A 57,671-nucleotide genomic window follows, 5' to 3' on the forward strand; every position below is an offset into this window, starting at 1 on the left:
GGCACCTAGAAGTGCAAGGAGATGAAGCAGATTCTTCTGGTTACATCTTGACTTAATTATAACACTAGGACTTCAAACTTATAAATAATTAATATGTAGATAGGTAAAACCTAAAACTACACTACATATTATACGAGGAGAATATGATATGAAAATTGCTATTGCAAGTGGAAATGGAATGGTTTCAATTCATTTCGGGCATTGTGAAGAATTTGAAATTTATGAAGTAGAAGACAACAAGATAATAAATAAAGAAATGGTTAAAAATCCAGAACATCGACCAGGATTTTTACCAGGGTTTTTACAGTCGTTTGGAGTCAATGTAGTTATTTCCGGTGGTCTTGGCGGTGGAGCAGTAGCTCTTTTTAAACAAAATAATATTAAAGTAATTACAGGAGCAAAAGGAAACACTCAAGACGTTATGAATGATTATCTTCAAGGAAATCTTCAATCTACTGAATCAGTTTGTCATGAACATCAACATCATGGCAATTGTTAAACCATTTTAAAATGAATCAAAAGATTAAACTGCAATTTCGTTCTAAATATTGCAGTTTTTTTTATGGTTAGATGATATTTATATCACAATCAAATTTATAAAACCATATTAAAATTTTTTATGATTTATATTGCGAAATAATAATAAACTAACATTTACTATTTTATTTTATAATATATCGTTAATTTTAAACGAATGTAATAAAATTTGTAAGCGTTTTCAAGATATTTTCATCGAAAAATCTTGAAAAGAAGGTTGACAAAAATGTCATTTGTGATAAACTATATTAGATATTTTGAAGTTCAAAATATTTGAATAACAAAGCATTTGGAGGTGGTCAATCAATTAATAATAATGATTTAAATATGCTCGATTTTTTATGTGTATAAACAAAAAGAGAATTAGATACGGAGGAAACATAATGTTAGAGAAATTAATAGATTTAATTGCCAATGAATTAAGTGTATCAAAAGCAAACATAACACCTGAAACGAATATTTTAGATGATTTAGGTGCAGACTCTCTTGATGCAGTAGAATTGATAATGAGTATTGAAGATAGTTTTGAAGTTTCTATTCCTGAAGAGATTGCTTCGAACATTAAAACAGTTCGTGACATTATGAACTTTTTAGAAAAAAATATCTAAATGCACCTAAAATATAGACGATGCACTCGTCTATTTTTTTTAATAATAAATACACATAAATCCAAAATTTAAAGGAGGATATTGTGAACTATAAAGACGTACTAATAATTATAAAAGATTTTGAACAATCCACACTTTCTTCATTAGAATTAGAGATGAATGAAATAAAAATAAAAATGACCAAACCTGTTCGAGGAAGTTCTTCAGAGGAACCTATTTCATTGCAATCACAGCCAGTTTCACTTCAATCTAAAGAACCATTTAAATCAAATGGACATGCAGTAAAATCTCCACTTGTAGGAACTTATTATTCTTCCTCTAATCCAAACTTTGATCCATTTGTGCAAGTAGGGGATCAAGTAAAAAGAGGAGATACTTTGTGTATAATAGAAGCAATGAAAATAATGAATGAAATTACAGCACCTGTTAGTGGTAAAATTCTTGCAATTCATGCAAAAAACGGTGATACCATTGGATTTGAACAAGTACTGATAACAATTGAAGATGCAAAATAAAGTATTAATTGCTAACAGAGGTGAAATTGCACTACGAATTATTAGAGCTTGTAAAGAACTTGGCATTCACACGGTAGCTGTTTATTCAACAGCTGATAAAGATAGTTTACAAGTTAAATTTGCAGATGAAGCTATCTGTATTGGAAGTGAACAAAGTTCCGATTCTTATCTTCAAATGAATCGGATTATCAGTGCTGCCATATCTTCTGGATGTAACGCAATTCATCCTGGATACGGTTTTTTGTCTGAGAATGATAAGTTTGCTTCGATTGTAGAAGAATGCAATTTAATTTTCATTGGGCCATCAAGTCAAGTGATAGCAAATTTAGGAAATAAAGCAATGGCAAGAAAAATCGCAAAACAAAATCACATTCCAATTATTGAAGGATCTGATGGAGCAATTGATTCTGCCGAAGAAGGAATGAAATTAGCAGGATCGATAGGCTATCCAGTTATCTTAAAAGCGTTAAATGGTGGTGGTGGAAGAGGAATGAGTATCATTTGGAATGATACAGAATTTCCTAAACTATTTCAACAAACCGTGATGGAAGCAAAAGCTAATTTTGGTGATTCTTTAGTATACCTTGAAAAATACATTGAAAACGCAAGACACATAGAAATTCAAATTATTGCCGATAAATTTGGCAATGTAGTTCACCTTGGCGAAAGAGATTGTTCCATGCAAAGAAGAAATCAAAAAGTTATTGAAGAATCTCCTTCTCCTATAATGACCCCTCTTTTAAGAAGAAATATGGGACTATGTGCTGTTCATTTAGCAAAAGCTGTTAAATACGAAAATGCTGGAACGGTTGAATTTATCGTCGATAAAGAAGGAAAGTATTTTTTCATGGAAATGAATACAAGAATTCAAGTTGAACACCCAGTTACAGAAATGGAGACTGGAGTTGACCTTGTAAAAGAACAACTTAGAATTGCTTTTGATAACCCATTATCGATAAAACAAAGAGATGTTCATCTTAAAGGACATACGATTGAATGTCGAATTAATGCTGAAGATACGTTTAACAATTTTCGACCATCTCCTGGACTCATCAAAAATATTGTTTTTCCAGGTGGAAATGGAGTTCGTTTAGATACTCATATTTATAACGGATATGTCGTACCTTCATACTATGATTCGATGCTTGCAAAACTTATTGTTCATGCAGATACAAGAAAAGAAGCAATAAGGAAAATGCGAGTTGCACTCGAGCAATTTATCATTGATGGAATTATCACCAATATTGATTTTTTATATGTATTAATGCATAATCCGGAATTTGTAAAAGGAAACTACAATACTAGTTTTATTCAAAAATTGATTAAGGAGGTCACAAATGGATGATTTTTTTGATATTCATAAACAAAAAGTTGAAATGTTTAATCAAAATTTTCGTAAACGAACAAAAAAACCAACGAAAATTAACATTCCGGAACATTTATTTGTGAAGTGTCCTCATTGTCAAGAACTGGTTTACAGTGATGATTTAGATAAAAACCAATATATCTGTCCAAAGTGTCAACAATACTTTGTAATTGGAGCAAGAAAAAGAATTGAATTGATTTGTGATGAAAATTCATTTCAAGAAATGGATGAATTACTTAAAACAATGAATCCACTTGATTTTCCAGGATATCTTGAAAAAATAGCTTCATACCAAGAAGTATCTCTAGAAACAGATGCTTTTGTTTCAGGAATTGCTTTGATAGATAATATGATTGTAGCAATTGGAGCACTAGACAGTCGATTTATGATGGGAAGTATGGGAAGCGTTGTTGGTGAAAAAGTTACACGTTTAATTGAACACGCTACTAAATTTAAACTGCCTGTACTCATTTTTTCTGCTTCAGGTGGAGCAAGAATGCAAGAAGGAATTTTTTCTTTAATGCAAATGGTTAAAACAAGTGCTGCTTTAAGATATCATCATCTAGCTGGATTGCTTTATATTAGCGTATTAACACATCCTACAACAGGTGGAGTAGCAGCTAGTTTTGCATCTTTAGGGGATATTAATATTGCTGAAGAAAATGCATTAATTGGATTTGCAGGGCAAAGAGTAATCAAACAGACTATACGTCAAGAATTACCTTTAGGATTTCAAACGGCCAATTTTCAGTTAGAACATGGTATGGTTGATTTGGTATTGTCTCGTTTTGAAATGAAGCCAATTATTACAAAAATTCTTCATTTGCACAATTATGGTGAATACAATGGAGAATAATAGTCGAAATGCCTGGGATAGAGTTCAATTAGCTCGTCACCCAAAAAGGCCTACAGCTCTTAAATTAATTAAATGCTTGTTTCCTGATTTCATTGAACTCAAAGGAGATAGATTATACAAAGACGATTTTGCAATCGTTGCAGGAATTTCAACGTTTTATGGAAATCCGATAACGATTATTGCAGAAGAAAAAGGAATTTCAACGGAAGATAAAATCAAACGTAATTTTGGAATGCCTCATCCTGAGGGATATCACAAATCCATGCGGCTTGTAAGACAAGCTGAAAAATTTAATCGTCCTATTTTATTTATTATCGATACTCCGGGAGCTTATCCTGGAATTGGTGCGGAAGAAAGGGGTCAAGCAGTAGCTATTGCTAATTCTTTATCAGAATTAATGACCATAAAAGTTCCAATTATTTCCCTTGTGTTAAGTGAAGGAGGAAGTGGAGGAGCTTTAGCCATTGGTGTTGCGGATAAAGTCTTTATGTTTGAAAATGCGACTTATTCTATCTTGTCACCTGAAGGATTTGCTTCTATTCTTTTTAAAGATGTCTCAAAAGCACAAGAAGCAGCCGAAGATATGCGCTTAACAGCTCCGGATTTGTTAAAATTTGGTGTGATTGATCTCATTATTCCTGAATCAAGTAAAGGACTTCATGAGGAATCGGAATCTTCTTTTACTTTTTTGAAAGAATTATTAAAAAAAGAGTTTGAGGATTTGCAATCCAAAACAGTTAAATCAAGGTTAAATGAACGATATAAAAAATATAGAAAATTCGGTCTATATTCGGAAGAATAAACAAATAATTTGAATTTATAGTTGTCCTAATAGAGGTTTAGATCAACGATACATTCTTCAAATCTAATTTAAGGGGAATCAACTATGTCTAATTATCCAAATATCAAAGTCATATCCACGGGACATTATGTCCCAGAAAAAATACTATCAAATCATGATTTAGAGCAAATTGTAAGTACAACAAATGAATGGATTGTTTCCAGAACTGGAATAAAAAATCGTCGAATTGCTGAAGGTGAAAATACATCTGATTTAGCAGTTAAAGCTGCAAAAGACGCTATTTTATCATCTAATTATGACACTTCAAAAATAGATTTAATCATTGTAGCTACCTTTACACCAGATTATAAATCACCAAGTGTTGCCAGTTTAGTTCAAGCAAAACTTGGATTAAACAACCAAGAAATAACGGCTTTTGATTTAAATGCAGCTTGTACTGGTTTTATTTATGCTTTAAATGTTGCATCAAGAATGCTTGAAAGCAAAGCTTTTAAATCCGCTCTTGTAATTGGAGCTGAAGTGATAAGTAAAGTAACGGATTATACTGACAGAAATACATGTGTGTTGTTTGGAGATGGAGCTGGTGCAGTTTTATTAGAATTAACAAATGAATACAAACCAGCAATGTTTTATACCGCTTCAAAAGGAGATTTAGATAAAATATTGTATGTAGATGAATTTGTACATATGGATGGTCAAAAAGTGTATCAATTCGCATCAAAAGCCATCGAAAAAAGCATTTTAAAACTGCTTGAATTTGATAAATCATCTTTTGATAAAATTGATACAATTATCCCACATCAGGCAAATCTCAGAATCATTCAAAGTGCTTCAAAATCGCTTAAAATTCCTATGGAAAATTTCTTTTTAAACATTGAATTATACGGAAACACCTCAGCAGCTAGTTGTGCAATCGCACTGGATGAATACGTTAAATCTTCTGTGGATACAGAAAATCAAGCTGTTCTCTTGGTCGCATTTGGGGCAGGACTTACTTGGGGTGGAGCTAGACTTACACTTTAGGAGGAATTATGAAAAACATTTCTGAATTGCTACAAATTAAATATCCAATTATACAAGGTGGAATGGCAAATATTGCCAATCACGTTTTAGCTTCAGCGGTTTCAAATGCTGGAGGATTAGGATTAATTGCTTCAGGTGGAGATGATGCTGAAACCATTAGAGAAAAAATACGCTTGTGTAAACAATTAACAAACAAACCCTTTGGAGTGAATGTAATGTTAATGAATCCACACGTTAAGGAAATTGCTAAAATGGTTATTGAAGAAAATATAAAAATCGTTACAACTGGCGCTGGAAACCCAGGTGTATATATGCAAGCTTGGAAAGAAGCTGGGATGATTGTGATACCTGTTGTTCCAAGCGTAGCATTAGCAGTTCGAATGGAAAGAGCAGGAGCAGATGCAGTGATTGCTGAAGGAACAGAATCTGGAGGTCACATTGGAGAACTGACGACTATGGCACTTGTTCCTCAAATAGTTGACGCTGTTTCCATTCCGGTTATTGCAGCAGGAGGAGTCGCAGATTACAGACAAGTATTAGCCGTTTTTGCACTTGGAGCGAAAGGCATTCAAGCTGGAACCATATTTTTAGCTTCAACGGAATGCCCCATTCATGACAATTACAAACAGATGATCTTAAAGGCAAGAGATATAGATACCATTGTTACAGGAAGACAAACTGGAGCACCTGTAAGAGTTTTAAAGAACCCGATGGCTCGTGAGTATATTCAACTTGCACAAAAAGGTGTTTCTTTAGAAGAATTAGAAAAATTAACATTAGGTTCTTTACGAAGAGCTGTGATTCAAGGAGACATTGATACCGGTTCTTTTATGGCAGGACAGATTGCCGGAATGATTAAATCAATTAAGCCTGTAAAAGAGATCATAGAATCTTTATTTGAGCCAGTTGAAGCTTATAAAAATCAACTTCAAATTTTATGAAAAAAGTAGCAGTCTTATTTCCAGGTCAAGGGGCGCAATTTTTAGGCATGGGAAAAGAGTTCTATGAAACTGAAGAAGTAGCAAAAAACATTTTTGATTTATCAAGTAAGGAACTAAACTATTCCGTTTCTAACTTGTGTTTTCAAGAAGAAAACAAGCTAAATCAAACTCTTTTTACTCAACCTTCAATTGTTGCGACATCTATTGCAATCTATGAATCTTTTCGAGCAATCACTAAAATAATGCCTGACTATGTACTTGGATTTAGTTTAGGAGAGTATAGTGCACTTTATGCAAGTGGTGTATTTGATGTACAATCAACAATCTCCTTGGTTAACAAAAGAGCTATATGGATGGATGAACAAAGCAAAGTAATTCCAGGTGGAATGATTGCAATCATTGGAGCAAATAAAGATGAAGTAAATCAGCTTTGCCAAAAGGTTTCTACAAGTCAGAATCATGTAAGCATTGCAAACTATAATTCTCCTTCTCAAATAGTGGTTTCAGGAGATGAACAAAGTCTTAAAAAGTTACAAATTGAACTACAATCCATTCAAACAAAACGGATTTTAAGGCTTAATGTAAGTGGAGCTTTTCATACATCATTTATGAAAGAACCAGCAAAACGAATACAAAATGAAGTGATTAATAGCACATGGAAAGCGCCAAATATACCGATTATAATGAATTGCGATGCAAAAGAATTAGAGTCCTCTACCTTGCCTTTGAAATTAAAACAACAAATTGAAGGCCCTATCTATTTTGAAGATTCAATTAGATATTTAATGAAGCAAGGTGTAGACCTTTTTATAGAAATTGGACCAGGGCAAGTCTTGTCAGGACTTATAAAAAAAATAGACTTATCTTTAAAAACAATTTCAATTTCAGTGCCAAATGATATTAAAAAATGGGAGGAATTTCAATGAATCTATCTGGGAAAACAGCTTTAATAACTGGTGGAGCAAATGGAATTGGAGAAGCAATCACTTATAAATTATCTTCTCTGGGTGCAACGGTAATTATAAACTATAATACTTCTGCCATTAAAGCCACAAATATTGTTAAAGAGTTAATTCTTCTTGGGAGAAATGCAAAAGCAATTCAGTGCAATATTTCTAAACATGATGATGCTTTACATTTAATAGAAGAAATTATCGATGAATTTGGAAAAATCGATATTGTTGTTAATAATGCAGGAATTACAAAAGATAATTTAATTATTCGAATGAATGAAATTGATTTTGATGATGTGATTGAAACCAATCTGAAAGGGACTTGGAATGTTTCAAAACATGCAGCTCGTTTTATGAGCAAAGCTAGAAGTGGAAAAATAATTAATATTTCTTCAGTTGTTGGAATTACTGGCAATGCAGGACAAACGAATTACGCTGCTTCAAAAGCTGGAATTATTGGACTAACAAAATCTCTGGCACGAGAACTTGGAAAAAGAGGAGTAACTTGTAATGCAGTAGCTCCTGGTTTCATTGAAACAAAAATGACTGAAAATTTTCCATTAGAATTTAAAGAGAAGTTTATTGAAAATATTCCACTTGGACGTTTGGGAACAAGCGAAGACGTAGCAAACGTTGTAGCATTTCTTGCATCAGATGAAGCAAATTATATTACAGGTCAAGTCATCCATGTTGATGGCGGACTTGTTATGTATTAAAAAGGAGCTAATATGAAAAGAAGAGTAGTTATAACTGGACTTGGTGCTATTACGCCCATAGGAAATGATGTAAATTCCATGTGGGAATCGGCAAAAAATGGAATAAATGGAATTGATCATATTACACTTTTTGACGTATCAAACCAAAAAGTAAAAGTAGCTGGTGAAGTTAAAAACTTTAATCCCGAAGATCATCTTGAGCCAAAAGAAGCAAGAAGAATGGACCGAACAATGGTTTTTGGATTAGTTGCTGCAACAGAAGCATTTGAGCATTCAAATCTAAAAAAAGAGGACATCGATTCCGATCGATTTGGAGTATTTGTTTCTTCGGGAATTGGCGGATTATGGACAATTAACGAAGAAGCACGAAAAGCTCATGAAAAAGGTGTTGATCGCATTTCTCCCTTTTTTATTCCTAACGCAATTATAAACTTAGTTGGTGGTCGTATTGCGATTAAATATCAAGCAAAAGGTCCTGTATTACCAATAGTAACTGCATGTTCTTCTGCAACAAATTCAATAGGTGAGGCTTTTCGTTATATAAGAGATGGATACATCGAACTTGCTTTTGCAGGTGGTGCAGAAGCTCCCATCAATGAATTAGGAGTTGGCGGTTTTGCTAGTATGAAGGCTTTGAATTTTACTTCAAATAAAGATGAGGCATCTATTCCTTTTGATAAACGTCGTTCAGGATTTGTTATTGCTGAAGGGGCAGGAGTTATTATCTTAGAAGAACTAGAACACGCGCTTAAAAGAAAAGCCACCATTTTCGCTGAAATGGTCGGATATGGAACTACTTGTGATGCATTTCACATAACAGCTCCAGATGAAACGGCATATGGAATAACAAAATGTATGGAAAATGCATTGTTAGATGGTAATGTTGATCCAACATGGATTGACTATATCAATCCTCATGGAACGTCTACTTTTTATAATGATAAAATCGAAACATTGGGAATCAAAAATGTGTTTAAAAAACACGCTTATGAAATTAACATAGGTGCCACAAAATCCATGCATGGTCATTCTCTTGGAGCTGTTGGCGGGATTGAAGCTATCATTTCGATAAAAGCTCTCATGGAAAATATTATTCCACCAACCATTAATTACGTTGAAAAAGACCCGGAGTGTGATTTAAACTATACACCAAATGTTGCAGTGAAACGCATCGTTAAATATGCTTTAAGCAATAGTTTAGGGTTTGGTGGACAAAATGCAACCATCATATTTAAAAAATGGGAGGATTCAAATCATGTTGACAAGTAATCAAATTCAAGAAATTATTCCTCATCGTTTTCCTTTTCTTATGGTCGATCGAATCATAGAATTGTTTCCAGGAGTATCAGCAATTGGAGAAAAAAACGTAAGCGCAAATGAACTTCACTTTTTAGGACATTTTCCAAGTGAACATATTATGCCTGGGGTTTTAATCATTGAAGCATTAGCCCAAGTAGGAGCAGTAACTCTATTATCAGTTCCAGAATATAAGGATCAAATTGTTTATCTTGCGGGATTAAAACAAGTTAAATTTAGAAGAAAAGTCATTCCTGGAGATATTTTAAAGTTATCTGTTGCAATTTCACGTTTTAAAAACAAGTTTGGAATTGGTAAAGGAATCGCAACGGTAAACGATGAAATCGCCTGCGAAGCAGAGTTTTCTTTTGCTCTTGCCAAATGAAACTTAAAGAATTTCATCCAACGATTCTTCGCTTTGAATCGATTTCTTCAACAAACACTTATTTAAAAGAAAATTATAAAGATTTAAATAATCATACAATCGTTTTGGCAGATTTTCAAACTGACGGAAAAGGTCAATTTGAACACACTTGGATTTCGGAACCTTTTCAGAATTTATTGTGTTCTATTTTACTTAAAGATGATATTTCATCAGAAGTTTGTAATCAAGTAATTGTTGATACGATTTTGAATACACTTTCTCATTTTGGAATTAAAGCTTGGTATAAAGCGCCAAACGATATTTTTGTAAATTCAAATAAAATTGCTGGTGTTTTAATTGAAACAAAATACGTTGATACTTATAGAGAATATATTATTATAGGGGTTGGATTCAATATCAATCAAACTACATTTCCTGCTTTTAATGCAACGTCTTTAGCGTTAGAATTAAATAGTAAGGTAGATGTTCAAAAAGTATTTACCATTTTCATAGATTCTTTTAAAATTGAACTGATTAAACACATTTAAACGATTTGATTTATTTTGAATCTTATTGACAAGATGATTTATTAGTAATATAATGCTTCAAAACGATGAAAGAGATTAAAGTATTTATATTTTGTATTAGAGAGCTGATGCACGGGTGAAAATCAGTCAAAATAATTTACTTATCTACCTCTGAAGTGATGCCAATCCCATCCGTAATTCTGCGTTAAAGAATCTGAGTGCTAGTTATCTAGAACAAAGGTGGTACCACGATTAATTTCGCCCTTTACTGTAAAGTGAAGGGTTATTTTTTTTAGAATAAGGAGAAATATAATGTTAGATAAAATTGCAATGAGAGAAAATCCTGAAAAATTTAGACAATTACTTTTAAAAAAGGGAATTGAAGTAGATTTTACTGAATTTTTACACTGGATAAAAGAAAGAAATAGTTTGATTTTTAAAATGGAAGAACAAAAAGCAAAAAAAAATCAAATATCTGATCAAATATTTGAAATAAAGAAAAAAAAGATAATCCAAAATCTCTTTTTATCGTTGTAAATGAATTATCATCTTTGATTGATTTAGATGAAAGAAAATTGCGTCAAATTGAAAATGACATTGATTTCTTTGTCTCGAATTTGCCGAATATTCCTGATGAAGATCTTGTTGGCGGAGGACAAGAATTAAATGAAGTGCTTTATTCTTATCTTGAGAAACCAGTTTTTCACTTTCCTATCAAAGATCATGTTTTTCTTTGCGAGTCTCTTCATTTGATTGACTACGAAAGAGCCGCTAAAATTTCTGGTAAAGGAACTTGGATTTATAGAGGAAATGGTGCTATTCTTGAATGGGCATTGCTGAACTTTTTTATTTCTGAACATTTAAAGGATTGTTACGAATTTATATTGCCACCTCATATACTAAATCAAGAAAGTGGATTTGCCGCAGGACAGTTTCCTAAATTTAATCAAGATGTATTTTGGATGGAAGGACAGCAACCTAAAAAGTTTTTGCTTCCAACGGCTGAAACAGCTTTAATTAATTTGCATCGAAACGAAATTTTAAAAGAGATAGAATTGCCTAAAAAATATTTTGCATATAGTCCTTGCTATCGCCAAGAGGCAGGAAGTTATAGAACGGAAGAAAGAGGCACCATTAGAGGATATCAATTTAACAAAGTTGAAATGGTACAAATTACAAAACCAGATCAAAGCGATAGTGCATTTGTAGAACTTCTTGCAAAAGCCGAAAATTTAATGAAACAATTAGGACTTCACTATAGAGTAAGTAAACTTGCAGCAGGAGACCTTGCTTTTGCAATGGCAAGGACATATGATATCGAAGTATGGCTTCCTTCTTTAGAAATCTATAAAGAAGTATCCTCTGTTAGCAATGCAAGAGATTTTCAAGCTAGAAGAGGTATGATTCGTTATAAAGATGCTTTTACCAAAAAGAATGCATACTGCCATACATTAAATGCATCAGGTCTTGCGACAAGTAGATTAATCCCTGCGATTGTTGAACAATTTCAATTACCGGATGGCTCTGTAAAAATACCTGATGTATTAGTGCCATTTATGAATGGAATATCCATTTTTAAATAAAACTTATATTGTTAATTCGTTAAAAAAATGGTACAATGTTATAATAAATGAAGTAAAGGGAGGCAAGAAATCGAGATGACAATTTGGTGGGAAGGGTTAACAGTTTTTCAACAAGTGATGTTTGTGATTGCTGTTCCAGCAACAGTTATTATGATTATTTTCATGATTTTAATGTTACTTGGTATAAGTGATACAGAATTTGATGGCTCTGTTGACATAGATGGAGGAGATATAGATGGAAGTATGGATTCTTTTAATGATGAACCTTTATCTGGATTTAGCGGATTAAAAGTATTAACATTAAGAGGAGTATTAGCGTTTTTAAGTATTGGTGCTTGGGTTTCATTTATAGCTTCAAATTATTTAATTCCAATTCTTTCTTTATTAATAGGAATGGCTTGTGGAGCATTAGCCGCCTACCTTTTAGCTTTGGCTTTTAAAGCAGCGATGAATTTGGAATCTGAGGGCAATTTAAATTATGAAAATGCTATTGGAAAAAACGGAACTGTTTATATTAGAGTTCCAAACAATAAAACAGGAAAAGGGAAAGTCACTTTAACTTTTCAAGAACGATTTGTTGAAGTTGAAGCAGTGACGTTAGAACAAATAGATTTAATGCCTGGAACCAGTGTTGAAATAACAGGATTGGAAAACGAAACGACAGTAGTCGTAAAAAAAATATAGAAGGAGATTATTATGTTTAATACTTTTTTAAAAATTGAAGTCGTAGGATTAATTATTACCATTATTGTCCTGGTATTTACAGTATTAATTTTTATTGTATCAAGAATTAAAAAATGCCCATCTGATAAAATTATGGTTGTTTATGGAAAAGTAGGAAATAATTTAGATGGGACGAATAAATCCGCAACTTGTATTCATGGTGGAGCAAGATTTATCTATCCATTTATTCAAGCATATCAATTTTTAGATTTAACACCAATTTCAATTAGTGTGGATTTAAAAAGTGCACTTTCAAGACAAAATATTAGAATTGATGTACCATCTAGATTTACAGTAGGTATTTCAACAGAACCTGGAATTATGCAAAATGCTGCTGAAAGATTATTAGGTCTTCAATTACCTGAAGTTCAAGAATTAGCAAAAGACATTATTTTCGGACAACTTCGTTTAATTATTGCAACGATGGATATTGAAGAAATCAATACAAATCGAGACAAATTCTTAGAAGCTGTTTCTGATAACGTAGAAACAGAACTTAAAAAAATTGGATTAAGACTTATTAACGTTAACGTAACCGATATTAATGATGAATCTGGATACATCGAAGCTTTAGGAAAAGAAGCAGCTGCTAAAGCAATTAATGATGCAAAAAAATCAGTTGCAGAAAAAAACAGAGATGGTTCAATTGGTGAGGCCAACGCTGTAAGAGACCAAAGAATTCAAGTTGCTAGTGCTAACTCAACTGCTATTGCAGGTGAAAATGATTCTCTTGGAAAAATTTCTCAATCCAATGCTACCCGAAGAGAAATAGAAGCAGAATCATTAAGAAGAGCTCAAACCGCAGAAAAAATCGCCGCAGCGAAAGCTTTAGAAGATGCTTATGTTGCAGAACAAAGTGCTGAATTAGCTCGTGCTACCCGTGAAAAAGCTACTCTTGAAGCAGATGTTTTGGTTCGAACTGAAATTGAGAAGGAAAAATTAGTTATTGAAGCCGAAGCCACTGCAGAGCAATCAAGAAGAAGAGCAAAAGGTGAAGCAGATGGTAACTTTTCGAAAATGGAAGCTGAAGCAAGAGGTACTTTTGAAGTTCTGTCAAAACAATCCGAAGGATTTATGCTTTTAGTGAAGGCTGCAGGCGGAAAACCTGATGAAGCTATTAAAATGTTAATTGCTGATAAACTAGAAACTTTAGTTGCTATTCAAGTTGAAGCTATTAAAAATCTTAAGATTGATAAAGTTACCGTTTGGGACAGTGGATCTTCTAAAGATGGAACTACCTCAACCGCAAACTTTCTTTCATCCTTAATGAAATCTATTCCACCTATGAAAGAATTGTTTAATATGGCAGGAATGGAATTACCTAAATATCTAGGAGAAGAACTTAAAACCGAAACAAAAGTCGAAGTGAAAGTTGAAGAACCTAAAATAGAAGTAGTAAAGAAAGAAGCTAAATAAACGAATTAAGCCACTATTTATTAAATATAGTGGCTTTTTCTTTTTAAGTTTTTATATAGAATAACATGATATAATAGAGTAAATGTTTAATATAAAAAAGGATGATATAAAATGAATGAAGTTTGTAAAATTTGTCAATGTGCAACAATAGAGATATATCATCCGATTTTAAAAGGTAATTATTATTATTGCAAAAATTGTGAATTTATTTCTAAAGACGAAGATAATTTAATATCTGAAGCACAGGAATTAAAAATCTATAATTTTCACAACAACAGTTTGGAAAATTTAGGATATGTAACTTTCTTAAAAGAATTTGTTAACCATTCCGTATTACCGTTTGCAAATGGTAAAAAGGTGTTAGATTTTGGAAGTGGTCCTACACCAGTATTAGCTCATATATTAAAAGAAGACTATGATTTTGAAGTTGAAATATATGATCTGTTTTTTTCACCATTAAAAGTGTATGAAACCCAAAAATACGATGTAATTACCTCAACTGAAGTCATTGAACATTTACAAAATCCGTTAATTTATTTTGCTTTATTTAAATCACTCTTAGCTAAAGATGGCATTCTTTCAATTATGACCTTATTTCATCCAAATGATGAAGATAAATTTATTGATTGGTATTATATAAGAGATCATAGTCATATATCATTTTATACAACGAAAACAATCGAATTTATAGCAAAAAAAAATGGGCTTAAAATGATATATACAAATAATCATCGTTACATTACTCTTCAAAACAAATAGTATTTAGCGCTTTTGAAAGCATTTAATGAATCATGACATACTGAAAATGTATGTCATTTTTTATTGTAAAATTTAAAATTACAATATATTTATTAACAAAATCAATAAAATTCGATATGGATTTTAATATTTTTTAATATTTTATTAAAAAAATAAAATAACACTTGCAATTATCAACATAAATTAATATAATTAATATTGTAATTGACATTGTTAATAAAAAACGGATGAAAGATGGTGTAAATAATGTTAAAGTACAATTATATTAAAGACAAAAACTTTTTGCTATTATTTTTCGGAAATTTAGTTAGTGGAATCGGTAGTCGAATATATGGGTTTGGAATTGCATTGTTTTTGCTTGACCTGACAGGGAAAGCAACCGTGACTGCAACCTACATTGGAATTTGGTCCTTCATTGTTTTCCTATGTGGACCCATTGCAGCAACTTTCACGGATAAATGGAAAAAGAAAGTCAAAGTACTTTATCTTACCGATTTTGGTCGAGGAATCATCTATATATCTGTTGGATTACTTGTTTCCTATTTTATGAAAACAAATAACACATCAATGATTTTAGTTGTTATTTATTCAGCGTTATTCTTTATTGCAATTCAAAGCGCCTTTTTTGCACCAGCTACTACCGCTTTGATTCCTCAATTAGTTGAAAAAAATGAATTAGTGTCTGCAAGTTCTATTATGCAAATAACAAGAAGCGTTCAAACTATTGCAGGGTTACTATTTGGTGCAGTACTTTATTTGAATTTTGGAATTGTTCTTTTAATGGTCATTAATGGAATTAGTTTTATCTTGTCTGCAATTTCAGAAATGTTCATTAAATACGATACTCCTAAAAATTTAGATCGAATAATTTTAGCAGAAAATAATAATGTAAATAAAGATAGAGTTCAAAATTCTAATTCGAAAATCGGAAAAATTATTGAACACATCTATGTTGAAATCAAAGAAGCAGTTCGTTACATTTTTCATGAAGGAAAACCAATACTTATGATAACTTTAATAGTTTTAGTAAGTACTACCCTTACTGCGCCATGGTTTAGTGTGGGAGTCCCATATATGATTAAAGAGTATTTTACGTTTGATGGAGTAATAGCTCCTGAATATCTGCTTGCATTATCAGAATTTGCTGAAAGCATTGGAATTATCATCTTAAGCATTGTAATTAGTATAATTGCAAGCAAATTCAAGATATATCAATTGTTTCGAATCGGAGGCAGTTTATTCATTTTATTAGCTTTTTTATATTATATGATAATTCGTTCTTTTGATGTGGAAATTATTACCATTAATATGTTTATTATAGGTTTTATATTGATTAATTTTATGGCAGGATCTATTAATGCTATTGTCAATGCCCCGCTTCAAGCATCGATGCAAAAGTATATTGAACCAGATAAAATAGGAAAAGTTAGTATGCTAATTGATTGTATAGGTGGAATATTATTTCCAATTACGGCATTGCTTGCAGGATTCTTTATAGATAATTACAGCATTTATTATCCTTTAGCAATGATGATTGCTGGAATGGTAATTATTACATTGATTGCTTTTAGGAGTAAAGAACTAAAAAAATTAACTTAAAAATTATATATCCTATAGAAATAAAAACACCACTAGAAGCAATTCATTGCTTTCAAAATGGTGTTTTTATTATTTGCTAATTTAAAGAAGCGTTTTTACACATTGTTATAAAATATTCGTGAATTGTTGTATCATCAGTTAATTCAGGATGAAAAGCTGTTGCTAATTGATTGTTTTGTCTTGCAGCAACAATTAATCCATTAACGGTAGATAATATCGTTACATCTGGTGAAACTGACTCAATGTATGGCGCTCTAATGAAAATCATTGGAATGGTTTTGCCTTCAAATAGATCAAACGCTTTAAAACTGCCAAGTTGTCTTCCAAATGCATTTCGTTTTACCGTGACATGCATTGTTTTAAATACAGTTCTTTCATCATTTGAGATTTCATTTGCTAGTAATAATAAGCCTGCACAAGTGCCAAATACAGGCAATCCAGCTTGAATCAAATCAAAAAGTTTATCAAAAAGTTGTAAATCAGTTATCAATTTTTTCATAACGGTGCTTTCGCCACCCGGTAAAATTAAACCATCCATTTTTGTGTCTAAATCTTTTCGTTGTCTAATTTCAAAATGAGATATGTTAAGTTTGTCAAGTGTGTCAGCGTGTTCTTTAAATGCTCCTTGAACAGCAAGTATTCCGATTTTCATGCATTATTCTCCTCTGTTTGCCATTAATAATGCAATTTCGCTTTCGTTGATACCAACCATTGCTTCTCCAATGTCTTCAGATAAAGAAGCAAGAAGTTTAGCGTCGTTAAAGTTGGTTACCGCTTGAACGATAGCACGTGCTCTTTTGGCAGGATTTCCAGATTTAAAGATTCCTGATCCCACAAAGACACCTTCAGCACCTAGTTTCATCATTAAAGCAGCATCAGCAGGAGTTGCAATTCCGCCTGCAGCAAAGTTTACAACAGGAAGTTTTCCGAATTCATGAACATATTTTAATAAGTGAATAGGAACTTGTAATTCTTTTGCGGCATTAAATAATTCGTCTTCTCTTAAAGAAGAAATTCTTCTCATTTCACTTTGAATTAAACGCATATGTCTTACTGCTTGAATGATATCACCGGTTCCAGGTTCGCCTTTTGTACGAATCATAGAAGCCCCTTCATCAATTCGTCTTAAAGCCTCTCCTAAATTCTTCGCTCCACAAACAAATGGAACATTGAAATTCGTTTTATCAATATGATAAATATCATCTGCAGGAGATAACACTTCGGATTCATCGATGTAATCAATTTCAAGGGCTTCCAGAATTTCCGCTTCAACAAAATGTCCAATTCGAACTTTTGCCATGACAGGAATGGACACAGCAGCTTGAATTTCTTTAATGAGTTTTGGATCACTCATTCTAGATACTCCTCCAACTTTTCGGATATCTGCTGGGATTCTTTCTAAAGCCATAACTGCACAAGCTCCAGCTTCTTCAGCAATTTTAGCTTGTTGTGCTGAAGTAACGTCCATAATTACTCCGCCTTTTAACATTTGAGCAAGTTCTTTGTTTAGTTCATAACGTTTATTATCCATAATTCTTTCTCCTTTGATATTGACAATTTGTCATTAATTGATTATATTATAGATGAAACTGATATTAAGTAAATACTCAGTTTGCATTATTTTAATAAGGTCAGTTTGGAGAAAATATGATAACAATCTTTTTTAACAGAGAATCAAAAATTCCGATGTATGAACAGCTGTACCGTTATATCAAAAAACTAATTCATTTAAATGAATTGTTTGCCAATGAAAAAATGCCTTCTAAAAGGAAACTAGCAACGCATTTAAAAATTAGTCAAGTGACTGTTGAGTCTGCTTATCAACAATTACTCGCTGAAGGATATTTGCGTTCCATCCCAAAAAGCGGATTTTATGTAGAACCATCTGTGCATCATTTTTTTGATGATCATAGCCAACCTAAAGAGGAAACAACCTCACAAAAGCCAAAAAAGGAAATATATCTTTATGATTTTAAAACGAATGTAGTTGATTCAAGAAATTCACCTTATAATTCTTGGGTGAAACTTGAAAAAGAAGTTGTATTAGAAACTCAAATTGATTTAATAAATCAAATGGATTCTCAAGGAGTGAAGCCTTTAAGAGAACAAATTGCTTCCTATTTGTATCAATTTAGAGGAATCAAAACAACGCCTGATCGGATAATTGTAGGAGCAGGTTCAGAATTTCTGATTGGACTTTTGATTTTAATTTTAGGAAAAGAAAGTGAATATGCACTAGAAGATCCTGGTTACACAAAAATTCAAAAGTTATATCAAGCATATGGAGCGAAAACAAATTATATTTTTCTAGATGAACAAGGATTTAGTTTGGAATTACTAAAACAAACAAAAGCTAACATTATTCACGTGTCACCAAGTCATCAATTTCCTTCTGGAAAAGTCATTCCCATTGCAAGAAGAATTGCGCTTTTAAAATGGGCTCAAGAAAAAGACAACCGATATATTATTGAAGATGATTATGATAGTGAATTTCGTTTCTCAGGAAATCCAATTCCTGCGATGCAAGGGTTAGATTATAATGGGAAAGTGATTTATTTAAACTCGTTTTCAAAGAGCATAGCTCCAACATTACGAATTAGTTTTATGGTCTTGCCAGAATCCTTATTGCATGAGTACAACACAAAGTTTAAATTCATTTCAAATACAGTGCCAGTTTTGAATCAACTTATCTTAAGTCGTTTTATTGAAAAAGGGTTATTTGAGCGACATTTAAATAAAATGAAAGGAATTTACAAAGAAAAAAGAAATACTTTTATTGAATTGATTAAACATAGTAAATTTGGGCCAGTTTGCAAAGTAATTGGAGAAGAAGCAGGCCTTCATTTTTTACTGGAATTTCCCAATAATGTATCGGAAGAATGGCTTATTGAACGTGCGAAAAAAGAAAAAATTCGTATTTATGGATTAAAAGAATATTTTAATTGTAAAACCAATCGACCGGAATTTCCAGCAATTGTCATGGGTTACTCTAATTTTCTTGAAAATGACTTTATCAGTGCAATTAAACTTTTAGAAAGGGCGTGGAAAAAAACGTATGAAATCATTTAAATTAATTAAATTAAATGAGCAACATAAAGAGAAATATCTAGAGTATGTCAAAGACTGGAAAGACGAAAAAATGTCTCCATTTACTTCTAGAATGTTTGGGTTGCCTTTTGAAACGTATTTAGAACTTTTAGAAAAACAAGAAAACATAGAAACGGTAAAAATAGGATATATGCCGTCTTCAACGTTTGTTTTTGTTGACGAAGAGGAAGAAATTTATGGTGTTGTAAACATCAGGCATCAATTAAATGAGTTGCTAACCAATATAGGAGGGCATATAGGATACGGGATTAAACCATCAAAACGAAGATTAGGTTATGCTAAAATCATGTTAAATTTAGCACTTCTTGAAGCGAAAAATAGAGGGATTGACAAAGCACTACTTATTTGCAATAAAGATAATTTGCCTTCCAAAAAAACAATTGAAAGATGTGGGGGTCTTTTTGAGAATGAGTTTATAGAAGAAAACAAAAATGTAGTTTTAAGATATTGGATTGAAGTTAAATAGTCTTTATTAATTTTTTATATCATGGTAAAATAAGAAATGTCTATTTTTATACTATAAGTAAAATTTTAAAGGAACTGAGGGATAACATGAATGTAATTGAAATCAAAGAGCTAAATAAATACTATGGAACTTCTCGAGGATTAGAAGAAGCTACATTTGAAGTACAAGAAGGGGAAATCTTTGGTTTTGTGGGGCCTAATGGAGCTGGGAAAACTACCTTGATTCGCGTATTACTTGGCTTAATTCAAAAATCAAAAGGATATGCAAGTATTTTTGGAGAAGAAATAAATGAAGAATCTTGGCAAATAAATGATGATATTGGTTATCTTCCAAGTGAAGCTTTTTTCTTTCCAGAAATGAAGGTAATGGAAGTATTAACCTTCTATAAAAACATGAGAAAAGTTTCAGATTCAAAAATGCTTGAATTAATCGATTTATTTGATTTAGATATTAATAAAATAGTAAGTCAACTCTCTTTTGGAAATAAAAAGAAATTAGGAATAGTAGTTGCATTACTACACGAACCTAAATTACTTATTTTAGATGAACCAACTACAGGCCTTGATCCACTCATGCAACAAACATTTCTTAACTTTTTACTTGAAGAAAAGAAAAAAGGAGTTACCGTTTTTTTATCCAGTCATGTATTAAGTGAAGTTGAAAAAGTTTGTGATAGAGTCGCTTTGATTCGTGATGGTGTTGTTAGTTTTATTTTCAAAATGAGTGAAATCAATATAAAAGAACATAAAAAGATAATTTTATCTCCTCCAATGTTAGATCAAAACATTCCTGGATTGATTTTAACCAAAACAATTGATAATGAAGCTTTTTACGATTACGAAGGTAACATCAATACGTTGATTCAAAGTGTTGGTCTTCAGTCTTTTCAAAATATTACCATTCGCGATGCTTCCTTAGAAGAAATTGTATTAAAATACTACAAGAAGGAGTTGGAATAAATGAAATTTTTTAACAAAACTCTTTTTGGTTTAGAAATTAAGCGAAGTTTAAAAGGTCTTTTAGTTTGGTCTTTTAGTTTAGCGATAACGATGTATTTGGTCATTATTCTATTTCCAATGGTAAAAGATATGTATGCTGCAATTCCAGAGGAATTTTACGATATAATGAATAGTTTTGGTGGTCTGCCAGATACCATTATGGAGTATTTTGCAACAGAAGGTGCTATGATGCTTCAAATATTTGGAGCTTTGTTTGCGGTGCTAGAAGGCTTTAATGCGATTTACAAAGATGAAAAAGAAAAAACAGTTGAAAGTCTCTATTCACTTCCTTATCCAAGAAGCACATTTTACTTTACGAAATTGATTAAAATTACGTTTAATATCGTAGTTTTCTCTCTTATTAACACTTTATTTTGTGTAATTGGATTTATAACGGTAAAAGAATCCATTGATGTTGGACTATTTGTAATCTTTTCAGTTTTAAATACAGTTATGTTTTTAATAATAGGTTATCTTGGTTTTGTCTTAGCTTGTTTCTTAAAATCAAGTTCCAAAAATATGATAGCCATTGCCATCCCATTTCCGTTTTACATCATTTCAGTCATTTCATTTATGACCAACAATGAATGGTTAAAGAAGCTACAATATATTACGCCTTTTACTTTTTCGAATCCCATAGAGATTTTGAAAAACGACTTCTCGTTTGAATGGATTAGTTTTGTGGTTTTTGTCGGATTAACAATCGTTGGGCTTGTCGTTTCTTATACATTATTTAAAAAACGAGAGTTCATTGTATAAAGGATTGATAAGCATTTGTCTTGAGAATCCTCTTTATTATTTGAATTTAATTTTACACAAACATAAAGGACTTCGGTCCTTTTTATTTTTCGAAAAATAGGTCTTTTCTATGAAAGCGCTTTATGTTATTATAGTAGTTGTGAAAGTGGTGAGAACATGAGGATTGAAAAACATCCAATTTTAGATTTTTCGCCTAAAAAACAAATTTCTTTTCTTTTTAACGGTAAAAGTATATTTGGTTTTGAAGGCGATACGATTGCTTCCGCATTACATGCATTAGGAATTAAAGTGCTTAGTAAAAGTATAAAAGAACTAAGACCTAGAGGCTTTTACTGCGCCATTGGAAATTGCGGATCTTGCTTTATGAGAGTCAATAATGTTCCAAACGTTAAGACGTGTATTACGTTATTAGAAGAAGGCATGATTGTTGAAAGTCAAGAAGGGCTTGGTGCCTTAAAATGATTGAAAAAGATTTGATTGTCATTGGCGGAGGACCAGCAGGATTATCTGCCGCAAAAACCGCTCTTGAAGCTGGGTGTAAAGTGCTTATTATTGAAAGAAATTTTTCGCTTGGTGGTCAACTTGAAAAACAAACGCATAAGTTTTTTGGATCTGAAAAACAATTTGCTAAAACAAGAGGATTGGATATTGCGAAAAAACTAATTGTGGCTATTAATCAGTATCCAAATCAATTAGAAGTTTTACTAAATACGACAGTTGTTGGACTTTATAAAGATTATGTTGTAACAACAATCCATAATGATATTTATAAGAAATATCATGCCAAATCTATCATCATTGCAACAGGAGCATCTGAAAAAGTCTTAGCGTTTGAAAATAATGATTTGCCTGGAATTTATGGGGCAGGAGCTGTTCAAACTTTAATGAATTTAAATGGCGTTTTACCTGGTAAAGAAATCGTAATGGTTGGAAGCGGAAATATTGGGTTAATCGTGTCCTATCAATTGATTCAAGCTGGTGTGAAAGTCAAAGCTTTACTTGAAGCTTCTCCATCGATTGGAGGGTATTTAGTCCATGCATCTAAACTAAAACGTTTAGGGGTTCCTATTTTTTGTCAAACGACTATCAAAAGAGCAGAAGGAAATCAATGCTTGGAAAAAATCATAACGACAAAATTAAATGATTCATGGGAGGAAATTCCTAATACTACTTCAGAAATCACATGTGATGCATTATGTATTTCTGTTGGATTATCACCACTTCATCAACTGTTATCTATGGCAGACATAAAAATGAAATTTGTACCTGAATTAGGAGGACTTGTTCCTCGTATCAATAAAGATCATGAAACAAGCATGAAAAATGTGTTTGTTTGTGGAGACGTTACTGGAGTTGAAGAAGCAAGTAGTGCTATTGTTGAAGGAGCTTTAACTGGATTAATTGTTTCAAAACAACTAGGATATATTCATCCATTGTTTCACAGTTTATATGAAGATTTGCATCTTCAATTAGATAATTTGCGTAGTGGCCTCTTTGGTAAAAAAACCAGGATAGGACTAATTAAACTAGAGGAGAATAATCATGCTTACTAAAACAGGCATTCCAACAAAAGAAGATCTCCTTTCTAAGTTTCCAAGTCAAAGCGCACTTTTAAAGCCGAAAGCTCTTTTAGAATGTTATCAAGATATTCCTTGTAATCCTTGTGAGACGAGTTGTCCTTTCCATGCGATAACCATTGGAAAAGACATTAATCTACAACCTGTTTTAAATGAAAAATTATGTACTGGTTGTGGAATTTGCATCTCGAGTTGTCCTGGACTTGCCATAATGGTTGTTCAAATTCTAAAAGATTCCTTGCAATTTAAAATACCTTACGAATTTCTACCTATTCCTAAAAAAGGCCAAATCTGGCATGCATTAAATCGGGCTGGTCAAGTAATAGGAGATGCGTTAATCTTAAGTGTGATCCTTACTTCAAAACAAGATAAAACAGCTTTAGTTACAGTAAGTGTTGAAAAGAAGAATCTATATGAATTTGTTACGATAAGGTGTCCAAATGAAAACTAAAGATATTATAATGTGCCGATGTGAAGACGTCACTTTAGATGAAATTCAAACATTATTACAGGAAGGTTATACAACATTTGAAGATTTAAAAAGACAATTACGAATTGGAATGGGTCCTTGTCAAGGTCAAACTTGCGGTGAAATCATTCAACGAGAAATTGCTAAATTTTTGCATAAAGCACCACAAGAAGTATTTACTCAAAAAACAAGACCTCTTACAACGGGAGTTAAACTAAAATCAATTGTGGAGGCTCTTAAAAATGAAAGCTGAAATTGTTATTATTGGCGCTGGAATCAGCGGAGTTAGCATTGCTTATAATTTAGCAGCCAAAGGTGTAAAAGATATCATTGTAATTGACCAAGGATATTTAACAATGGGTTCAACAGGGAGATGTGGGGCAGGAGTTCGACAACAATGGGGAACCAAAGCAAATTGTATTTTAGCAAAAAAAAGCATTGAGTTTTTTGAAAATGCAAAAGAAATTTTAGAATATGATAAAGATATCGAGTTTAAACAAGAAGGTTACTTAATTCTTGCTAGCACCAAAGAAGAAGACTTACAATTTACTGAAAATGTAACTTTACAACAACGTGTTGGCATTCCTTCAGTAAAAGTGTCAAAAGAAGAAGCGCTAAAGATAGTTCCTCATTTAAATACAGAAGCTTTTATTAGTGCCACGTTTTGCAAAACAGATGGTCATTTAAATCCTTTTAAAATGACAGATGCTTATTTTCAAGCTGCCAAGAAACTTGGAGTAACATTTTTCTTTTTTGAACAAGTAAAAGAAATCATTGTAATTGACAATAAAATCACTAAAGTTGTCACTGATAAACGAGAAATTGAAACATCAAAAGTATGTAACGCTGCAGGTGGATATGCTAAAGAAATAGGAGATATGGTTAAAATTGATATTCCTGTTTATTCTGAGAATCATGAAATACTTGTGACAGAACCGATTGAGAGAATTCAAGGACCAATGGTGATGAGCTTTTCTAAAAATATCTATTGTCAACAAGTACCACATGGAAGTTTCATCATGGGAAGATCAAATCCTTTTGAACCAAAAGGACATAACACGAGTTCTTCATGGCAATTTTTAGATGAAATGGCAAAAACAGTATGTCATATATTGCCCATTATCGGAGATTTAAGAGTGATTAGACAATGGGGAGGATCGTATAATATTTCTCCTGATAGGCAACCAATCATAAGTGATACACCCCAATTAGAAGGATTTTATATGGCATGTGGATTTTCAGGACATGGGTTTATGTTTGCTCCTATGACAGGAATACTACTATCTGAAATTATACTAAAACAAAAAACAACGTTAGATGTAACTGATTTAAGCATTAACCGATTTGCATTAAATAATCCAACTGATTACGAACAATCAGTGGTATAAAGAAAGGGATGATTCATTTGGCAATGTATGATTATGTAACAGAACCTTTAACAGATTTTTCAAATCCACTTGTAATTGAAAAATACAAGGAGGCTCTAAAATTAGTTGAAAGTTATTTAGGTAAGACATATCCTTTAATCATTGGAGGAGAAAAAGTTTTCACTAAAGTAACGTATACTTCTTTAAACCCTGCCAATCATTTGCAAGTGATTGGGCAAATTTGTCAAGCAGGAGTGAAAGAAGCCGATGAAGCAATGAAGGCAGCATTAAATGCTTTTGAAATCTGGAAAAAAGTATCTCCTAAAATCAGAAGCGATGTTTTATTTAAAGCAGCAGCTATTTTACGTAGAAGAAAATTTGAGTTTAGTGCTCTTATGACCCTTGAAGCAGGAAAACCCTGGCCAGAAGCAGATGCTGATACTGCAGAAGCCATTGATTTTTTAGAATATTATGGAAGACAAATGTTATCAATGGATCGAATTGATGATGTCGTTTTAAGCAGAAGAAACATTGAAAGAAACGAATACAAGTATATTCCACTAGGTGTTGGAGCAATTATAACTCCTTGGAATTTTCCACTTGCAATTCTAACGGGTATGACATCAGCTGCCATTGTCAGTGGAAACTGTGTTATCTTAAAACCAGCCATGACTACTCAAGTCATTGGTTATAAATTTCAAGAAGTATTAATTGAAGCTGGCTTGCCAGAGGGTGTACTCAATTTTCTTCCAGGAAGAGGTTCTGAAATTGGAGATTATCTTGTCAAACATCCCAAGACTAGATTTATCTCTTTTACTGGATCAAAAGAAGTAGGACAATCAATCTACGAAAATGCAGCTAAAGTGAACAAAGGACAAATTTGGTTAAAAAGGGTAATCGCTGAAATGGGCGGAAAAGATGCAATACTAGTTGATAGTGATGTTGACTGTGATTTTGCAGCGGATGCCATTGTAAAATCTGCATTTGGTTTTAGTGGCCAAAAGTGTAGTGCTTGTTCAAGAGCAATCATTCATCAAGATGTTTATGAAGAGGTTGTTAAAAAAATCATTGAAATAACAAACAAAATTCAAATGGGAGATCCAACCGATTATTCCAATAATATGGGTCCTGTCAACGATGGAAAAGCATTTGAAAGCATATCTCAATACATCGAAATCGGAAAAAAAGAAGGCAAATTAGTAGCTGGTGGAAAGACATATCAAAAAATTGGATGGTTCATTGAACCAACGGTTTTTATTGATTTAGACCCTATGGCAAGAATCATGCAAGAAGAAATTTTCGGACCTGTTCTTTCTGTTTGTAAGGTAAAATCATTTGAAGAAGGAATTGAAGTGGCTAATAATACAGAATTTGGATTGACCGGAGCTGTTCTTTCAAATAATCGCATGCATTTAGAAATGGCACGAGATGATTTTCATGTAGGAAATTTATACTTAAACCGTAAATGTACTGGTGCAATCGTTGGATATCAACCTTTTGGTGGTTTCAACATGAGTGGTACCGATTCAAAAGCTGGGGGACCAGATTATTTAGTACTACATATGCAAGGGAAATCAATTTCAGAAGCTCTATGATGATTAAACATCACATTTTTGTGGTGTTTTCTTTCGTAAATTAGATGAATATATCATCCTAAAATATATAAAGGTAGGTAAAATTTATGAAGTTAGATGAATTAAAAGCATTGTATGAAAGAAATCATTTGCCCGAAGTAGATTATCTATTTGCTGAAAAAATAATTTTGAATTTTCAATTATTTTTAGATGAACTACATCAAAATCTTTTCATTGATGAAATTGATTCAAATTATTTGGATCAATACATTGCGTTGTTATTAGAAAACAACTCTTCCACGGTGGAAGCATTTATCGTTTTACTTAGATATTATAGAGTCGCAAAAAGAAATGATTTATTTATTCATCTTACAAGATATACAGGTGGAATAGATGTAATCGAACAAATTCTTAAAAGACTCGAAAGATTATCTGGAAAAGAATTGATGGAAAAAATCATGGAAGGATTACCTATTCCAAAACTTGGAACACATCCAAAACGAATTCCTTTTTTTACTCAGGAATTTGTAAAGAGGCTTGAAAAGGATTTTTCTCAAGAACAAGTTGAACAAATCTTGACAGGAAATAACCATGATGTTTCAAAAGAAGCAATATTACCTGAGAAAATTGAATACGAAAATGCTCCATCTCTAGAAGTGTATTTAAAAGAAAGACATCTTCGAAAAGTAAAAGAATTACAAGCACACTGTGATGAACGTAAAGTATGGTTTGAACAAGACATTACACAAGAAGTAGTAGATTTTGTAGCCAAGGATCAAGAGTTACTATCAGCAATCTTAAAAGACAATAAATTGTATATGACCAAAATTCCTTATGATACAGTGTCTTATTTAAATGCCAATTCATCAGAAGAAAAAAGGTATTTTGCATGTCACTGTCCATTTGCTAGAGAATCCATTAAACAAAAAGAAGTTCATATTTCAAAAAACTGGTGTTATTGTAGTGCAGGATTTGAAAAATTTCCTTTTGAAGTGATACTAGATCAAAAATTAAAAATTAAGTGTTTGAAATCGGCATTAGATCCAAAGGATACTGTTTGTCGTTTTGAAGTATCACTTGAAGGGATTAAATACAAAAAATAATGTAAATCGAAATTTGAGAATGAAGAAAAAAAGGAGAATCTTATATGAAAACATTTGATATAAAATCAATGATGCCAACTACTTTAGTTGCTGAAACCAATCTATTAAGAATTCTTCGCGAGAACAAATCAGAAAAGATGATTAAAATTATTCATGGATATGGGTCTACAGGTGTTGGAGGAACCATTAAAAACATGGTTCATAGAACATTAAAAAAGAAACAAAACTCAAATGAAATTAAAGCATTTATACCTGGAGAAGCTACGGTTTCTTTAATTGGGTATGATGAAATCATTCGGATGTATCGAAGCATATTGATTAAGGATTCAGACTTTAAAAAAGGCAATGATGGCATTACGTATGTCATCTTAAAATAACCAATAAAATAGGATACATTTTAGAATCAATGTAACCTTTCTCTTATTACAAAATCTCCGCTTTTTTTTCTTTGATTTTTAAAGCATAAGTGTTATAATATCGGTGTAAGCGTTTTCCAAATCTGGATGGAAAACCAAAATATAAAAGGAGGAACAAAATGAACAAGTTTGATTACATGGAGAAACACGGCTACGAACAAATCGTCTATTTTTACGACAAAACAACAGGGTTAAAAGGAATGACTTGTATTCACAATACAACCTTAGGACCTGCTTTAGGCGGAACCAGGCTATGGAATTATGAATGTGAAGAAGATGCAGCTTTAGATTGTTTACGTTTAGCAAGAGGAATGACTTATAAAGCAGCTGCAGCAGGATTAAATTTAGGTGGAGGAAAGACTGTTTTAATCGGTGATGCAAATGTTGTCAAAAACGAAGCCTATTTTAGAGCTTTAGGTCGATACGTTCAAAGTTTAAATGGACGCTATATTACCGCAGAAGATGTAAATACTTCAACAAAAGATATGGATTATGTTCATATGGAAACAGATTACGTAGTAGGACTTGAAGGAAAATCAGGAAATCCATCTCCATACACTGCATTAGGAGTTTTTTATGGAATCAAAGCATCTTTACAAGTTACCTTTGGAGATGATGATATCTCTAAATATACATTTGCTGTACAAGGAACAGGACAAACAGGATATTATTTAATTAATTTTTTACTTGAAGCAAAAGCAAAAAAAATCTACTTTACAGAAATCAATCCATCCCATATTTCAAGAATGAAAAAAGAACATCCAGAAGTTGAATTTGTTAAGCCAGAAGAAATCTTCTCATTGAATGTTGATGTATTTTCACCTTGTGCAATGGGTGCGCAATTAAACGATAATACGATTCCTCAAATTAAAGCTAAAATCGTTGCAGGTTCAGCAAATAACGTTTTAGAAGACGAAGAAAAACATGGATTAATGATTAAAGAAAGAGGCATTTTATACGCTCCTGACTTTGTTATCAATGCCGGTGGACTAATTAACGTATACCATGAACTTGTTATCTATAATGAAGAAAGATCAAAAAGAGACATTTCTAAAATTTATGACAGATTGATAGATATTTATTCCATTGCCAAAAAAGAAGACATTTCAACACATGCAGCTGCTAAACTTTTTGCAAAGAATAGAATCGAAACAATTAATAACGTTCATTCGAATTATATTAAAAGGTAATCTATGAAACGGATTACTTTTATTACGGGATATTATGGCTCAGGAAAAACCGAAATAGCGCTAAACTTAGCAATTCAAAAAAAGCTCAATGTACTAGTAGATCTTGATATTATTAATCCTTATTTTCGTAGTCGTGAATTAAAAACCTATTTGTTAGAATTTGGAATTGAAACCATTTCGTCTGATTTGAAAGATGGAATGTATGCAGATTTACCCTACATTTCAAAACGAGTCTTTCTTCCATTTCAAAACAAAGAATTAAGTGCTATCTATGATTTAGGTGGTAACGATTTAGGAGCGAAACTTCTACGTCAATTTGATAATACAAACAATGAAGAGGTTGATAATTTACTCATCATTAATGTATTCCGAGAAGAAACAAGTACAAAAGAGAAAATCATTCAATTAATACATGATATTGAAGAAGCAAGTGGATGGAAAATTACCGGCCTGATTCATAATTCAAATCTTTTAAAGGAAACCTCTATTGACGATATTTTATACGGTGAACAAATTGCAAAAGAGGTTGTAAAAGAGACCGGATTAAAGGTAATTTTTTCATGCATTTCAGATGATATTAATTTAGGTAAAAACTTATTAATTGGAGAACTATTACCAATTAAAATCTATTTAAGAAAAAAATGGTACTAAGGAGGAACACATGCCAAAAGGAAAAACAATATTTGATTATGAAAAATGCAAAGGATGTTTGTTATGTGTGGAATTTTGTCCACAACACATTCTTTACCAAGATAAAACAACCTTAAATAAAGCAGGATATAACATCATCAAAGTAAATGATATAGAAAAATGTACTGGTTGTGCATTTTGTGCAATGATGTGTCCCGATTCTGTTATTACAGTCGAGGTGAATAAATAATGGCTAAAATACTTATGAAAGGCAATGAAGCAATTGCCTTAGCAGCAATTAAAGGTGGAATCGATGCTTATTTTGGATATCCAATTACTCCTCAAAATGAAATTTCTGAATATTTATCCAAATATTTATTAAAAAACGGAAAAATCTTTTTACAAGCAGAGTCTGAAGTTGCGGCAATTAATATGGTATATGGAGCAGCAGGAGCAGGAGCTAGAGTTATGACTTCGTCTTCCTCACCCGGAATTGCTTTAAAGCAAGAAGGAATTTCTTATATTGCTGGTGCTGAATTACCATGTGTTATTATTTCTGTAATGCGCGGAGGACCTGGGCTTGGTGGAATTCAACCTTCACAAGCTGATTATTATCAAGCGACAAGAGGCGGAGGAAATGGAGACTATCAAGTTATCGTTTTCGCACCGGAAACCATTCAAGAAACCATAGATGTAGTCAAGGAATCATTTGACATTGCTGATTATTATCGCAATCCAGTTATGATTTTAGTCGATGGGTTAATTGGTCAAATGATGGAATCTGTCGATTTTGATAAAACTGTTAAAACTAGATTTATTCCTGAAAAAGATTATATTACAACAGGAACAGCAAATCATCTTGGAAGAAACATTGTGAATTCATTGTTTTTAGATCCAGTTGAATTAGAGCAACATAATTTTAAGCTACAAAAAAAGTATCAAAAAATTAAAAACAATGAAACAAAATTTGAACTAATTAATATGAGTCAACCAGAATACGTAATTGTTGCTTATGGAACCATGGCAAGAATTTGTCGTTCTGCGATAGAATTATTAAGTGAAGAAGGCATTAATGTAGGAATGATTCGACCTGTTTCATTATGGCCTTATCCTAAAGCAGCATTTAAAGAAATTAGTGAAGATTGTAAAGGCATACTTTGCTGTGAAATGAGCATGGGGCAAATGCTTGATGATGTTTTAATATCCAACAACGGTAAATTTGAAGTTGGATTCTTTGGGCGTGTTGGTGGAATGGTTCCTGAACCTGAGGAAGTTGTTCAAGCCATCAAAAATTTTAAGGATAAGGTGGTTAAATAATGGAAATCAAATATCAAAAATCAAAAGGCTTAACAGATAAACCATTAACATATTGTCCTGGATGTACTCATGGAATTATTCATAAATTAGTAGCAGAAGTATTAGAAGAACTTGATGTGTTAGGAAGTACTGTGGGTGTTGCAAGCGTAGGATGTTCTGTATTTTCTTATCAATTTTTTAATTGTGATATGCAACAAGCTCCTCATGGTAGAGCCTGTGCAGAGGCAACTGGAATCAAACGGGTTTTACCAGATAATATCGTTTTTACTTATCAAGGAGATGGAGACTTAGCATCTATTGGTATCGCAGAAACGATTCATGCAGCAAATCGCGGAGAAAACATCACAGTCATTTTTGTGAATAACGCAATTTATGGTATGACAGGTGGACAAATGGCTCCGACTACATTAATTGGCCAAAAAACTACAACTTCTCCATTTGGTAGAAGTCTAGAGGTTACAGGAGGTCCGATAAAAATTAGTGAAATCTTTTCACAAATTGATGGAGTTGCCTATCTAGAAAGAGTCGCAACGTATAATCCAAAACAAGTGATAAGAGCAAAAAAAGCCATTAAAAAAGCATTTACTTATCAAAAAGAAAAAAGAGGATTTACATTAATTGAAGTATTATCAACTTGTCCTGTAAACTGGGGAATGAAACCTGTTGATGCCCTTAAATGGGTTGAAGATGCGATGACGCCAGTATTTCCACTTAAAGTCTTTAAGGATAAAGGTGAAATCAATGAATGATTCTACGAATATTAAAGTAGCTGGATTTGGTGGACAAGGAGTCATGATGTTTGGTCAAATTTTAGCCTATAGTGCTACAAATGATGAATTATACGGACTTTGGTTTCCTTCTTATGGACCTGAAACAAGAGGAGGAACTGCAAATTGTTCTGTCATTATCTCTAAAAAAACGATTAATTCACCTGTGTTTCAAAAAGCAAATCATGTTATTGCCTTTAATGCACCATCCCTTGAAAAATTTAAAGATAAAATCAAAGAAAATGGTTTAATTTTATACAATTCTTCTTTAGTTAAAGAGCATATTTCATCAGATCAAGGTGTTTGCATAGGCGTACCAATTAATGATATTGCTGCTGAACTTGGCTCAATGCAAGTTGCCAACATGGTAATGATGGGGGCATATTTAGAACTTACTAATTTGTTTTCAGATCAAACCATTCAAAAAATATTACATAAATTTTTAGGCGAGAAAAAAGCTCATATGGTTGATATCAATATGGAAGCCATTCAAAGAGGTAAAGATTATATTAAAGACTCAGGAGTAACTTATGCTTAAAAATCTTGATGAATTAAGACATATCATTAAAGATGTAAAAAGAAAAAAAATGGCAGTAGTTTTTGCCCACGATGACGCAGTAATGAATGCAGTAAATGACGCATGCAAATTAAACATTATCGAACCAATTTTGATTGGAGATTCTGCGATTATTTCAAAGTATATTCAAGAACTTTCTCTTGAGCCTCCTTATCAAATCATTGAAGAACAAAACCCTGAAAGTGCTACTAAAATAGCACTTGATTTGGTGAACGCTGGTGAAGTTGAGTTAATTATGAAAGGGCTTATTGATACCAAAATTTTATTAAAAGGTGTCGTAAACAAAGAATACGGAATCCGAGAAGCCACACTTTTATCGCATGTAGGAATTGTAAGTTTTCCAACTCTTGATCGAGTTTTGTTTGCAACTGATGGAGCTATGAATATTGAACCGAATGTAGAAGAAAAAATTATGTTGGTTCAAAATGCTGTCTTTTTAGCTAAAAGATTAGGGTATCATTGTCCAAAAGTTGGAATGGTTTCTGCAGTAGAAAAAGTGAATCCAAAAATTAAATCTACCCTTGATGCCAAGGAAGTAGTAGACTACTTTAATAAAGATGCTAACAAAGGATTCTTAATTGATGGTCCATTTGCGATTGATAATCTTGTATCAATGGAATCTGTTCATCACAAAGGCATTGTTAGTGATGTTGCAGGTGTAGCTGATATTTTAGTTTTTCCTAATTTAGATGGTGGAAATATTTTTTATAAAACTTCTGTGTTTTTAGCTTCTGGGGATTCTGCAGGAATTATCATTGGAGCAAAAGTTCCCATTATACTTACAAGTCGAGCAGATTCAAGAATTTCAAAACTAAACTCAATCTTATTGGCGGTGGTGAATCAAGATGGATTACTTGCAATTAGTCATTAACCCAGGATCTACTTCAACAAAAGTAGCAATCTTTATTAACGATAAATTAATTCAAGAATCAAATCTAAAACATGATGTTCATGAGTTGAAAAAATTTCCAACGATTATTGATCAACTCAATTTTAGAAAGCAAATCATTACCAATTTTTTAACAGAATGCCGATATGCACCTGAGAACATCGATGTGTTTGTTGGAAGAGGAGGAATGCTTAAACCTTTGAAACATGGTGGAGCATACTTAATAACTGAAGAGATGCTTTCTGACTTAAAGACATGTAAATACGGGTCTCACGCATCAAATCTTGGAGCCTTGATTGCTTCTGATTTTGCAAAGCCTTTAAATAAGCCCGCCTATATAGTTGATCCAGTCTGTGTAGATGAAATTGATGATTTAGCTCGAGTTTCTGGATTAAAAGGCATTGAAAGAACCAGTGTGTTTCACGTGTTAAATCAAAGAGCTATCGCGAGAAAACATGCAAAATTTCTTGGAAAAGAATATTCAGATTTAAACTTAATTGTTTGCCATTTAGGTGGAGGAATTAGTGTTGGACTCCATAAAAAAGGTAAAGTGGTAGATGTAAATAATGCGTTAGGTGGAGATGGTCCTTTTTCTTCTGAACGTGCAGGAACCCTTCCAAGTTTTCCTTTAGTAGATATTTGTTTTTCTGGAATTTATTCGAAAGAACAAGTAAAAAAAATGCTTGTAGGTAATGGAGGATTGGTTTCTTATTTAGGAACTTCTAATGGCCTTGAAATAGATAAGCGAATTAAAGCTGGAGATGAAGAAGCTGAGTTCTATTTTAAAGCAATGGCTTATAGAGTTGTAAAGGAAATTGGTAGTTTATATTTCGTTGCCTCAGGAAAAATTGATGGAGTCGTTATAACTGGCGGGTTAGCTAACAATCAAATCTTTATTAACTATCTTAAAGACTATATACATCCTATCATTCCAATTTCTATCTATCCTGGTGAAGACGAAATGAGAGCTTTAGCAGAAGGGACTTTAAGAGTTCTACAAAATCAAGATATTACACAAGTATATTAAAAGACAACCTCTTTCAAATAGAGGTTGTCTTTTTCTTGTTTTTTTAAATTAGTGATATACTATTTATAAGGTTAATCCATTTACTGTTTTAGTAATTGATAAAAAATAAGGAGTACTTAGATGAAAATTATGTCTTTTAATGTAAGAATTAATGTTGAAGTAGATAAAATGAATTCTTGGGAGTATCGAAAAGATGAAGTTGCCAAATTCATTAATAAGGAACATCCCGATATTATAGGACTTCAAGAGCCAAATCTGGAAATGCTTGATTATTTAATGGATAAATTAACAAGATATCGGATGGTTGGACTACCACGCTCAAATAATGGAGAATTTACACCTATTTTGTACGACACCTTAAAGCTAACTCTTGTTTTTACTGAAACTTTTTGGTTATCAGATTCACCTAATAAAGAAAGTAGATTTGAAACGAGTTTCTACATTAGAATTGCCACATATGGGTTATTCAAAACAAACGAAGATAAATTCATAAGTGTAGTTAATACTCATCTTGATTATCAAAGTGAAGAAATTCAGTGTATGCAAATGAAAGTAATTCTTGATTATTTAAAACAAAAGACAATTTATCCACAAGTTATTATGGGAGATTTTAATGCCATTCCTTCTGCAAGCATTCATCAATTATTGCATGAAAACGAATTTAAAAGCATTTATCTTGGCGAACAATTACTTTGCAATACTTTTCATGGGTTTACTGGAATTACCAAGGGAGAACCCATTGATTACATTTATGTTTCAAAGCATTTAAAATCGATTCACTCCAAAATATTGGATCAAAAAAATACAGAGAATTATTTATCAGACCATTTTCCCGTTACAGTCGAAATAACGATTTGAAGAAGATATATTTAATTTATTTTTCTGTTTCCATTACACTTAAAAAGGCTATATATATTTTGCTAATTATGAAAATATTTTCACAAATTCATGAATTAAATCTCGATTATTTTAAATATAGGTAAACGTTTACAATATTTTTAACAAAACACTTGACAATTGCTATCACAATTCAATATAATAGATTTAGGAAACCGATTTCCTTAAAAACAACAGGGGGTATTTATGAAAAAAATCCTTAGTATATTTTCCATACTAATTTTAACCTTAACTATGTTAGGGTTTTTAAGTTTTGATAAATTGCTTGTTCAAGCAGAAGGAGAAGATGATGTGTTTGTTCTTCGAGAGACAAGACCCTATCTATTCGTAGATTTTGGAGTTGACATAGATTTAACTACAATTGCTTATAAAACAATTGCAGAAGATGTACTATTATCAAATGGAGATTTAACTGATTTGAGTGCCTCTTTAGTACAAACTGGTGACTTGTTGCAAGCTTCATCGGCAGGAATTCATACATTTACTTTTACTTCTGGCGAGGAATCAATCAAAATATATGTTTTTGCCAAAGCGGTAGAAGATACTGAATACATTATTTATGAAGAAAATTTTGATGGACTTTCAGACGGAGCTATTCCTTCTGATTTTACACTTGTAAAAGGGGCAGCAGGAATTGAAAATGAATATTTATATTTAGATTCCCCTGCAACATCAACTCCATCGCAAGTTCTTTTACCGGAATATTTAAAAGGATTTAAAAATTACATTATTGAAACCGATTTTACACTTCTAAGTGCAGTTGAGTCTACACGCTGGGCATCTGTAATGTATCGATTTAGCCTTGATAATTATTTTCAAATGGCGATAAGACAAAACGCAACTGCTGATAATGGAGTTGAGTTTGCCAAAGCCATCAATGGTAACTGGAACGTTCCGATTACCATTGCTTATTCTGAGGCAATTAATCCTGCCACAACATATCGTTTAAAAATTGATTTAAAAGGATCCGTTGTAAAAGAATCGATTAATGATTCATTGCTTATCACTTATGAGAGTGCATCTGATTATTCGAGTGGTTATATTGGGATGCAATCAAGTGGTTCCAAAGCCATCTATGATAATATCAAAATCACTATGCCAGTAGAGTACATTGATAATTCCACGGTAGAATATTCTAATATTCCTGTATTATATACCCCTGAATCAGGAATAATCGTTGCGCCTACCGCAATCAAAACAATTGACTCTTTAGAAGATATTCAAGCTTTAGGAGACGAAATCAGACCAGCAACTGCTTTTTTAAGAATAAACAGTAATTTTGATGTTGTAAAAGCCAATGGACTTCCAATTTGTACATTTATGGAAGCATTAGATGCAGCAAAAGATAAAGTAATTCCTGCATTTTATACAAAAAACAATGAAATTGCTTTAACGATAGCTTCCATGCTTAAAACTTACGGAGTAAGAGATGCATTTATTGTTTCTCCTAACATTTCGGTTATTCAAACAGCAAGAGCTGAATACAATATGTTAAGAGGAATTTTAGAAATTTCATATGATAATACAAATCCTGTTTTATCCGATGCAGATTTACTTGAAATTCGGGATAATACAAATATTGCTGGTGCTGTAGCTACCATCCTTCCTATCGAATACACAAATCAATACAATGTATTTTATTTACAACATCGTTTGATTACAGTATGGGCTGAAACAAGTGATTTAGGAAACGAAGCAATGCTTGAAGCAATTTTATCTGGATCCAATGGTATTGTTACAGACGATTATTTATCCTTATTTGATTTATATGCGACGTTTCCAGAAAATACTTTGATTCGTAGACCATTAATTATTGGCCATAGAGGAATGTCAACTGAAGCTCCAGAAAACACAGTAGAAGGATCTGTACTTGCTATGAATGCTGGTGCTGATGTGGTCGAGTTAGATATTTATTTATCGCTTGACAATGAAATTATAGTTATGCATGATGCTACAACGACTAGAACGACAAATGGCTCTTTGATAGTAGAAGAATCTACTTTAGCTCAATTAAGAGAATTAACTATGAATGATACGTTTGGAACATTCCCAGATATTCCTGTTCCAACACTTGAAGAATATTTTGAGACTTTTAAAGGAGAAGATTTAGTTCTATTTATTGAAATTAAAAGTTCAAACGTTGAAATTGTTGATTATTTAAAATTATTAATTGATGAATATGATTTTAGTGATCAAGTAGTTGTGATTTCATTTATTGGAACTCAAATTACAAAAATGAGAGAAGTACTTCCTAATATCTCTGTTGGATATTTATCAACAGGATTAATCAATTCAGCAAATTTAGAATCCAGTATTATTGCAACCTTAAACTCTGTTGTTCCTGCAAAAACAACCATTAATCCTGAATATTCTCCACTTACAGATGTATACATTCAAGAAATGAATCATCGTGGACTTACCATTTGGCCTTGGACGTTAAGCACTCCTGAAAATGTATATACTTATTATTTAAAAGGAGTTGGAGGAATTACAACCGATATTACTTCCATTTTACAAAATGAATTTAATCGATTTACGATGAATCAACTATCTTACACCTATGATTTAGCTGAACCTGCTCAAATTTCACTTAGAGGAAACATCATGACTCCAAAAGGATTTAGTTATCCTTACATTCCAACTCTTGAAATATATAGTGATACTGGTACAGGTATTGTTATAGATAGTTCAAGTAATGTAACCGAAATGACAACTGTTGGAAATACAGTTTTAATGGCTTCGTTCACTACAACGCTCGCAAGTGGTGAAGAAGTGACTATTTATAGCGATTTAATTCAAATTGAAGTGATTGACACAACTGAAGAAATTGTCGATCCAGATCCGGTAGACCCAGATCCGGTAGACCCAGATCCAGTTGATCCAGATCCAGTTGATGATACAAACCCACTTGGATGGATTATTGGAGCAATCTCTGGAGGAGTAGTCTTTATAACGGGATTTATTTTCTTGGGAATTCGTTTTCTCAAGAAACCAAAAATATAAAAATTTTATTTAAGGAGGACTTATGAAAAAATTATTTTTAATCTTCGTGATGTTTTTTGCACTATTTAGTGTTATTGCTTGTACTGAAGTGACTACTACAACTACTACGACACAAGCAACAACGACTACTACAACTACGACTACTGCAACTACCACCACGACAACAGTAACAGAAGAACCTGATGTTACTGACCCGATTTTAATGGGAATTACAGATGTAACCATCTATGTGGGTGATGCCTTTGATCCTTGGGATGGGGTTTCAGCACTTGACAATCATGATGGAACTATTACAGCAGATATTCAACTTTCAGGAGACTATGATATTACAGTTCCTGGAACGTACACTCTTACTTATACTGTTTTTGACCTTGCTGGAAATTCCGCAGTAGATTCAAGAACTCTAAGAGTTAAAGAAGCTTTATTAAACACCTTTTATATTGTAAACGGTGACTTCTCTGACGTTTTAGAAGCTCCTTGGGGACACTGGGCTGGAGATGGCGGCGCTGGTAGCGCAACTATCGTTGAAGGCGTTTTAAATTACGTTGTTACAGCAATTGGATCTTTAACCTATTCAAATCAATTCTCTCAAGTAGATCGAATTGTAGAAACAGGTAAGATTTATCAAGTTAGCTTTAGAGCAAAAGCCGATACTGGCCGTCCAATGATTATTCAATTGGAAGATAGAACAACTTATTTAAAATATTGGTCAGCAACAATTGATGTTACAACTGACTGGGTTGTTTATGAATTTGCATTTGAAGTAACTAACCCTTCAATGACTACAGGAAAACTTGGTTTCTTTTTAGGCGCAATTGGAACAACTTCTGTTCCTACAACTGTCTATCTTGATGACGTAGCTATTACAGAATTAGAAGAGTTACCTGGAGATCATACTGCTCCAACTCTTAGTGGAGTTGGCGCCTATACTTCTGAAATTGGATTGCCATTTAATCCATTACAAGGTGTTACTGTAACTGATGATTTTGATTTAACTTTAACAGTTGATGATATCGTTATTGTTGGAACGGTTGATATTAATACAGCCGATGTTTATACACTTACTTATACAATTGAAGATGCATCAGGAAACAGTCGAGAATATACAAGAGAAGTAACCGTATCCTTGACACCTCCTCCATCAACATTTGTTGTTCCAAATGGCGATTTTGCTATTGATCAAGCAACTTCATCTGCTGAAGGATGGCTATGGAAAACAGGTGGAAATGGCGCAGCATTTACTGCTGAAATCGTCGATGGAAATGCTGAAATCGTAGTTACAGCTTTAGGTGACGTTCCTCATGGAGTTCAATTCTATCTATTAAACAGAGTAGTTGAACAAGGAAGAACTTACCGAATTTCATTTGATGTAAAAGCATTAAATGCAAGACCTATCCAAGTTGTATTAGAAAATGCAGCTTATACTCGTCAATTTGATTATACTTATAACGTTACAACCGAGTGGCAAACAATTACGTTTGATTATTATCGTTCGAATGAAACAATTAATACTGCAAAATTTGCTTTCTTTGCAGGACTTGTAGGAACAACATCTGTTCCAACAACATTCTATATCGATAATATTACAATTGAAGCTATTCCAACTTTACCAGATACAGAAGCTCCAGTTATTACTGGTATTGATGATATTACAATAGCGATTGGAGATACTTTTGACGAATTATTTGGAGTCGGAGTTACCGATAATAAAGACGGATCATTACGAATCGTTGATATCGCTATTACAGGCTTAGATACTCTTGATACATCTGTTGCAGGAGAATACACTTTAACGTATTCAATTACAGATGCTTCTGGAAATACTGCAACTGAAACAAGAATCGTTACCGTTGCTGAAGGAATTGCACCTACAACATTTACTGTTGTAAACGGTGATTTCTCAAGAGATCAACTAGTTTCCGTAACAACCAATGGATGGTTATGGAAAATTAGTGGTTCAGGCGCATTTACTGCTAAAATACAAAATGGAATTGCCGAAATTAATGTAACAAATGTAGGAATTGTTCCTCATGGTGTTCAATTCTATCAAGATTCTAGAATCACGGTTACTGACGCAGTCTATTTAATTACATTTAGAGCAAAAGCAGATATGCCTCGTCCAATTAGAGTTGTGTTAGAAAACACTGCTAACTGGTCAAACATAATGTATGCTGACTTTAATCTTACTACTGAATGGGCTACCTATACGATAGAGTACAATAATACAGGCGCAGGAATCACTACAGCTAAATTCGGATTTTTCTTAGGTGCTGTATTAGGAACTAGTGTTCCAACTACTATTTATTTAGATGATGTATCCATCGTTACGATTGCAGAAGCTACAGATACCGTTGCTCCAGCTCTTATTGGAGTAGATGATACCATTTTAATTCAAGGAAATGCATTTGATCCATTACTTGGAGTTAGAGTATGGGATTTCAATGATAAATTATTAACTGCAGAAGATATCATTATTACAGGAACTGTAGATCATACAACTCTTGGATCCTATGACTTAGTTTATACAGTTACAGATGCTGCAGATCACGTGACACAAGTTACAAGAACCATTACTGTTGTAGCATCAGGACTTCCTTCGACCTTTACGGTTGTTAATGGAGATTTCGAAATTCCACAAGCAATTTCTGGAACCGATGGAACTCTTTGGAACTGGAAAACAAGTGGAACGGGTGCCTTTACTTTAGCGATTGATGAAGGAATTGCAACTGTCAATGTAACAAGCTTAGGAACTGTTCCTTATGGAGTACAATTCTTCCAACTAAGCCGTGTTATAGAATATGGAAGTATTTATAAAGTTACCTTTAAAGCAAAAGCTGATATTGCAAGACCTATTCAATTTGCAGTTGAAGGTGGATCTTCAAGTACAAACCGTTTGTACGATGAAATCTTTGATATTTCAACAGAATGGGTAACTTATGAAACAGAAGTTTGTATCACAAATAGTTTTAGTTTCAATAATGGTAAATTTGGATTCTACATGGGACTTGTTGGCACAACTTCCGTTCCAACTACAATTTATTTAGATGACGTAGTTGTTGAACTTATAGGTTATGTAGAAGATACACAAGAACCAGTATTATCTAATGTAAATGATGTCACAATTGATATCGATCAAGTATTCAATCCTATGACAGGAGTATTAGTTTATGATATCTTAGATCGTTTATTGGCTGTAACAGCTATTACTGTGACAGGAGATCAAGTAACACTTGTTGAAGGTATTTATGTGTTTGATTCAAGTGTTGCAGGAAATTACACAGTTACTTACGTTGTCACAGACAAATCTGGAAATGAAACAACCATCGTACGAAACGTTACTGTTTCTGCAGGCGACCCAGTTTCTACCTTTGTTATTCAAAATGGAGATTTCGAAACTCCACAAGCAATTTCTGGAACCGATGGAACACTTTGGAACTGGAAAACAAGTGGAACAGGTGCATTCACTTTATCAATTGATGAAGGAATCGCAACCATTGATGTAACAAGTTTAGGGGATGTGCCTTATGGAGTTCAATTCTTTTTACCAAGTAGAGTTTTAGAACTTGGATCAAGTTATTTAATTACGTTTAGAGCAAAAGCAGACATAGCAAGACCAATTAATGTTGTATTAGAAAGTAGTGGTCTTCCTAGATTGTTTGATCTTAACATTGACATAACTACTGAATGGGTTACTTACACCATCGAATGTGATTATACTTATGCAGCTTCTATCGCAAACGGTAAATTTGGTTTCTTCTTAGGAAATGTAGTTGGTACTAGTGTTCCTACAACCATTTATATTGATGATGTTACAGTTGTTGAAGTTGATTCATTTAATGACGTTGTTGCCCCACAAATTCTTGGTGTTCAAAACACCATAGTACAATTAGGAGAAGCATTTGATCCTATGTTAGGCATTAAAGTTATTGATGATCATGATAGAACATTATTACCTGAATATGTTAGTGTTACTGGTACAGTAGATGTAGAAGTAGCAGGAGATTACGTTTTAACTTACTCAGTAAGAGATTCTTCTGGAAACTTCACAACCGTATTAAGAACCATTACAGTTCAAGAAACATTACTTCCTTCAACCTTTACGGTTGTTAATGGAGATTTCTCAACAGATCAAGCAACACCTTATACTCAACCTGCAATAAATGGTTGGGGATGGCATGGAACTGGAACCTTTACAGCAAGTATTATCGATGGCGTAGCAGTTATTGATGTTACAGCTCTTGGAACTGTTGCATGGGGCGTTCAATTCTATCAACAAAGCCGTGTTTTAGAATCAGGAAGTATCTATAAAATTACTTTCTCAGCCAAAGCAGATATTGCAAGACCAATTCAAATGGCTATTGAAGGTGGATATTCAACTACAACTCGTCTGTTTGATCAAATATTTAATATTGAAACAGACTGGAATACATATACAACTTATGTTAGATTACCTCAAAGTGCAAGTTTCTCAAATGGTAAATTTGCATTCTTCATGGGTCTTGTTGGTACAACTTCAGTTGAAACAACAATTTATTTAGACGACGTTATTATTGAATTAGTAGGGTACGTTGACGATACAACAGCACCTATGATTTTAGGAATTAATGATGTAGTTTTAACAGTAGATCAAGTCTATGACCCAATTTTAGGAGTTTCAGTCTATGATAGTTATGATCGATTATTAACTGTTGCAGATGTTGTTGTTACAGGAGATCAAATTTCAACTGTAGTAGATGCTTATGTGTTTGATTCAAGCGTTGCAGGAACTTATACAGTAACTTATACGCTTATTGACAAGTATGGAAATGAATCTGTTATCACACGAACCGTAACCGTAGGTTAACACAAGATTCTCATTTTTTCCTATCAGGGCGAGCAAGAATTTTGCTCGCCTTGATTATCTTTATTGACAAATGATTTACAAAAAAGTTGCTATATACTATAATATAGTAAAAATATTTTACAAGAAATGTTGGTGACGGAGTGAAAAAGACCATTTATGATGTAGCAAAAGCAATGAATCTATCTCCAGGAACCATTTCGAAAATATTAAATAATAATGGAAATGTAAGTCAAGAAACAAGAGAACGTGTCTTAAATTATGTTAAAAAAATTGGATATGTGGCTGATACGAATGCTAGAATATTAAAATCTAAATTTAGTTGGACCATTGGCGTTATTTTCTCTGACATTTCCTTAATCGGTTTGGAGCATCCTTTTTTTGCAAGTATCATTCAACAATTCAAAAATTATGTAGAGAAACAAGGATATGAAATTGTTTTTATTGTAAATAAACTAGGTAATAACGAATTAACATACCTTCAATGGTGCAAAAACAAACGAGTTGATGGTGTTTTAATTGTCTCAGGAAATATCAATAACAAGCATATCATTGAATTAGTTAACAGCGATATTCCTTCCGTTTCAACCGACATTATTATGCCTCATTTAAATTCAGTTTTATCTGATGATTATGAGGGAATAAGATTAGGAATCGAATACGCAATTTCAAGAGGTCTTGAAAAAATTGCTTGTATTACAGGCCCGTTAACTTCGAGAGCTTTTTCTGAAAGACTTGCAGCATATCATAACATCATGTTAAAAAACGGATTGATTTTAAGAGAAAACTACTATAAAGAAGCTCAATCTTTTGGCTTTACTAGTGGATACAATGCAACCATTGAAATGTTAAACGATGTAACTGAAGTTCCAAATATGATTTTATCTTTTTCGGATGATTTAGCATTTGGTGTCATAAGAGCATTAGAAGATAAAGGATTAAAGGTGCCAAATGATGTTTCTGTTATTGGCTTTGATGATATTCAGTATGCAAAACATTTTACTCCAAGTTTATCTACCATAAGACAAGATAAAGTATTAATTGCTGAAACAGCAGCCAAGATTTTACTGGCAAAAATAAAGCATCAAACTGAAAAAAATGATATTATTAAAAAAATTCCTGTTGATTTAGTTTTAAGAAATTCAACAAGATAATCTAAAGCCAGCATTTGCTGGCTTTTACTTTGGTTTTTTCATTTATACAATGTTAATTCTTTTAGAATACTAAAATAGATTTATATCTTCTTTTTTGTTTGAAAAAGAGAAGTTTTACTGGTATAATAACAGATATGTTTTTGAAGGAGATTAAATGATAAATACAATACTTTTTGATTTAGATGGTACGTTATTGCCATTAGATGAAGACCAATTTATTAATATATATTTTACAAAAATTGGTGAAACTTTTTCCAAACAAGGATTTGATAAAAAAAAGTTTGTTGAGGCTGTTTGGATTGGAACAAAAGCTATGGTTGAAAACGATGGTGTTCATTCAAATGAAATCGTATTTTGGGATACATTTCAAAAATTGATTTCATGTGATTTGAATGCTCTTCAACAGGATTTTTTAGAATTTTATCAAACGCATTTTGATGAAGTTAGAAATTCAGTGAATCCATCTATATTTGCAAAAAAATGCATTGATTTATTAAAGAAGAAGGGTTATCGCATCGGACTTGCAACTAATCCATTGTTTCCTCAAATTGCAACGTTTAAAAGAATCGCATGGGCAGGATTAAAAACATCAGATTTTGAAATAATTACTACCTATGAAAATTCTAATTTTGCAAAACCTAATCTAAAATACTTTGAAACGATCTTTACAAAATTAAATGTTACTCCAAGCGAATGTTTAATGGTTGGCAATGATGCATCAGAGGATATGATTATAGAGTCATTAGGAGCTTCAACATTTTTATTAACTGATTGTTTAAACAATCACAAAGGAGTCGATATTTCTTTATATGAACACGGTTCTTTTGAAGAATTATATGTCTTTTTAAGTAATCTTCCAGATTTAGAGGCAAAAAAATGAACATTTTGATTACTGCTTTTGAACCATTTGATGGTCAACAAATCAATTCGTCCTATGAAATTGTTTCAAAAATCAATTTTACTTCTAAAGATGTACAAATGATTAAAATTACATTACCTGTAGTCTATGATAAAGATCTTTATTTTAAATTGCTTAATGACTATCAACCAGATTATTTATTGTTATGTGGTCAAGCAGCCAACAGAAAGATGATATCATTAGAACAAGTTGGACTTAATTTCATGTATGCAAATATTCCTGATAATTCTGGAGTATTAAAAAGAGGAGAAAAAATCATTCAAGAAGGCCCAGATGCCTTATTTTCAACCATTGATTTCATGCCGTTTTTAAATTCTATAGAAAATACAAAATTACCAGTTGAGCTTTCTTTGACTGCGGGGGCTTATATTTGTAATTTGGCATTATATACTAGTCTTTACTTTGCTAAAATTTCGAGTTTGAATACAAAAATAGGGTTTATTCATTTCCCTTTGCTTGAAAGTCAAACAGAGGGAAATAATAAGCCAGCAATTTCTTTAAAAACGGGAGTTTTGGTTCTCGAGAAACTTCTAAAATATTTAAGTGAAAAAGAGTAAAAAGCTTCTGAAACTAATGTTTTAACAATTGTTAAGAAACGATCATTTTACTATTGGTCTATCTTGTCAAAACAAAAACACAAAAATATAAAAAAAATAACAAAAAAAACTGGCAAAGATTTTGACTTTTACTTAATAATTGTTTATAATAAACATAGTTATTTTCAACAGGAGGAAATTATGAGAATAGGTATTATTGGCCCCATTGGAAGCGGAAAATCAACTTTATCTAAGAAGTTAGCAGACTACTATCACTCGACTTTAGTAGAAGAACCTGTGGAGAAGAACGAATACCTACCTTATTTTTACAAAGACAAAGAAACGTTTGCTTTACTATCTCAAAACGCTTTTTACAGTTCGCTTTTTTTGTTAATGTGGAAGACAAAACATCTAGACAATGTAATTTGTGATTCAACGTTATTTTCTAATCTTGTTTTTACCGAATTACTAAGACTTGAAGGAATTATGTCGGCAATGGAAGTGGCTCTTACCTATGCCATTGCAGATGAACATTTAAAACGAATTCCAGATGTGGACATTCATTTAGTGATTGTAAGAGAAACAGATCAATTATTTGATAATGTTAGAAGCAGAGGCAGAGATATTGAACAAGGTCAACAAGAGTATTTATCTTTTCATTATGCAAATTATTATTCCGTACTAAAGCGAATATTTAAAAATTATAAAGTTCCTGAATCGAAAATTCTTTGGTTAAGAATTAATGATATGGAACAAGAAAACGAATTTAAAGAAATTATTAAGACAATTGAAATGAAATTTGCTGAAATTCAAGAAAAATTAAAAGGCACCTTTTAAAGGGTTGCCTCTTTTTTTATTTCATATCAAGTAGTACGATTTTGAAACCATCGAATTGTTTTTTCTACTGTTGCAGGAAAAGGGGTTAACTCCTCTAGTAAATCTTTTTTCATTAACGTATTGTCGTATTGGTAATTATCTAAAACTGCATCAATCATCATCCTTGAAAAGCCAGGGACAAACCTTGAAAAAGCTTTGGCTAAAAAACCAGGAATGCAAAAATAAATAGCTTTCTTTTGTGCAAAGAAATTGATTTCTTCATAAAATTTTTTAATCAAATGGTTGTATCCGGAAAGAATATAACTTCCACTTAAATTTTTATCTAATCCAGAAATAATAGCGTTGCAACAATCTATAACATCAATAAAATTATATCCGCCTTTTACATAAAAAAAGATTTTTCTTTTCAAGGATTTTTGTATTTCTATTCCAGCTGCAGATGGTTTGTAATCATGTATACCAATCACTGCAGAAGGATATAATATTAAAGCATTCATATCTTCCTTTGTCATTTTATTATATAAATATTGAGTTGCTTTTGCTTTTGTCTTGGCATAATTTGAGTGAAGTTTCTCAGGAAAAAAATCACAAGGTTCTTTAATCTTTAATGTTGATTTTTCGCGGTAAATTGCATCGACACTAGAAGTATAAATAAAACGGATTTGATGAGTTTGACAAAAATCGATAATAATTTTTGTTCCAGTTTCGTTAATTTGAACTGATTCATCTAAAAAACGATTACTTAAGTCAATAAAGCCAGCTAAATGTATTAAAGTATCTCCTAAAGCAATTTCTTTTGCTAGAAATACAGGATCAAAAATATCGCCATAAGCAGTTTTTACTTTAATATCAGAAATGGCTTTACCACTTTGTCTTAACAGTATTTTTATATCATATCCTTTAGATATCATTATCCGAAGTAAATTATTTCCTATATGTCCAGTTGTTCCAGTAATAATAATCATAAAAATCTCCTTATAAAAAAGCAACTTTATTGCTATTATATCAAAAAAAAATTGCTTATGATATAATAATTCAGTAATTAATCATTTGCTGGAGGTTTAACATGACAATTCATTCTATAGTAGAAACGCAACGAGCTTTTTTTGCTACTGGAAAAACAAAAGATTATTTGTATCGAAAAAATGCTTTGCTTACTTTAAAAAAAGGAATTCTCTCTTATCAAGAAAAAATAAATGATGCGTTATATCAAGATTTAAATAAAAGTTCATTTGAAAGTTATTTATCAGAAATAGGAATTGTTTTAGCCGAGATTTCCTACACATTAAAACACCTTAAAAAATGGATGAAAATCAAAAGAGTAAAAACATCTTTTACCTTATTTCATGCTAAAAGTTTTGTTTTCAAAGAGCCTTTAGACGTTGCATTAATTATGAGCCCATGGAATTACCCTTTTCAGCTTGCAATTGATCCTTTAGTTGGTGCAATTGCAGCAGGAAACACTGTGGTTGTAAAACCGGCTTCCTACGCTAAAAACACTTCTAATGTCATTAAAGAATTGCTTGATTTTTGTTTTCCATTGGAATACGTTACGTGTGTGCTTGGTGGAAGAGAAGAAAACAAAGAATTGCTTGAAGAACAATTTGATTCAATTTTCTTTACTGGTAGTAGTGAGGTTGGAAAATTAGTTATGGAAAAAGCAAGTAAACACTTAACACCTGTTTCTTTAGAATTAGGTGGAAAGAGTCCTTGCATTTTAGATAAAAACGTTAATCTATATCTTGCCGCAAAACGAATTGCATTTGGAAAATTCTTAAATGCAGGACAAACGTGTGTTTCTCCTGATTATTTATTCATTTTACCAGAACAAGTTTCAGAATTCTTAAAACATATGAGAACAATTATAACGCAATTTTTTGGAGAGACTCCTCTTGAATCTTTGGAATATCCAAAAATCATTAATCAAAAACATTTATTGCGATTAATTGGGCTATTAGAAATGGATAAAGTAGTAATAGGCGGAAATTATTCAGATGAAAAATTTGCCCCTACTATAATGGATAATATAACATTTGAATCAAAAGTAATGAAGGAAGAAATATTTGGGCCTATTTTACCTCTCATTCACTATGATTCCTTGGAGGAAGTCTATCAATATATTTCGTCACAACCTAAACCGTTAGCACTCTATTTGTTTACACACGATAAACGGGTTGAACAAGAAGTATATAATCGTCTAAGTTTTGGAGGGGCAACGATTAATGATACTATTATGCATTTTGGAAGTTCACAAATGGGGTTTGGCGGAGTAGGCGCAAGTGGGATGGGCAAATACCACGGATTAGAGAGTTTTGATACTTTTTCCAATAAACGTTCTATTGTAAAAAGATCAAACTGGATTGATTTACCTATGAGGTATCATCCTTATAGCAAATCTAAATTCGATTTTTTAAAACATTTTTTAAAATAAAATAGATATCTATTTTAAATATAAACTAACAAAGGAGTGAAAAATATGAATATATTTATTATTTATGATTCGTTTTATGGGAACACGTTAAAGGTAACAGAATTGATTAAAGACGAATTTATAGCTAAAGGACATAAAGTTTCGTATAAACACGTCGATAAAGTAGAACAAGATGATTTTATTGAAAAGGACTATGTGATTTTCGGTTCTCCCACTAGAGGGTTTCGTCCATCACCTTCTATGTCAGCTTTTTTAAAAAGCAAAGTTTTTTGTTTTACCAATCAGGAAGTATTTGTATTTGATACGAGAATCGATTATATCGATATTAAATCCAGATTTCTAAAAAGAATGATGAAATGCTTTGGTTTTGCAGCTGATCATATGAAAAAAACACTTGAAAAAAGAAATGCAACGGTACTACAAGAACCAAAAGGTTTTTTTGTAGTTTCATCTACTGGTCCTTTAAAACCAGAAGTTTCTTATCAAATCGAATTATGGGTAGATGAAATTCTTAAATTACCAAAATAAAATAAGGTATTTGATTTGTTCTATTAAGCTTTAGGTATCATTTTGTTTTTGGAATGAATATATAAAGATTCTCTGTTGACAAAAAAAATAAAGTGCTAATATTTAATTATATATTCACTAATAAAATTTTATATCATTTAAAAAATATTACTATTTACATCAGTCATATGATTCTTATAGATACAATGCAATATATCCTGACATTGAGATTGACAAGTAGAAGGAGGGTCATCATGAAATCATTATTTAAGAAAATTCTGATAGCAACATTATTTTTGCTAGTATTTTCTTTATGGGGATGTAAAGAAGAAATTGGTACCGAAGGTTTAGTCTATGAATTAATTGAAGATCAATCTGAATATGCGGTCGTCGGTTATACGGGCGACTCATTTGAAGTCATTATTCCATCTACTTACAATAGCATTCCAGTAACTGAAATTCGCTATACAACTTTTTCAGGGAACGGTACAATCAACCTCTATATTACCGGCCTCACGCTTCCAGATAGTATTACTAGCATCGAAGAGAACGCGCTGGGAGTATTGACAAGCTTGTCGGAACTTCGCGTGCCGAAAAAGATTGAAGATGTCGGATCAGCTTTGACATGGATTTTGACAAGAGTCTCGCTAACGATTCCAAAAGGACACCTATACTTGAAAGAAACAAAGATTGACGGTTACAAAGCGATAACCTCAAAAGACGGATCTCGCTTAGTTTGGATTGAAAATCCAAGTGAAGAAAATATTACGATAACCATTCCCGATAACATAGTAATAATCGATGATTATGCAATGTTATCCACGGATTTCGGAGGAATTGTATTGCCGAAGACGCTTGAAGAAGTGGGAATAGGTGCATTCTATGACACCCCCAATACCACCATCAATATCCCTGCAGGCATTAAGATCATCCAAGGTGCTGCGTTTGCCTTTTCAAGTTTCGTTGGCGAACTGGTTTTGCCAGAAGGGTTAGAAGAGGTAGGAGGTAACGCCTTCGGTAGCAATCAACTGACTGGTATTGTATTTCCTTCAACAATCACAAGTTTGGCAAGAGGCATTTTTGGTAATCATCCCAATATAATTAATAAAAACTGCGTCACACGTGTTGAATTCAAAACAAGAGATTTTTTACCAGTTGATGAATTGGCAGATTATTTTGTTTGGTTTTTTTCGCTTAACTATAGATATGCTTACTATTTAAATCACACGTCTCCAGACATTAAAATTGAAATTGTTTTTTCCATGAGTGCTGAAGACAATGCAATCATGGACGAAGCTTTTTGGATTGGACACGCTGTTGAAGCAATCGATTCGGATACAGTAGGAGGTTTCGAGGGCTATTATTTCGCAACAACAAGTATCGATAATTAAAAATGAGGTTGTTAACTGTGAAGTGATAAGAAGCGGTATTATAAATAATCAAATCAAATAATATGCATATCAAAATATAGCCCTTAGGGGCTTTTTTTATGTGCATTTCACGAATTTATATTATTTGATATGATAATTAAGTGCTTTCTTTATTTTTAGAGTTTTTCTGAAATAATGATAACGTTTTTTTCAAACAAAATTAAAAGGCGTAACTTCTATTGAATATAGAAATTACGTCTTAATTAACAAAATAATTTTTAATCTTATAGTTCTTTACGTATTCAGTAATACTTTGTCCATTTAATTTTTTGTAATAACATCGTATTTTAGAAAATGGAAAAAGTTAAAAAGATGATAGCTAACAGACTTGCGACAAGACTAACAACCGTAATTTGAGTATTAATGGAAGGACCTGCAGTATCTTTAAATGGATCTCCTACGGTATCGCCTATGACTGCGGCTTTATGAGTATCGCTACCTTTTCCTCCATGATGTCCAGCTTCAATGTATTTTTTACCATTATCCCACAAGCCACCACTGTTTGACATGAATAACGCTAGTAATAAGCCGCTCACGATGTTTCCAGCTAAAAAACCACCAATGGCATAGACCCCACCTACAAGACCGACTACGACTGTAATAACGATTGTAAATAGGCCTGCAGGAATTAATTCCTTAAGGGCACCTTTTGTTGCAATTTCAATACATTTATCTGATTCAGGCATAACCCCTTCAACGCCTTCTTTTAATCCAGGAATTTCTTCAAATTGACGGTGAATTTCTTTGACCATTCGCTCAGAGTTTCTTGTAACTCCTAGCATTAAAAGTGCACTAAATACTGCTGGTACTGCAGCTCCGATTAATAAACCGAAAAATACCAAAGGATTCATAATATCAAATCCAACAATTTGGTCTATTGCAAGATTTAATTCAACGATTGAAGTATTGACTTCGGTAATAAAAGCTCCTAATAAAGAAATAACTGTAAGTCCTGCTGCACCAATTGCAAATCCTTTTGTTACGGCTTTAACAGTATTTCCTGCAGAATCTAGAGTATCAGTAATCTTGATTACTTCTTCACCTAGTCCTCCCATTTCTGCTAAACCTCTTGCATTATCCACAATAGGTCCGTAAGCATCATTTGAAATAATCATACCAACTATTGAAAGCATTCCAACAGCGGCCATAGAAATTCCAAATAGTGCGTATTGAGTTTGAAGCTCTGGTGTAGCTCCAAGTGGAGCAGTGATTTTATATGCTGCAAAAGCAGAAACAGCAATTCCTATCATTGCAGGAAGCACAGATAAGAACCCATAACTAATTCCAGAAATAATAGTAAGCGCAGGTCCACTTTCACTAGCTTTTGCTGTGTTTCTAACCGGTTTTTTAGAGTCGTCCGTAAAATAATCTGTTGCAATTCCAACTACCACTCCAACTAACAGACCAATTAAAGCAGCAAAATAGATTCTCCATTGAAAATGGAAAAGTAAAGTTGCTAGTGCAGTTAGTAATGCAAAAATAATAGTTGTAGTATAAGTACTCATATTTAATGCTCTAGTAGGATTGCCGTTTTTTCCCATTTTTGCAGATGCTACTCCAATAATGGAAGAAAGCAATCCAATTCCAGCATAGGCAAAAACCATTGTTGAATTGTGAGATCCAGTCAAAGTATCAATGGCAACTGCCATGACAAGTGCTGCAGCCATAGAAGCAACGTGAGAGTCAAACAAATCAGCGCCCATTCCGGCAACATCTCCTACGTTATCTCCTACATTATCTGCAATAACTGCAGGGTTTCTAGGATCATCTTCAGGTATTCCTAATTCGATTTTTCCAACTAAATCTGCTGAAATATCGGCAGTTTTAGTAAAAATCCCGCCACCGGCTTTTGCAAAAAGAGCAAGAGAAGAAGCACCAAAACTAAAGCCTAATAACATCGTTGGATTTTCTGTAATCCAAAACACAAGTGAAATACCTAATAAACTAGCTCCAACAACCGCCATTCCCATGACAGCTCCTCCACGAAAGCCAGCTAGAAAACTTGGTCTAATTCCTTTTTGGGCAGCCTCGGCAGTTTTCATATTGGCAATGGTAGCTACAAATATACCGATTTTACCAGCAAAAGCACTAAAAATTGTTCCTGATAAATAAGCAATCGTAATTGTTATGTTATCAATAATTTCACCTTTCCAAATAGGTGAAGGTAAAAAAACAAAGATAAGAATTGAAACGATAAAGGCAAATTTTGCTAATATAATATATTCTTTCTTTAAAAAAGTATTTGCACCGCTTTTAATTAATTCACCGATAGAGTGAATCTTTTCGTTGGTACTTTCTTGTCTTTTAACCCAACTATAAAGCCATCCTGCAAATCCAAAGGCAAGCATAGCTATTACTATACAAAAAATAATTGCGAAAATCGTGTTCATTGTTTCAGCTCCATTCTGTAAATCATCTTTTATAATTTTATCATGAATTTAATATCAATTCAATAAGGTTTCTATAAGAAATATAATTCAATATTAATATTAATAATTTATTAAATTAAATAGTTCAATGAATTGATTTTTTAACTTGTATTGACAAGACTTTAAGGCTATGATACATTATACTTAATTTGAAATTAGAAAAAATAATAGAAATTGGAGGAATAATTGTGAAAAAATGGGTATGTGAAGTATGTGGGTATATTTATGATCCAAAATTTGGCGATCCTGATGGTGGAATAGAAGCAGGTACTTCATTTGAAGATATTCCAGATAGTTGGGTTTGTCCTGATTGTGGTGTTACAAAAGAAAACTTTAGTCCAATTGAATAGTAAAATATAGTAAAACAATCGCCAATAGTGGCGATTGTTTTTTTTAAGATATGAGATTTAAATTACAGCAATTGCATCAATTTCAACGAGTGCATCTTTAGGAAGTTTACTTACTTCAACGGTGACTCTTGCAGGTTTATGAGAATCGAAGAAAGATTGATATACTTCATTCATTTTAGGAAAATCGCTCATATTTTTTAAATAAACTGTGCATTTAACAATATCTTCTTTTTTAAGGTTTGAAGCGAGTACAATTTGTAAAATGTTTTCAAGAGATTGTTTGGTTTGACACTCAATACAATTTCCTACGAATTGATTTGTGTGTGGATGAATTGGAAGTTGACCAGATACATACAACGTATTACTTGTAAGAACTGCTTGAGAATAGGGACCAATTGCTTGAGGTGCATTATTTGACGTGATGGGTTTGTTCATATAAAACCCTCCTTATAAATTACATTATAGATAGTAAGAAGAGTAATATCAAGAGTAATAATGAATTAATAATTGAATTTATCTTGAAATTCTTGAAAGTTGTATGTAAAATTAAATCATATACAAAGGAGAACTAATTATGAAAAAATTTATAAAAGAGTTTGGGTTATTTATTTCAAAAGGAAATGCGTTGGATTTAGCGATTGGAATTGTAATAGGAACTGCATTTAATGCTATTATAAAAAGCTTAGTAAATGATATAATTATGCCACTTATTAGTTTGTTAACAAAAGGAGACGTTAAAAGTCTATATGTTGTTTTAAAGGGCACTGCAACCTATGATCAAACTTTAGGACAATTAATTTTATCAGAAGATGCAGTACTCCTTACTTATGGAAATTTTATTCAGTCTATTTTTGATTTTTTGATTGTCGCTTTAGCTGTCTTTCTAGCATTAAAAGTTATTATGACATTTCGAACGAAAATTGAACTCTTAAAAAATCAAGTTGTAAATATAGAACAATCAGAATCAAATACATAATGATTTGATATTAATAAAAACTTGTATCTGTTGTGTTTCACTGGTGTAAAACGCTTTCTTTTGATATAATGTATTTAGTAACGGGAGGGATAGTATGAAAGTAAAACAAAATTATCAACTTCAAAACGGAATTTCCATTCCATCTATTGGTTTTGGAACGTGGCAAATTCCAAACGGAGAAATGGCTTATAACGCAACTTTAGAAGCTTTAAAAATAGGTTATAGACATATTGACACTGCGGCTGCATATCAAAATGAAGAATCGGTTGGCAAAGCCATAAAAGATTCGGGATTAAAAAGAGAAGAAGTTTTTATTACTTCTAAATTAAGAGCAGATATGAAAGGGTATCAAGTAGCTTTAGATGAATTTGACAAAACAATAAATAAATTAGGTGTTGATTACTTAGATTTGTACTTAATCCACGCTCCGAAACCTTGGGGAAAAGAAGGGGACGGAATTGAATACAATAATTTAAACGTTGAAACATGGAAGGCATTTATTAAATTATACCAAGAAGGTAAAATTCGAGCAATTGGTGTTTCAAATTTTAGACCAGAACACTTAATCCCTTTAGTAGAAGAAACACGTTTTGCTCCACATATAAATCAAATTTACTTATGTCCTGGAGCTTTACAAACTGAAACAGTTCTTTATGCTAAAAATTATGATATCTTAATTGAAGCCTATTCACCATTTGCAACGGGACGTTTGTTTAAAGTGGAACAAATTCATGAAATTGCCAAAAAATATAATCGTAGTGCGGCACAATTAGCTATTCGATGGAGTTTACAACACGGATTTTTGCCACTGCCAAAATCAGTAACTCCAGCTAGAATTGAAAGTAATTTTGATGTGTTTGATTTTGAAATTTCAGAAGAAGATATGATGATTATTGATCATCTTGAAATTCCAAGATAAATCATTGCTGTAATTCACAGGAGAATTCAAATGAAAATAATTGATGTAGATAGTTGGCATCGCAAAAAACATTATAACTATTATAAAGATTTTGATTTGCCTCACTTTAGCATTACTGCAAATGTTGATATTACAAACTTATACCATTTTGCTAAGAAAAATCAAACTTCATTTTTTGCAACTTTATTATATTATGTAATGAAAGTTGTCAACGATATTCCAGAATTAAAATATCGAATTCGCGGGAATGAAGTAATTTTACATGACACCATTCACCCATCTTATACTGTATTAGCAAACGAGGATTTGTTTCAATTTGTTACGTCAACCTTTACCGAAGATTTTCAAGCCTTTCTTCACAAGGTAGATCAAGACATAGACTATGTCAAAATCCATGAAAATTTAGATGACATTCCAGGAAAAGATGATTTAATCTATATTTCGGCTATTCCGTGGGTAACATTCACCAATTTAAGTCATCCGTTTGATACTAAACACCCAGATTCGATACCTAGAATTTCATGGGGTAAATTTTTTAAAGAAAATGATCGAGTTATAATTCCGATATCTTTATCGGCACATCATGCATTATGTGATGGAATTCATGTAGGAAAATTTTATCAGTTATTATCAAATACAATAAACTCAATTCAATAACAATAAAAGCGCTAATTCTTTTGCGCTTTTTCTTTTCATTTGACAAGAGTTAATATATAATGTTATAATATACATCACGGGGGGTGGGGTGTATGAAACAAAAATTTGATGTCAGAGGAATGACGTGTGCAGCTTGTCAATCAAATGTTGAAAAAGACGTATTAAAAGTATCAGGAGTAAAAGAAGTGAGCGTTTCATTGCTCACAAATTCTATGATTGTTGATTTTGATGAAGAACAAAGTAATGTTGATTCCATCATTAAATCTGTTGAAAAAGGTGGATATCACGCCTCTATCGTAGGAATAAAGAAATCAAATGATATAGATCCTCAACTATTGGAATATAAAACAATGAAAAAACGATTGATCGTTTCTTCAATTTTCTTTATTCCTTTATTATATTTATCTATGGGAACAATGATAGGACTTCCTTTACCTTTTATGTTTAATGGTTTATCAAATAGCGTCACTTTTGCCTTTACTCAGTTTTTACTTACACTTCCAATTATATTTATTAATTTTAAATTCTTTTCCATTGGATTTTTACATTTATTCAAAAGAACTCCCAATATGGATACTCTAATTGCCTTAGGATCTTTTGCTGCCATTTTTTATGGAGTATTTGCTATTTATCAAATGGGAATTGGGCTTGGAACAAATAACTTAGGGTTAGTTGAAGAGTATCACATGAATCTCTATTTTGAATCGGCTGGTGCTATATTAACCCTTGTAACACTAGGAAAATTTCTTGAAGCAAAAAGCAAAGGTAAAACCTCGGAATCTCTACAAAAATTGATTCATTTAGCTCCTACAATGGCTCAAGTCAAAAAAGGTGATGCTTTTGAAGAAACAAAAGTAGATCAAATAATAATTGATGATATTATTTTAATCAAGCCAGGAATGAAAATACCAGTAGATGGAATAATTCTTGAAGGAAATTCCACAATTGACGAAGCAATGATAACAGGA

General features: G+C 32.3%; 56 protein-coding genes and 2 pseudogenes (1 of these 58 running past the window's edge). 53 read left to right on the forward strand and 5 right to left on the reverse strand.

The window, feature by feature from the left end; genetic code table 11:
• Nucleotides 1-148 precede the first annotated feature (148 nt).
• From KJ971_07610 to KJ971_07695, 18 genes and pseudogenes are all read left to right on the forward strand, one after another.
• Nucleotides 149-499: a NifB/NifX family molybdenum-iron cluster-binding protein gene (locus tag KJ971_07610; protein ID MBU1145697.1), complete on the forward strand. Its 351-nt coding sequence runs from the start codon at nucleotides 149-151 to the stop codon at nucleotides 497-499.
• 421 nt (nucleotides 500-920) lie between these two features.
• Complete coding sequence (gene acpP / locus KJ971_07615) at nucleotides 921-1,145, forward strand: acyl carrier protein (GenBank protein MBU1145698.1); 225 nt, start codon at nucleotides 921-923, stop codon at nucleotides 1,143-1,145.
• A 155-nt stretch (nucleotides 1,146-1,300) separates the two neighbouring features.
• Nucleotides 1,301-1,660 carry an acetyl-CoA carboxylase, biotin carboxyl carrier protein gene (locus KJ971_07620; protein ID MBU1145699.1) on the forward strand — a complete coding sequence of 120 codons (360 nt, stop codon included), beginning with the start codon at nucleotides 1,301-1,303 and terminating at the stop codon, nucleotides 1,658-1,660.
• Nucleotides 1,650-3,005 carry an acetyl-CoA carboxylase biotin carboxylase subunit gene (gene accC / locus KJ971_07625; protein MBU1145700.1) on the forward strand — a complete coding sequence of 452 codons (1,356 nt, stop codon included), beginning with the start codon at nucleotides 1,650-1,652 and terminating at the stop codon, nucleotides 3,003-3,005. The genes KJ971_07620 and accC overlap by 11 nt, the downstream gene beginning before the upstream one ends.
• A complete protein-coding gene (accD, locus tag KJ971_07630; GenBank protein MBU1145701.1) occupies nucleotides 2,998-3,882 on the forward strand; it encodes an acetyl-CoA carboxylase, carboxyltransferase subunit beta in 885 nt (294 codons plus the stop codon). Before accC ends, accD begins: the two co-directional genes overlap by 8 nt.
• Nucleotides 3,860-4,684 (forward strand): acetyl-CoA carboxylase carboxyltransferase subunit alpha, encoded by an 825-nt coding sequence (locus tag KJ971_07635; protein ID MBU1145702.1) that lies wholly within the window; start codon nucleotides 3,860-3,862, stop codon nucleotides 4,682-4,684. The genes accD and KJ971_07635 overlap by 23 nt, the downstream gene beginning before the upstream one ends.
• Nucleotides 4,685-4,768: 84 nt before the next feature.
• Nucleotides 4,769-5,707 carry a ketoacyl-ACP synthase III gene (locus KJ971_07640; GenBank protein MBU1145703.1) on the forward strand — a complete coding sequence of 313 codons (939 nt, stop codon included), beginning with the start codon at nucleotides 4,769-4,771 and terminating at the stop codon, nucleotides 5,705-5,707.
• 8 nt (nucleotides 5,708-5,715) lie between these two features.
• Entirely contained in the window at nucleotides 5,716-6,648 is a 933-nt protein-coding gene (gene fabK, locus KJ971_07645) for an enoyl-[acyl-carrier-protein] reductase FabK (protein ID MBU1145704.1), read from the forward strand.
• The gene (gene fabD / locus KJ971_07650; GenBank protein MBU1145705.1) at nucleotides 6,645-7,574 is read left to right on the forward strand and encodes an ACP S-malonyltransferase; all 930 of its coding nucleotides are present in this window, start codon (nucleotides 6,645-6,647) and stop codon (nucleotides 7,572-7,574) included. Before fabK ends, fabD begins: the two co-directional genes overlap by 4 nt.
• A complete protein-coding gene (gene fabG / locus KJ971_07655) occupies nucleotides 7,571-8,317 on the forward strand; it encodes a 3-oxoacyl-[acyl-carrier-protein] reductase (GenBank protein ID MBU1145706.1) in 747 nt (248 codons plus the stop codon). Before fabD ends, fabG begins: the two co-directional genes overlap by 4 nt.
• A 12-nt stretch (nucleotides 8,318-8,329) precedes the next feature.
• Nucleotides 8,330-9,586: a beta-ketoacyl-ACP synthase II gene (fabF, locus tag KJ971_07660; protein MBU1145707.1), complete on the forward strand. Its 1,257-nt coding sequence runs from the start codon at nucleotides 8,330-8,332 to the stop codon at nucleotides 9,584-9,586.
• A complete protein-coding gene (gene fabZ, locus KJ971_07665) occupies nucleotides 9,573-9,998 on the forward strand; it encodes a 3-hydroxyacyl-ACP dehydratase FabZ (protein MBU1145708.1) in 426 nt (141 codons plus the stop codon). Before fabF ends, fabZ begins: the two co-directional genes overlap by 14 nt.
• Nucleotides 9,995-10,525 (forward strand): biotin--[acetyl-CoA-carboxylase] ligase, encoded by a 531-nt coding sequence (locus KJ971_07670; GenBank protein MBU1145709.1) that lies wholly within the window; start codon nucleotides 9,995-9,997, stop codon nucleotides 10,523-10,525. Before fabZ ends, KJ971_07670 begins: the two co-directional genes overlap by 4 nt.
• Before the next feature lie 291 nt (nucleotides 10,526-10,816).
• Nucleotides 10,817-12,087 (forward strand): annotated as a pseudogene (gene serS / locus KJ971_07675) (serine--tRNA ligase).
• Nucleotides 12,088-12,162: 75 nt separating this feature from the next.
• On the forward strand, nucleotides 12,163-12,771 hold the full coding sequence (locus KJ971_07680) for a hypothetical protein (GenBank protein MBU1145710.1): 609 nt from the start codon (nucleotides 12,163-12,165) through the stop codon (nucleotides 12,769-12,771).
• 12 nt (nucleotides 12,772-12,783) lie between these two features.
• Complete coding sequence (locus tag KJ971_07685) at nucleotides 12,784-14,226, forward strand: flotillin family protein (GenBank protein ID MBU1145711.1); 1,443 nt, start codon at nucleotides 12,784-12,786, stop codon at nucleotides 14,224-14,226.
• A gap of 111 nt (nucleotides 14,227-14,337) precedes the next feature.
• Entirely contained in the window at nucleotides 14,338-14,985 is a 648-nt protein-coding gene (locus tag KJ971_07690; protein ID MBU1145712.1) for a class I SAM-dependent methyltransferase, read from the forward strand.
• Between the two features lie 246 nt (nucleotides 14,986-15,231).
• Complete coding sequence (locus KJ971_07695; protein ID MBU1145713.1) at nucleotides 15,232-16,584, forward strand: MFS transporter; 1,353 nt, start codon at nucleotides 15,232-15,234, stop codon at nucleotides 16,582-16,584.
• Between the two features lie 76 nt (nucleotides 16,585-16,660).
• Here the strand turns inward: KJ971_07695 and pdxT are convergent, their stop codons facing one another.
• Nucleotides 16,661-17,236 carry a pyridoxal 5'-phosphate synthase glutaminase subunit PdxT gene (pdxT, locus tag KJ971_07700; GenBank protein MBU1145714.1) on the reverse strand — a complete coding sequence of 192 codons (576 nt, stop codon included), beginning with the start codon at nucleotides 17,234-17,236 and terminating at the stop codon, nucleotides 16,661-16,663.
• Between the two features lie 3 nt (nucleotides 17,237-17,239).
• A complete protein-coding gene (gene pdxS / locus KJ971_07705; protein ID MBU1145715.1) occupies nucleotides 17,240-18,115 on the reverse strand; it encodes a pyridoxal 5'-phosphate synthase lyase subunit PdxS in 876 nt (291 codons plus the stop codon).
• Between the two features lie 116 nt (nucleotides 18,116-18,231).
• Between pdxS and KJ971_07710 the strand changes: the two genes are divergently transcribed.
• From KJ971_07710 to KJ971_07840, 27 genes are all read left to right on the forward strand, one after another.
• Complete coding sequence (locus KJ971_07710; protein ID MBU1145716.1) at nucleotides 18,232-19,653, forward strand: PLP-dependent aminotransferase family protein; 1,422 nt, start codon at nucleotides 18,232-18,234, stop codon at nucleotides 19,651-19,653.
• Entirely contained in the window at nucleotides 19,640-20,158 is a 519-nt protein-coding gene (locus KJ971_07715; protein ID MBU1145717.1) for a GNAT family N-acetyltransferase, read from the forward strand. Before KJ971_07710 ends, KJ971_07715 begins: the two co-directional genes overlap by 14 nt.
• A gap of 86 nt (nucleotides 20,159-20,244) precedes the next feature.
• Nucleotides 20,245-21,117 (forward strand): ABC transporter ATP-binding protein, encoded by an 873-nt coding sequence (locus KJ971_07720; GenBank protein MBU1145718.1) that lies wholly within the window; start codon nucleotides 20,245-20,247, stop codon nucleotides 21,115-21,117.
• Nucleotides 21,118-21,915 carry an ABC transporter permease gene (locus tag KJ971_07725; protein ID MBU1145719.1) on the forward strand — a complete coding sequence of 266 codons (798 nt, stop codon included), beginning with the start codon at nucleotides 21,118-21,120 and terminating at the stop codon, nucleotides 21,913-21,915.
• Between the two features lie 156 nt (nucleotides 21,916-22,071).
• Nucleotides 22,072-22,377, forward strand: a complete 306-nt coding sequence (locus tag KJ971_07730; protein ID MBU1145720.1) for a (2Fe-2S)-binding protein — start codon at nucleotides 22,072-22,074, stop codon at nucleotides 22,375-22,377.
• Nucleotides 22,374-23,468 (forward strand): NAD(P)/FAD-dependent oxidoreductase, encoded by a 1,095-nt coding sequence (locus KJ971_07735; GenBank protein MBU1145721.1) that lies wholly within the window; start codon nucleotides 22,374-22,376, stop codon nucleotides 23,466-23,468. Before KJ971_07730 ends, KJ971_07735 begins: the two co-directional genes overlap by 4 nt.
• Complete coding sequence (locus KJ971_07740; protein ID MBU1145722.1) at nucleotides 23,458-23,943, forward strand: 4Fe-4S binding protein; 486 nt, start codon at nucleotides 23,458-23,460, stop codon at nucleotides 23,941-23,943. The genes KJ971_07735 and KJ971_07740 overlap by 11 nt, the downstream gene beginning before the upstream one ends.
• The gene (locus tag KJ971_07745) at nucleotides 23,933-24,214 is read left to right on the forward strand and encodes a (2Fe-2S)-binding protein (protein MBU1145723.1); all 282 of its coding nucleotides are present in this window, start codon (nucleotides 23,933-23,935) and stop codon (nucleotides 24,212-24,214) included. The genes KJ971_07740 and KJ971_07745 overlap by 11 nt, the downstream gene beginning before the upstream one ends.
• Nucleotides 24,204-25,349, forward strand: a complete 1,146-nt coding sequence (locus tag KJ971_07750; GenBank protein ID MBU1145724.1) for an FAD-binding oxidoreductase — start codon at nucleotides 24,204-24,206, stop codon at nucleotides 25,347-25,349. Before KJ971_07745 ends, KJ971_07750 begins: the two co-directional genes overlap by 11 nt.
• Before the next feature lie 23 nt (nucleotides 25,350-25,372).
• The gene (gene pruA / locus KJ971_07755; GenBank protein MBU1145725.1) at nucleotides 25,373-26,923 is read left to right on the forward strand and encodes an L-glutamate gamma-semialdehyde dehydrogenase; all 1,551 of its coding nucleotides are present in this window, start codon (nucleotides 25,373-25,375) and stop codon (nucleotides 26,921-26,923) included.
• A gap of 86 nt (nucleotides 26,924-27,009) precedes the next feature.
• On the forward strand, nucleotides 27,010-28,005 hold the full coding sequence (locus KJ971_07760) for a hypothetical protein (GenBank protein MBU1145726.1): 996 nt from the start codon (nucleotides 27,010-27,012) through the stop codon (nucleotides 28,003-28,005).
• Between the two features lie 44 nt (nucleotides 28,006-28,049).
• Nucleotides 28,050-28,382 (forward strand): Smr/MutS family protein, encoded by a 333-nt coding sequence (locus tag KJ971_07765; protein ID MBU1145727.1) that lies wholly within the window; start codon nucleotides 28,050-28,052, stop codon nucleotides 28,380-28,382.
• Nucleotides 28,383-28,540: 158 nt separating this feature from the next.
• A complete protein-coding gene (locus tag KJ971_07770) occupies nucleotides 28,541-29,611 on the forward strand; it encodes a leucine dehydrogenase (protein ID MBU1145728.1) in 1,071 nt (356 codons plus the stop codon).
• Between the two features lie 3 nt (nucleotides 29,612-29,614).
• Nucleotides 29,615-30,262, forward strand: coding sequence for an ATP-binding protein (locus KJ971_07775; GenBank protein MBU1145729.1), 648 nt, complete (start codon nucleotides 29,615-29,617; stop codon nucleotides 30,260-30,262).
• A gap of 10 nt (nucleotides 30,263-30,272) precedes the next feature.
• Nucleotides 30,273-30,491: a 4Fe-4S binding protein gene (locus tag KJ971_07780; protein MBU1145730.1), complete on the forward strand. Its 219-nt coding sequence runs from the start codon at nucleotides 30,273-30,275 to the stop codon at nucleotides 30,489-30,491.
• Nucleotides 30,491-31,558, forward strand: coding sequence for a 3-methyl-2-oxobutanoate dehydrogenase subunit VorB (locus tag KJ971_07785; GenBank protein MBU1145731.1), 1,068 nt, complete (start codon nucleotides 30,491-30,493; stop codon nucleotides 31,556-31,558). The genes KJ971_07780 and KJ971_07785 overlap by 1 nt, the downstream gene beginning before the upstream one ends.
• The gene (locus tag KJ971_07790; protein ID MBU1145732.1) at nucleotides 31,558-32,307 is read left to right on the forward strand and encodes an MFS transporter; all 750 of its coding nucleotides are present in this window, start codon (nucleotides 31,558-31,560) and stop codon (nucleotides 32,305-32,307) included. Before KJ971_07785 ends, KJ971_07790 begins: the two co-directional genes overlap by 1 nt.
• Nucleotides 32,300-32,863, forward strand: coding sequence for a 2-oxoacid:acceptor oxidoreductase family protein (locus KJ971_07795; GenBank protein ID MBU1145733.1), 564 nt, complete (start codon nucleotides 32,300-32,302; stop codon nucleotides 32,861-32,863). The genes KJ971_07790 and KJ971_07795 overlap by 8 nt, the downstream gene beginning before the upstream one ends.
• Nucleotides 32,856-33,773: a bifunctional enoyl-CoA hydratase/phosphate acetyltransferase gene (locus tag KJ971_07800; protein ID MBU1145734.1), complete on the forward strand. Its 918-nt coding sequence runs from the start codon at nucleotides 32,856-32,858 to the stop codon at nucleotides 33,771-33,773. Before KJ971_07795 ends, KJ971_07800 begins: the two co-directional genes overlap by 8 nt.
• Entirely contained in the window at nucleotides 33,742-34,818 is a 1,077-nt protein-coding gene (gene buk / locus KJ971_07805; GenBank protein ID MBU1145735.1) for a butyrate kinase, read from the forward strand. The genes KJ971_07800 and buk overlap by 32 nt, the downstream gene beginning before the upstream one ends.
• Before the next feature lie 120 nt (nucleotides 34,819-34,938).
• A complete protein-coding gene (locus KJ971_07810; protein ID MBU1145736.1) occupies nucleotides 34,939-35,676 on the forward strand; it encodes an endonuclease/exonuclease/phosphatase family protein in 738 nt (245 codons plus the stop codon).
• Nucleotides 35,677-35,901: 225 nt separating this feature from the next.
• Complete coding sequence (locus tag KJ971_07815) at nucleotides 35,902-38,718, forward strand: hypothetical protein (protein ID MBU1145737.1); 2,817 nt, start codon at nucleotides 35,902-35,904, stop codon at nucleotides 38,716-38,718.
• A gap of 22 nt (nucleotides 38,719-38,740) precedes the next feature.
• On the forward strand, nucleotides 38,741-43,561 hold the full coding sequence (locus KJ971_07820; GenBank protein ID MBU1145738.1) for a DUF5011 domain-containing protein: 4,821 nt from the start codon (nucleotides 38,741-38,743) through the stop codon (nucleotides 43,559-43,561).
• A 140-nt stretch (nucleotides 43,562-43,701) separates the two neighbouring features.
• Entirely contained in the window at nucleotides 43,702-44,712 is a 1,011-nt protein-coding gene (locus KJ971_07825) for a LacI family transcriptional regulator (GenBank protein MBU1145739.1), read from the forward strand.
• A gap of 154 nt (nucleotides 44,713-44,866) precedes the next feature.
• Nucleotides 44,867-45,592, forward strand: a complete 726-nt coding sequence (locus KJ971_07830; GenBank protein MBU1145740.1) for an HAD family hydrolase — start codon at nucleotides 44,867-44,869, stop codon at nucleotides 45,590-45,592.
• Nucleotides 45,589-46,188 (forward strand): pyroglutamyl-peptidase I, encoded by a 600-nt coding sequence (locus tag KJ971_07835; GenBank protein ID MBU1145741.1) that lies wholly within the window; start codon nucleotides 45,589-45,591, stop codon nucleotides 46,186-46,188. Before KJ971_07830 ends, KJ971_07835 begins: the two co-directional genes overlap by 4 nt.
• A gap of 180 nt (nucleotides 46,189-46,368) precedes the next feature.
• On the forward strand, nucleotides 46,369-47,004 hold the full coding sequence (locus KJ971_07840; protein MBU1145742.1) for a deoxynucleoside kinase: 636 nt from the start codon (nucleotides 46,369-46,371) through the stop codon (nucleotides 47,002-47,004).
• Between the two features lie 26 nt (nucleotides 47,005-47,030).
• On the opposite strand, the gene KJ971_07845 is transcribed toward KJ971_07840, so the two are convergent.
• On the reverse strand, nucleotides 47,031-47,969 hold the full coding sequence (locus tag KJ971_07845; protein ID MBU1145743.1) for an NAD-dependent epimerase/dehydratase family protein: 939 nt from the start codon (nucleotides 47,967-47,969) through the stop codon (nucleotides 47,031-47,033).
• A gap of 101 nt (nucleotides 47,970-48,070) precedes the next feature.
• Here KJ971_07845 and KJ971_07850 point away from each other — a divergent pair, with 101 nt between their 5' ends.
• The 3 genes from KJ971_07850 (at nucleotide 48,071) to KJ971_07860 (ending at nucleotide 51,333) form a co-directional block, all read left to right on the forward strand.
• On the forward strand, nucleotides 48,071-49,435 hold the full coding sequence (locus KJ971_07850) for an aldehyde dehydrogenase (GenBank protein MBU1145744.1): 1,365 nt from the start codon (nucleotides 48,071-48,073) through the stop codon (nucleotides 49,433-49,435).
• 45 nt (nucleotides 49,436-49,480) lie between these two features.
• Nucleotides 49,481-49,963, forward strand: coding sequence for a flavodoxin domain-containing protein (locus tag KJ971_07855; GenBank protein ID MBU1145745.1), 483 nt, complete (start codon nucleotides 49,481-49,483; stop codon nucleotides 49,961-49,963).
• Between the two features lie 233 nt (nucleotides 49,964-50,196).
• The gene (locus KJ971_07860) at nucleotides 50,197-51,333 is read left to right on the forward strand and encodes a leucine-rich repeat domain-containing protein (GenBank protein MBU1145746.1); all 1,137 of its coding nucleotides are present in this window, start codon (nucleotides 50,197-50,199) and stop codon (nucleotides 51,331-51,333) included.
• Nucleotides 51,334-51,659: 326 nt separating this feature from the next.
• Here the strand turns inward: KJ971_07860 and KJ971_07865 are convergent, their stop codons facing one another.
• Nucleotides 51,660-53,762 carry a sodium-translocating pyrophosphatase gene (locus tag KJ971_07865; GenBank protein MBU1145747.1) on the reverse strand — a complete coding sequence of 701 codons (2,103 nt, stop codon included), beginning with the start codon at nucleotides 53,760-53,762 and terminating at the stop codon, nucleotides 51,660-51,662.
• A gap of 227 nt (nucleotides 53,763-53,989) precedes the next feature.
• Between KJ971_07865 and KJ971_07870 the strand changes: the two genes are divergently transcribed.
• Entirely contained in the window at nucleotides 53,990-54,151 is a 162-nt protein-coding gene (locus KJ971_07870) for a rubredoxin (GenBank protein ID MBU1145748.1), read from the forward strand.
• Nucleotides 54,152-54,208: 57 nt separating this feature from the next.
• Here KJ971_07870 and KJ971_07875 read toward each other — a convergent pair whose 3' ends face one another.
• Nucleotides 54,209-54,586, reverse strand: a complete 378-nt coding sequence (locus tag KJ971_07875) for a RidA family protein (protein ID MBU1145749.1) — start codon at nucleotides 54,584-54,586, stop codon at nucleotides 54,209-54,211.
• A 139-nt stretch (nucleotides 54,587-54,725) separates the two neighbouring features.
• Here KJ971_07875 and mscL point away from each other — a divergent pair, with 139 nt between their 5' ends.
• The 4 genes and pseudogenes from mscL to KJ971_07895 form a co-directional block, all read left to right on the forward strand.
• Nucleotides 54,726-55,127 (forward strand): large conductance mechanosensitive channel protein MscL, encoded by a 402-nt coding sequence (mscL, locus tag KJ971_07880; protein ID MBU1145750.1) that lies wholly within the window; start codon nucleotides 54,726-54,728, stop codon nucleotides 55,125-55,127.
• A gap of 94 nt (nucleotides 55,128-55,221) precedes the next feature.
• Nucleotides 55,222-56,046 (forward strand): aldo/keto reductase, encoded by an 825-nt coding sequence (locus tag KJ971_07885; GenBank protein ID MBU1145751.1) that lies wholly within the window; start codon nucleotides 55,222-55,224, stop codon nucleotides 56,044-56,046.
• A gap of 30 nt (nucleotides 56,047-56,076) precedes the next feature.
• Nucleotides 56,077-56,703, forward strand: a complete 627-nt coding sequence (locus KJ971_07890; protein MBU1145752.1) for a chloramphenicol acetyltransferase — start codon at nucleotides 56,077-56,079, stop codon at nucleotides 56,701-56,703.
• Between the two features lie 92 nt (nucleotides 56,704-56,795).
• A pseudogene (locus KJ971_07895) lies at nucleotides 56,796-57,671 on the forward strand (heavy metal translocating P-type ATPase); it runs 1,610 nt beyond the window's last position.

Source organism: Bacillota bacterium (genome assembly GCA_018818595.1).
Lineage (GTDB): Bacteria > Bacillota_I > Bacilli_A > Izemoplasmatales > Hujiaoplasmataceae > JAHIRM01.

Excerpts from the sequence above, each read along its gene's own strand:
- KJ971_07610 (MBU1145697.1), top strand. The coding sequence starts at position 149 with ATGAAAATTGCTATTGCAAGTGGAAATGGAATGGTTTCAATTCATTTC.
- acpP (MBU1145698.1), top strand. The coding sequence starts at position 921 with ATGTTAGAGAAATTAATAGATTTAATTGCCAATGAATTAAGTGTATCA.
- KJ971_07620 (MBU1145699.1), top strand. The coding sequence starts at position 1,301 with ATGAATGAAATAAAAATAAAAATGACCAAACCTGTTCGAGGAAGTTCT.
- accC (MBU1145700.1), top strand. The coding sequence starts at position 1,650 with ATGCAAAATAAAGTATTAATTGCTAACAGAGGTGAAATTGCACTACGA.
- accD (MBU1145701.1), top strand. The coding sequence starts at position 2,998 with ATGGATGATTTTTTTGATATTCATAAACAAAAAGTTGAAATGTTTAAT.
- KJ971_07635 (MBU1145702.1), top strand. The coding sequence starts at position 3,860 with ATGGTGAATACAATGGAGAATAATAGTCGAAATGCCTGGGATAGAGTT.
- KJ971_07640 (MBU1145703.1), top strand. The coding sequence starts at position 4,769 with ATGTCTAATTATCCAAATATCAAAGTCATATCCACGGGACATTATGTC.
- fabK (MBU1145704.1), top strand. The coding sequence starts at position 5,716 with ATGAAAAACATTTCTGAATTGCTACAAATTAAATATCCAATTATACAA.
- fabD (MBU1145705.1), top strand. The coding sequence starts at position 6,645 with ATGAAAAAAGTAGCAGTCTTATTTCCAGGTCAAGGGGCGCAATTTTTA.
- fabG (MBU1145706.1), top strand. The coding sequence starts at position 7,571 with ATGAATCTATCTGGGAAAACAGCTTTAATAACTGGTGGAGCAAATGGA.
- fabF (MBU1145707.1), top strand. The coding sequence starts at position 8,330 with ATGAAAAGAAGAGTAGTTATAACTGGACTTGGTGCTATTACGCCCATA.
- fabZ (MBU1145708.1), top strand. The coding sequence starts at position 9,573 with ATGTTGACAAGTAATCAAATTCAAGAAATTATTCCTCATCGTTTTCCT.
- KJ971_07670 (MBU1145709.1), top strand. The coding sequence starts at position 9,995 with ATGAAACTTAAAGAATTTCATCCAACGATTCTTCGCTTTGAATCGATT.
- KJ971_07680 (MBU1145710.1), top strand. The coding sequence starts at position 12,163 with ATGACAATTTGGTGGGAAGGGTTAACAGTTTTTCAACAAGTGATGTTT.
- KJ971_07685 (MBU1145711.1), top strand. The coding sequence starts at position 12,784 with ATGTTTAATACTTTTTTAAAAATTGAAGTCGTAGGATTAATTATTACC.
- KJ971_07690 (MBU1145712.1), top strand. The coding sequence starts at position 14,338 with ATGAATGAAGTTTGTAAAATTTGTCAATGTGCAACAATAGAGATATAT.
- KJ971_07695 (MBU1145713.1), top strand. The coding sequence starts at position 15,232 with ATGTTAAAGTACAATTATATTAAAGACAAAAACTTTTTGCTATTATTT.
- pdxT (MBU1145714.1), bottom strand. The coding sequence starts at position 17,236 with ATGAAAATCGGAATACTTGCTGTTCAAGGAGCATTTAAAGAACACGCT.
- pdxS (MBU1145715.1), bottom strand. The coding sequence starts at position 18,115 with ATGGATAATAAACGTTATGAACTAAACAAAGAACTTGCTCAAATGTTA.
- KJ971_07710 (MBU1145716.1), top strand. The coding sequence starts at position 18,232 with ATGATAACAATCTTTTTTAACAGAGAATCAAAAATTCCGATGTATGAA.
- KJ971_07715 (MBU1145717.1), top strand. The coding sequence starts at position 19,640 with ATGAAATCATTTAAATTAATTAAATTAAATGAGCAACATAAAGAGAAA.
- KJ971_07720 (MBU1145718.1), top strand. The coding sequence starts at position 20,245 with ATGAATGTAATTGAAATCAAAGAGCTAAATAAATACTATGGAACTTCT.
- KJ971_07725 (MBU1145719.1), top strand. The coding sequence starts at position 21,118 with ATGAAATTTTTTAACAAAACTCTTTTTGGTTTAGAAATTAAGCGAAGT.
- KJ971_07730 (MBU1145720.1), top strand. The coding sequence starts at position 22,072 with ATGAGGATTGAAAAACATCCAATTTTAGATTTTTCGCCTAAAAAACAA.
- KJ971_07735 (MBU1145721.1), top strand. The coding sequence starts at position 22,374 with ATGATTGAAAAAGATTTGATTGTCATTGGCGGAGGACCAGCAGGATTA.
- KJ971_07740 (MBU1145722.1), top strand. The coding sequence starts at position 23,458 with ATGCTTACTAAAACAGGCATTCCAACAAAAGAAGATCTCCTTTCTAAG.
- KJ971_07745 (MBU1145723.1), top strand. The coding sequence starts at position 23,933 with ATGAAAACTAAAGATATTATAATGTGCCGATGTGAAGACGTCACTTTA.
- KJ971_07750 (MBU1145724.1), top strand. The coding sequence starts at position 24,204 with ATGAAAGCTGAAATTGTTATTATTGGCGCTGGAATCAGCGGAGTTAGC.
- pruA (MBU1145725.1), top strand. The coding sequence starts at position 25,373 with ATGTATGATTATGTAACAGAACCTTTAACAGATTTTTCAAATCCACTT.
- KJ971_07760 (MBU1145726.1), top strand. The coding sequence starts at position 27,010 with ATGAAGTTAGATGAATTAAAAGCATTGTATGAAAGAAATCATTTGCCC.
- KJ971_07765 (MBU1145727.1), top strand. The coding sequence starts at position 28,050 with ATGAAAACATTTGATATAAAATCAATGATGCCAACTACTTTAGTTGCT.
- KJ971_07770 (MBU1145728.1), top strand. The coding sequence starts at position 28,541 with ATGAACAAGTTTGATTACATGGAGAAACACGGCTACGAACAAATCGTC.
- KJ971_07775 (MBU1145729.1), top strand. The coding sequence starts at position 29,615 with ATGAAACGGATTACTTTTATTACGGGATATTATGGCTCAGGAAAAACC.
- KJ971_07780 (MBU1145730.1), top strand. The coding sequence starts at position 30,273 with ATGCCAAAAGGAAAAACAATATTTGATTATGAAAAATGCAAAGGATGT.
- KJ971_07785 (MBU1145731.1), top strand. The coding sequence starts at position 30,491 with ATGGCTAAAATACTTATGAAAGGCAATGAAGCAATTGCCTTAGCAGCA.
- KJ971_07790 (MBU1145732.1), top strand. The coding sequence starts at position 31,558 with ATGGAAATCAAATATCAAAAATCAAAAGGCTTAACAGATAAACCATTA.
- KJ971_07795 (MBU1145733.1), top strand. The coding sequence starts at position 32,300 with ATGAATGATTCTACGAATATTAAAGTAGCTGGATTTGGTGGACAAGGA.
- KJ971_07800 (MBU1145734.1), top strand. The coding sequence starts at position 32,856 with ATGCTTAAAAATCTTGATGAATTAAGACATATCATTAAAGATGTAAAA.
- KJ971_07810 (MBU1145736.1), top strand. The coding sequence starts at position 34,939 with ATGAAAATTATGTCTTTTAATGTAAGAATTAATGTTGAAGTAGATAAA.
- KJ971_07815 (MBU1145737.1), top strand. The coding sequence starts at position 35,902 with ATGAAAAAAATCCTTAGTATATTTTCCATACTAATTTTAACCTTAACT.
- KJ971_07820 (MBU1145738.1), top strand. The coding sequence starts at position 38,741 with ATGAAAAAATTATTTTTAATCTTCGTGATGTTTTTTGCACTATTTAGT.
- KJ971_07830 (MBU1145740.1), top strand. The coding sequence starts at position 44,867 with ATGATAAATACAATACTTTTTGATTTAGATGGTACGTTATTGCCATTA.
- KJ971_07835 (MBU1145741.1), top strand. The coding sequence starts at position 45,589 with ATGAACATTTTGATTACTGCTTTTGAACCATTTGATGGTCAACAAATC.
- KJ971_07840 (MBU1145742.1), top strand. The coding sequence starts at position 46,369 with ATGAGAATAGGTATTATTGGCCCCATTGGAAGCGGAAAATCAACTTTA.
- KJ971_07845 (MBU1145743.1), bottom strand. The coding sequence starts at position 47,969 with ATGATTATTATTACTGGAACAACTGGACATATAGGAAATAATTTACTT.
- KJ971_07850 (MBU1145744.1), top strand. The coding sequence starts at position 48,071 with ATGACAATTCATTCTATAGTAGAAACGCAACGAGCTTTTTTTGCTACT.
- KJ971_07855 (MBU1145745.1), top strand. The coding sequence starts at position 49,481 with ATGAATATATTTATTATTTATGATTCGTTTTATGGGAACACGTTAAAG.
- KJ971_07860 (MBU1145746.1), top strand. The coding sequence starts at position 50,197 with ATGAAATCATTATTTAAGAAAATTCTGATAGCAACATTATTTTTGCTA.
- KJ971_07865 (MBU1145747.1), bottom strand. The coding sequence starts at position 53,762 with ATGAACACGATTTTCGCAATTATTTTTTGTATAGTAATAGCTATGCTT.
- KJ971_07875 (MBU1145749.1), bottom strand. The coding sequence starts at position 54,586 with ATGAACAAACCCATCACGTCAAATAATGCACCTCAAGCAATTGGTCCC.
- mscL (MBU1145750.1), top strand. The coding sequence starts at position 54,726 with ATGAAAAAATTTATAAAAGAGTTTGGGTTATTTATTTCAAAAGGAAAT.
- KJ971_07885 (MBU1145751.1), top strand. The coding sequence starts at position 55,222 with ATGAAAGTAAAACAAAATTATCAACTTCAAAACGGAATTTCCATTCCA.
- KJ971_07890 (MBU1145752.1), top strand. The coding sequence starts at position 56,077 with ATGAAAATAATTGATGTAGATAGTTGGCATCGCAAAAAACATTATAAC.